Origin of the sequence: Cupriavidus phytohabitans, from assembly GCF_000426345.1 — a bacterium.
Taxonomy (GTDB): Bacteria; Pseudomonadota; Gammaproteobacteria; order Burkholderiales; family Burkholderiaceae; genus Cupriavidus.
In genome coordinates, this window is the sequence record NZ_AUFE01000018.1 from 1 (window position 1) to 56,051 (window position 56,051).

The 56,051-nt window shown below is 68.0% G+C and carries 53 protein-coding genes (1 of these 53 running past the window's edge); 24 read left to right on the forward strand and 29 right to left on the reverse strand.

The window, feature by feature from the left end; translation table 11 throughout:
• The 3 genes from K309_RS42955 to K309_RS0115175 all read left to right on the forward strand — a co-directional run.
• Positions 1 to 393 (forward strand): hypothetical protein (locus K309_RS42955; RefSeq protein WP_232232398.1); only part of this gene is annotated, 393 nt, incomplete at its 5' end.
• Positions 394 to 402: 9 nt separating this feature from the next.
• Positions 403 to 1,998 (forward strand): 3'-5' exonuclease family protein, encoded by a 1,596-nt coding sequence (locus K309_RS0115170; RefSeq protein WP_029047217.1) that lies wholly within the window; start codon positions 403 to 405, stop codon positions 1,996 to 1,998.
• 121 nt (positions 1,999 to 2,119) lie between these two features.
• Entirely contained in the window at positions 2,120 to 2,587 is a 468-nt protein-coding gene (locus K309_RS0115175; RefSeq protein WP_029047218.1) for a hypothetical protein, read from the forward strand.
• Between the two features lie 75 nt (positions 2,588 to 2,662).
• On the opposite strand, the gene K309_RS0115180 is transcribed toward K309_RS0115175, so the two are convergent.
• A complete protein-coding gene (locus K309_RS0115180) occupies positions 2,663 to 3,634 on the reverse strand; it encodes a pyridoxamine 5'-phosphate oxidase family protein (protein WP_029047219.1) in 972 nt (323 codons plus the stop codon).
• Between the two features lie 58 nt (positions 3,635 to 3,692).
• Positions 3,693 to 4,343, reverse strand: a complete 651-nt coding sequence (locus tag K309_RS0115185; RefSeq protein WP_029047220.1) for a glutathione S-transferase family protein — start codon at positions 4,341 to 4,343, stop codon at positions 3,693 to 3,695.
• Positions 4,344 to 4,442: 99 nt separating this feature from the next.
• Here K309_RS0115185 and K309_RS0115190 point away from each other — a divergent pair, with 99 nt between their 5' ends.
• The 4 genes from K309_RS0115190 to K309_RS0115205 all read left to right on the forward strand — a co-directional run bounded on the left by K309_RS0115190 (position 4,443) and on the right by K309_RS0115205 (position 7,431).
• Complete coding sequence (locus K309_RS0115190; RefSeq protein WP_084402443.1) at positions 4,443 to 5,345, forward strand: LysR family transcriptional regulator; 903 nt, start codon at positions 4,443 to 4,445, stop codon at positions 5,343 to 5,345.
• Positions 5,346 to 5,432: 87 nt separating this feature from the next.
• Complete coding sequence (locus K309_RS0115195; RefSeq protein WP_029047222.1) at positions 5,433 to 5,774, forward strand: VIT1/CCC1 transporter family protein; 342 nt, start codon at positions 5,433 to 5,435, stop codon at positions 5,772 to 5,774.
• A gap of 172 nt (positions 5,775 to 5,946) precedes the next feature.
• Complete coding sequence (locus tag K309_RS0115200; protein WP_029047223.1) at positions 5,947 to 6,633, forward strand: TetR/AcrR family transcriptional regulator; 687 nt, start codon at positions 5,947 to 5,949, stop codon at positions 6,631 to 6,633.
• A 123-nt stretch (positions 6,634 to 6,756) separates the two neighbouring features.
• Positions 6,757 to 7,431, forward strand: coding sequence for a histidine phosphatase family protein (locus K309_RS0115205; protein WP_029047224.1), 675 nt, complete (start codon positions 6,757 to 6,759; stop codon positions 7,429 to 7,431).
• A 231-nt stretch (positions 7,432 to 7,662) separates the two neighbouring features.
• Here K309_RS0115205 and K309_RS0115210 read toward each other — a convergent pair whose 3' ends face one another.
• From K309_RS0115210 to K309_RS0115220, 3 genes are all read right to left on the reverse strand, one after another.
• Positions 7,663 to 8,838 (reverse strand): acetyl-CoA C-acetyltransferase, encoded by a 1,176-nt coding sequence (locus tag K309_RS0115210; RefSeq protein ID WP_029047225.1) that lies wholly within the window; start codon positions 8,836 to 8,838, stop codon positions 7,663 to 7,665.
• A gap of 156 nt (positions 8,839 to 8,994) precedes the next feature.
• Positions 8,995 to 9,450, reverse strand: coding sequence for a PaaI family thioesterase (locus K309_RS0115215; RefSeq protein ID WP_029047226.1), 456 nt, complete (start codon positions 9,448 to 9,450; stop codon positions 8,995 to 8,997).
• A 4-nt stretch (positions 9,451 to 9,454) separates the two neighbouring features.
• Entirely contained in the window at positions 9,455 to 10,426 is a 972-nt protein-coding gene (locus K309_RS0115220) for an NAD(P)H-dependent flavin oxidoreductase (RefSeq protein WP_029047227.1), read from the reverse strand.
• Between the two features lie 199 nt (positions 10,427 to 10,625).
• Between K309_RS0115220 and K309_RS0115225 the strand changes: the two genes are divergently transcribed.
• Together K309_RS0115225 and K309_RS0115230 are read left to right on the forward strand one after the other, a co-directional pair.
• The gene (locus K309_RS0115225; protein WP_029047228.1) at positions 10,626 to 11,501 is read left to right on the forward strand and encodes a crotonase/enoyl-CoA hydratase family protein; all 876 of its coding nucleotides are present in this window, start codon (positions 10,626 to 10,628) and stop codon (positions 11,499 to 11,501) included.
• A gap of 51 nt (positions 11,502 to 11,552) precedes the next feature.
• A complete protein-coding gene (locus K309_RS0115230) occupies positions 11,553 to 12,224 on the forward strand; it encodes a nitroreductase (protein ID WP_029047229.1) in 672 nt (223 codons plus the stop codon).
• A 63-nt stretch (positions 12,225 to 12,287) separates the two neighbouring features.
• Here K309_RS0115230 and K309_RS0115235 read toward each other — a convergent pair whose 3' ends face one another.
• Positions 12,288 to 15,062, reverse strand: a complete 2,775-nt coding sequence (locus K309_RS0115235) for a winged helix-turn-helix domain-containing protein (RefSeq protein ID WP_029047230.1) — start codon at positions 15,060 to 15,062, stop codon at positions 12,288 to 12,290.
• A 252-nt stretch (positions 15,063 to 15,314) separates the two neighbouring features.
• Positions 15,315 to 16,862, reverse strand: coding sequence for an AMP-binding protein (locus tag K309_RS0115240; protein ID WP_029047231.1), 1,548 nt, complete (start codon positions 16,860 to 16,862; stop codon positions 15,315 to 15,317).
• A 269-nt stretch (positions 16,863 to 17,131) separates the two neighbouring features.
• Here K309_RS0115240 and K309_RS0115245 point away from each other — a divergent pair, with 269 nt between their 5' ends.
• Positions 17,132 to 18,277 (forward strand): acyl-CoA dehydrogenase family protein, encoded by a 1,146-nt coding sequence (locus K309_RS0115245; protein ID WP_029047232.1) that lies wholly within the window; start codon positions 17,132 to 17,134, stop codon positions 18,275 to 18,277.
• A 39-nt stretch (positions 18,278 to 18,316) separates the two neighbouring features.
• Positions 18,317 to 19,552, forward strand: a complete 1,236-nt coding sequence (locus K309_RS0115250; protein WP_029047233.1) for an acyl-CoA dehydrogenase family protein — start codon at positions 18,317 to 18,319, stop codon at positions 19,550 to 19,552.
• A 36-nt stretch (positions 19,553 to 19,588) separates the two neighbouring features.
• Here the strand turns inward: K309_RS0115250 and K309_RS0115255 are convergent, their stop codons facing one another.
• Positions 19,589 to 20,152, reverse strand: a complete 564-nt coding sequence (locus K309_RS0115255) for a nuclear transport factor 2 family protein (RefSeq protein WP_029047234.1) — start codon at positions 20,150 to 20,152, stop codon at positions 19,589 to 19,591.
• A 113-nt stretch (positions 20,153 to 20,265) separates the two neighbouring features.
• Between K309_RS0115255 and K309_RS0115260 the strand changes: the two genes are divergently transcribed.
• Positions 20,266 to 20,808 carry a MarR family winged helix-turn-helix transcriptional regulator gene (locus K309_RS0115260; protein ID WP_029047235.1) on the forward strand — a complete coding sequence of 181 codons (543 nt, stop codon included), beginning with the start codon at positions 20,266 to 20,268 and terminating at the stop codon, positions 20,806 to 20,808.
• A 13-nt stretch (positions 20,809 to 20,821) separates the two neighbouring features.
• Here K309_RS0115260 and K309_RS0115265 read toward each other — a convergent pair whose 3' ends face one another.
• Positions 20,822 to 22,045 carry an IscS subfamily cysteine desulfurase gene (locus K309_RS0115265; protein WP_029047236.1) on the reverse strand — a complete coding sequence of 408 codons (1,224 nt, stop codon included), beginning with the start codon at positions 22,043 to 22,045 and terminating at the stop codon, positions 20,822 to 20,824.
• Positions 22,046 to 22,432: 387 nt separating this feature from the next.
• Between K309_RS0115265 and K309_RS0115270 the strand changes: the two genes are divergently transcribed.
• The 8 genes from K309_RS0115270 to K309_RS0115305 all read left to right on the forward strand — a co-directional run bounded on the left by K309_RS0115270 (position 22,433) and on the right by K309_RS0115305 (position 30,606).
• Positions 22,433 to 22,972 (forward strand): flavin reductase family protein, encoded by a 540-nt coding sequence (locus K309_RS0115270; protein ID WP_029047237.1) that lies wholly within the window; start codon positions 22,433 to 22,435, stop codon positions 22,970 to 22,972.
• Between the two features lie 36 nt (positions 22,973 to 23,008).
• On the forward strand, positions 23,009 to 24,493 hold the full coding sequence (locus K309_RS0115275; protein ID WP_029047238.1) for a 4-hydroxyphenylacetate 3-hydroxylase family protein: 1,485 nt from the start codon (positions 23,009 to 23,011) through the stop codon (positions 24,491 to 24,493).
• 53 nt (positions 24,494 to 24,546) lie between these two features.
• Complete coding sequence (locus K309_RS0115280) at positions 24,547 to 24,927, forward strand: cupin domain-containing protein (RefSeq protein ID WP_029047239.1); 381 nt, start codon at positions 24,547 to 24,549, stop codon at positions 24,925 to 24,927.
• Positions 24,928 to 24,929: 2 nt separating this feature from the next.
• Entirely contained in the window at positions 24,930 to 26,291 is a 1,362-nt protein-coding gene (locus K309_RS0115285) for an amidase (RefSeq protein ID WP_029047240.1), read from the forward strand.
• Between the two features lie 50 nt (positions 26,292 to 26,341).
• Positions 26,342 to 27,568 (forward strand): ABC transporter substrate-binding protein, encoded by a 1,227-nt coding sequence (locus K309_RS0115290; protein ID WP_029047241.1) that lies wholly within the window; start codon positions 26,342 to 26,344, stop codon positions 27,566 to 27,568.
• A gap of 66 nt (positions 27,569 to 27,634) precedes the next feature.
• Positions 27,635 to 28,324, forward strand: a complete 690-nt coding sequence (locus tag K309_RS0115295; protein WP_029047242.1) for a DUF2848 domain-containing protein — start codon at positions 27,635 to 27,637, stop codon at positions 28,322 to 28,324.
• Positions 28,325 to 28,562: 238 nt separating this feature from the next.
• Entirely contained in the window at positions 28,563 to 29,699 is a 1,137-nt protein-coding gene (locus tag K309_RS0115300; protein WP_029047243.1) for an FAD-dependent monooxygenase, read from the forward strand.
• 64 nt (positions 29,700 to 29,763) lie between these two features.
• A complete protein-coding gene (locus K309_RS0115305) occupies positions 29,764 to 30,606 on the forward strand; it encodes an IclR family transcriptional regulator (RefSeq protein ID WP_029047244.1) in 843 nt (280 codons plus the stop codon).
• Between the two features lie 72 nt (positions 30,607 to 30,678).
• On the opposite strand, the gene K309_RS0115310 is transcribed toward K309_RS0115305, so the two are convergent.
• From K309_RS0115310 to K309_RS0115340, 7 genes are all read right to left on the reverse strand, one after another.
• Complete coding sequence (locus K309_RS0115310) at positions 30,679 to 31,686, reverse strand: Bug family tripartite tricarboxylate transporter substrate binding protein (protein ID WP_029047245.1); 1,008 nt, start codon at positions 31,684 to 31,686, stop codon at positions 30,679 to 30,681.
• Positions 31,687 to 31,695: 9 nt separating this feature from the next.
• Entirely contained in the window at positions 31,696 to 32,523 is an 828-nt protein-coding gene (locus K309_RS0115315; RefSeq protein ID WP_029047246.1) for an IclR family transcriptional regulator, read from the reverse strand.
• Positions 32,524 to 33,134: 611 nt separating this feature from the next.
• Positions 33,135 to 33,866 carry an SRPBCC family protein gene (locus K309_RS0115320; RefSeq protein WP_029047247.1) on the reverse strand — a complete coding sequence of 244 codons (732 nt, stop codon included), beginning with the start codon at positions 33,864 to 33,866 and terminating at the stop codon, positions 33,135 to 33,137.
• Positions 33,856 to 34,332 (reverse strand): (2Fe-2S)-binding protein, encoded by a 477-nt coding sequence (locus tag K309_RS0115325; RefSeq protein ID WP_029047248.1) that lies wholly within the window; start codon positions 34,330 to 34,332, stop codon positions 33,856 to 33,858. Before K309_RS0115325 ends, K309_RS0115320 begins: the two co-directional genes overlap by 11 nt.
• A 9-nt stretch (positions 34,333 to 34,341) precedes the next feature.
• Positions 34,342 to 35,208 (reverse strand): FAD binding domain-containing protein, encoded by an 867-nt coding sequence (locus tag K309_RS0115330; RefSeq protein ID WP_029047249.1) that lies wholly within the window; start codon positions 35,206 to 35,208, stop codon positions 34,342 to 34,344.
• On the reverse strand, positions 35,201 to 37,498 hold the full coding sequence (locus tag K309_RS0115335; RefSeq protein WP_029047250.1) for a xanthine dehydrogenase family protein molybdopterin-binding subunit: 2,298 nt from the start codon (positions 37,496 to 37,498) through the stop codon (positions 35,201 to 35,203). The genes K309_RS0115330 and K309_RS0115335 overlap by 8 nt, the downstream gene beginning before the upstream one ends.
• 58 nt (positions 37,499 to 37,556) lie before the next feature.
• On the reverse strand, positions 37,557 to 38,501 hold the full coding sequence (locus K309_RS0115340; RefSeq protein WP_232232399.1) for a Bug family tripartite tricarboxylate transporter substrate binding protein: 945 nt from the start codon (positions 38,499 to 38,501) through the stop codon (positions 37,557 to 37,559).
• Positions 38,502 to 38,871: 370 nt separating this feature from the next.
• On the opposite strand from K309_RS0115340, the gene K309_RS0115345 reads away from it, so the two are divergent.
• Positions 38,872 to 39,387: a MarR family winged helix-turn-helix transcriptional regulator gene (locus K309_RS0115345; protein ID WP_029047252.1), complete on the forward strand. Its 516-nt coding sequence runs from the start codon at positions 38,872 to 38,874 to the stop codon at positions 39,385 to 39,387.
• Between the two features lie 89 nt (positions 39,388 to 39,476).
• On the opposite strand, the gene K309_RS36635 is transcribed toward K309_RS0115345, so the two are convergent.
• From K309_RS36635 to K309_RS0115410, 13 genes are all read right to left on the reverse strand, one after another.
• Positions 39,477 to 40,784: an MFS transporter gene (locus K309_RS36635; protein WP_245175991.1), complete on the reverse strand. Its 1,308-nt coding sequence runs from the start codon at positions 40,782 to 40,784 to the stop codon at positions 39,477 to 39,479.
• A gap of 388 nt (positions 40,785 to 41,172) precedes the next feature.
• Positions 41,173 to 42,129, reverse strand: a complete 957-nt coding sequence (locus tag K309_RS0115355) for a PDR/VanB family oxidoreductase (protein WP_029047253.1) — start codon at positions 42,127 to 42,129, stop codon at positions 41,173 to 41,175.
• Positions 42,130 to 42,158: 29 nt separating this feature from the next.
• A complete protein-coding gene (locus tag K309_RS0115360) occupies positions 42,159 to 43,133 on the reverse strand; it encodes a VOC family protein (RefSeq protein WP_029047254.1) in 975 nt (324 codons plus the stop codon).
• A 23-nt stretch (positions 43,134 to 43,156) separates the two neighbouring features.
• A complete protein-coding gene (locus tag K309_RS0115365) occupies positions 43,157 to 44,635 on the reverse strand; it encodes an aldehyde dehydrogenase (RefSeq protein ID WP_029047255.1) in 1,479 nt (492 codons plus the stop codon).
• A 145-nt stretch (positions 44,636 to 44,780) separates the two neighbouring features.
• On the reverse strand, positions 44,781 to 45,581 hold the full coding sequence (locus K309_RS0115370; protein WP_029047256.1) for an aspartate dehydrogenase: 801 nt from the start codon (positions 45,579 to 45,581) through the stop codon (positions 44,781 to 44,783).
• 13 nt (positions 45,582 to 45,594) lie between these two features.
• A complete protein-coding gene (locus K309_RS0115375; RefSeq protein ID WP_029047257.1) occupies positions 45,595 to 47,304 on the reverse strand; it encodes a thiamine pyrophosphate-binding protein in 1,710 nt (569 codons plus the stop codon).
• Entirely contained in the window at positions 47,297 to 48,100 is an 804-nt protein-coding gene (locus K309_RS0115380; protein ID WP_029047258.1) for an SDR family oxidoreductase, read from the reverse strand. Before K309_RS0115380 ends, K309_RS0115375 begins: the two co-directional genes overlap by 8 nt.
• A 5-nt stretch (positions 48,101 to 48,105) precedes the next feature.
• The gene (locus K309_RS0115385) at positions 48,106 to 48,957 is read right to left on the reverse strand and encodes an IclR family transcriptional regulator (RefSeq protein WP_029047259.1); all 852 of its coding nucleotides are present in this window, start codon (positions 48,955 to 48,957) and stop codon (positions 48,106 to 48,108) included.
• A gap of 31 nt (positions 48,958 to 48,988) precedes the next feature.
• Complete coding sequence (locus K309_RS0115390; RefSeq protein ID WP_029047260.1) at positions 48,989 to 49,525, reverse strand: cupin domain-containing protein; 537 nt, start codon at positions 49,523 to 49,525, stop codon at positions 48,989 to 48,991.
• 46 nt (positions 49,526 to 49,571) lie between these two features.
• Positions 49,572 to 50,345 carry an SDR family oxidoreductase gene (locus tag K309_RS0115395; protein ID WP_029047261.1) on the reverse strand — a complete coding sequence of 258 codons (774 nt, stop codon included), beginning with the start codon at positions 50,343 to 50,345 and terminating at the stop codon, positions 49,572 to 49,574.
• Complete coding sequence (locus K309_RS0115400; RefSeq protein ID WP_029047262.1) at positions 50,338 to 51,408, reverse strand: aromatic ring-hydroxylating dioxygenase subunit alpha; 1,071 nt, start codon at positions 51,406 to 51,408, stop codon at positions 50,338 to 50,340. Before K309_RS0115400 ends, K309_RS0115395 begins: the two co-directional genes overlap by 8 nt.
• 39 nt (positions 51,409 to 51,447) lie before the next feature.
• Entirely contained in the window at positions 51,448 to 51,753 is a 306-nt protein-coding gene (locus tag K309_RS0115405; protein ID WP_369796432.1) for a recombinase-like helix-turn-helix domain-containing protein, read from the reverse strand.
• A gap of 238 nt (positions 51,754 to 51,991) precedes the next feature.
• Positions 51,992 to 52,876, reverse strand: a complete 885-nt coding sequence (locus K309_RS0115410; protein WP_029047264.1) for an alpha/beta fold hydrolase — start codon at positions 52,874 to 52,876, stop codon at positions 51,992 to 51,994.
• Between the two features lie 581 nt (positions 52,877 to 53,457).
• Here K309_RS0115410 and K309_RS0115415 point away from each other — a divergent pair.
• The 3 genes from K309_RS0115415 to K309_RS0115425 all read left to right on the forward strand — a co-directional run.
• Positions 53,458 to 54,552, forward strand: a complete 1,095-nt coding sequence (locus K309_RS0115415) for a porin (protein WP_029047265.1) — start codon at positions 53,458 to 53,460, stop codon at positions 54,550 to 54,552.
• Between the two features lie 117 nt (positions 54,553 to 54,669).
• Positions 54,670 to 55,656: a Bug family tripartite tricarboxylate transporter substrate binding protein gene (locus K309_RS0115420; RefSeq protein ID WP_029047266.1), complete on the forward strand. Its 987-nt coding sequence runs from the start codon at positions 54,670 to 54,672 to the stop codon at positions 55,654 to 55,656.
• A gap of 154 nt (positions 55,657 to 55,810) precedes the next feature.
• Positions 55,811 to 56,051 carry the 5' end (the start) of a DUF421 domain-containing protein gene (locus K309_RS0115425; RefSeq protein ID WP_029047267.1) on the forward strand. 251 nt of this gene lie beyond the right edge of the window, so the window shows 241 of its 492 coding nt (coding positions 1-241); the start codon lies at positions 55,811 to 55,813; its stop codon lies beyond the right edge, outside the window.

Sequence of the window (56,051 nt, forward strand, 5' to 3'; positions counted from 1 at the left end):
CACGTTTTGCTGTGCGAGCACTGTATAACTTGTGAAGCAACACTGTCCGAAGACAGCGGCGTCCGCTACCCAGCGCCCACACTTATCGGTTGTTTGTTTGTTAAAGAACTTCGCTCACCGGCTTTGCCGTTCAGCGCGCTGCGTTGTCTGCAGCAGAGAAACGAAATTATGCAGAGCTTCCTTCGTTTCGTCAACCGTTTCAGCAATCTTTTTTTGCTGCAGCCAGCGCGCCAACTTCGCCGCGCCAACCCTCCCGGTCGACCCCGCAACCCTTGCTGCGTCTGCCTTTGCAGCGCCGCGTTGTGTTGCGAGGGGGCGAATATTAAGGGACGCCGAGGGGCTTGGCAAGGGGTATCTGAAATCTTCTTCGTGCCGCCATCGCCAGGCGCTTAAAATCGGCTGATGCCGGACATGCCCACTTACCTGCCGTCGCGCATGCCCGCGGACGGCAAACACTTTGCAGACGCCCTGGCGCTCGCCACGGCGCTGTCGCGCCCGATCGTCTTTGTCGACCTGGAAACCACCGGTGCCGACGCCCAGCGTGACCGGATCACCGAGATCGGCGTCGTCGAGGTCGGCCCGGACGGAATTGTCGAATGGGACACGTTGCTGGACCCCGGCATCGGAATCCCGCCGTTCATCCAGCGCATGACCGGCATTTCCGATGAGATGGTGCGGGGCCAGCCCACGTTCGAGTCACTCGCCGAGCCACTTGCCGAGCGCCTGCAAGGCCGTCTTTTCGTGGCCCATAACGCCCGATTCGATTATGGCTTCCTGAAAAACGCCTTCCGGCGCGCCGGCGTCACGTTCCGTGCGGATGTGCTATGCACGGTACGCCTTTCGCGCTCGCTGTACCCGTCGGTGGAACGCCATGGCCTCGACGCGCTGATCGCCCGTTTCGGCCTGACGCCCAACGGCCGGCACCGAGCCCTGGCCGATGCCGAGCTGCTATGGCAGTTCTGGCAAAAGATCCACGACACCTATTCGGTCGAGCTGGTCGAGTCCGCGGTACGCTCCCTGGTCCGCCGCGCCAGCCTGCCGGCCGGCCTCGACGAGACCGCACTGGAAGACGTGCCTGGCACCCCCGGTGTCTATATCTTCTATGGCGACGACGACGTCCCGCTATACGTAGGCAAGAGCGTGCACCTGCGCCAGCGCATCGGCGCCCATTTCTCGGGTGACTACCGCTACGGCAAGGATATGCGGCTGGCGCGCCTGGTGCGCCGGGTAGAGTGGCGCGAGACCGGCGGCGAGACCGGCGCGCTGCTGCTCGAGGCCAGGCTGGTCAAGGCGATGCAGCCTGTCCACAACCAGCAGTTGCGCAGCAATGCCCGGCTCTACGCATGGGAGCTGCCGCCGCAATTGCCGGTGCCGCGCCTGCGCACCAGCCGCGACACTGATTTCTGCCGGCATCGAGATCTGTTCGGAGCCTTTGGCAGCCGCGGCGCGGCTGAGGCGCGCTTGCGTGCGCTGGCCGAAGAACACGGATTGTGCATGGCCACGCTGTCACTGGAAAAGACCACGCGGCGGGGCAACCCCTGTTTCGCGCGGCAGGTCCACCGCTGCGCCGGCGCCTGCATCGGCGCCGAGCCGTCCGCCGCGCACCGCGCCCGCCTGGCCACCGCGCTGGCGCCGCTGGCGCTGGTGCCGTGGCCTTTTGACGGTCCGGTGGCATGGCGCGAAGAGCATGCCGGACGCGCGTGGTGGCATGTCGCCAACGACTGGTGCTATCTGGGTTGCTCGGCCACGCTCGACGAGGCCCGCGTGCTGGCCGTTGCCCCGGCACACTTCGACCTGGACACCTACCATATCCTGGCCCCACGCATGGCACAGTGGATGCCGGAATCGGTCCCGCTGCCGGTAGCGAGCCTGTTCGAACTGACCCCGCCGGCCATGCCGCAGGATGCGGTGCGGCAGGTGCGTGCCGCATCGGGGACCGCCCCACGCAGGCCAATCCGCGTGGCCGGTCAGCATGTCCTGGATCTGTTCGCCGACTGAACCGCGCCGCCCACTGCCCGATGTGTGGGCTGGCGCGCAATCCGTGCTTGTGAGCAAGAGCGCCCTTCCGTTAGTCTCGACGGACCGCCCTTGCCGCCGGGCGCGCCGATGCGGAGTGTCCATGCCTGCCAAATTTTTCCGTCCTGCCAGAACGGCCCGCGGCGCCGCGCGGGTGCGAGCGTGCCTGGCCGTTCTCTGGGCCGGGGCCTTCACCGGCGCGTGTGCCGGCCTGGGCGGCGGCGCCATGCAGGACATCTTCGACTCCTGGAAGAACGTCTCTGTCGACGAGGCCAAGCGCCAGTGGGGCCCACCCCAGGCGGTTCAGGCGATGCCGTCCGGCACCGCCTATGTCTGGAACGAGACCATCCCGGCAGCCCGCGCGCCAGGCAGCGGCCCCCGCGATGCCGGCATGGAGCGCACGCCGACGCCGGGCCATTGCCAGCGCAAGCTGATCGCGGGCCCGGACGGCATCGTCATCGGCGGCGAATGGAGTGGCGATGCCTGCTGCCTCAGCACGCTGGTCGGCCACTGTGCCGCACTGAAATACCGCGGCGCGGCTGACCGGCGGCCCGGCGGCCCTGCGCCTTGAGGCACTGCGTGAGCAGCGGGATCGAGTCCGCCATCATCTGAGCCTGCCCGCCCACCGCGGAGCGGGCCGCGCCGCTCAGGCCGCCGCCCAGGCGCCGGTGGCAGCCAGTACCGGCGAGTATTCGCGCAACTGCCAGCGCAGCGGCAGCACCGACTGCCGCCGCACCACCCGCTCGACATGCAGCCGCACCAGTCGCTCCGCGCCGGCAAATGCCGCCAGTTCGGCGCCGTCCCAGATCACTTCGGCATGCCCGCCGACATGGAGTAGCGCGCCTGCGGCAAAATCCGGCACCACCAGGCCAGCGCGCGGGTTCTCCAGCAGGTTGCCGACGGTATTGAACAAGTTGTTGCCGTTGAAATCCGGGAAGGTGAGCGTGCCATCGCCGTCCACACGGATAAAGCCCGGCTTGCCGCCGCGGTGCGACACATCGACGCCGCCGGTGTGCTCGCCCTCCTCCGGCGAGGCAGCATGGCTGGTGGCAATGAACAGCGTATCGGCCGCCCGCAGCCAGGCTGCCGCATCGTCGTCCAGCGCAGTGCCATGCCAGGCCGGCATGGGTGCCGCTGGCAGGCCCGCGGTGGCTTCGCGCAGCTGGATATAGCGCGGGCAATTGCCGAAGCTCTGCTCGACTTCGACCGTGAACCCGCGATGGTCGCGCGCGACGATGATGCCGTTCATCCGGTTGCGCCGGCGCGTGGCGAGTTCGATGCCAAGCAACCCAATGCGCGCACCGTGCTCCAGTGCCTGTTCCAGCGGATCGCCGGGGAGCGGCAAGGCGTCGATGCGCAAGTGCGTGGCATCGGGGCTGCAAGCAAACCCCGGCGCGCCGGAGAGCACCGATGCCCACGGCAGGCCGCCGGCATCGACCGCGCCGACCAGCAGGAATGGCAGCTGGGCAAAGAAGTCGCGATGCTGTTCGGGCATTTCGCCGCGGATCACGCGCGCGCCGGCCGCCGCCATGCGCTCGCGCTTGCCGGCGCGCTCCTGCGCGGCCAGTTCCCCGGCGTGGAAAGGCAGGCCGGCATGCGGCCAGACGGGCAGTTCCATGATGGACTCCTTGGCTGATGCAGCCGGCGTTCGCGCGGCAGCGTCGGGTGATGCGGCCTCAGGCAGCCAGGCCAGCCCGGGATACGATCATCGGCACGAAGCCGGGCAGCGCCTCGATGCGGCGCAACCACGCGTTCAGGGCAGGATACGGCGCTAATGGCACGTTGCCTTCTTCGGCGCGGGCAATGTAGCTGTAGGCGGCAACATCGGCGAGCGTGGCATGGGCGGCTGCCAGGAATGGCTGCTCGGCCAGCAGGGACTCCATCAGCACGAAGAGCCGCTGCGCCCGCGCGATGGCGTCATCCAGCGGAACCGGCCGGCCGAACAGCACGCCCAGCCGCGCTGCGGCGGGACCGAAGGCAATCTCGCCGGCGGCCACCGACAGCCAGCGCTGCACGCGCGCGGCTCCGACCGGGTCGCGCGGCAGCCAGCGGCCATCGTCATAGCGCGTGGCCAGGTAGACCAGGATCGCGTTGGAATCGCCAAGCACCACGCCATTGTCATCCAGCACCGGCACCTGCCCGAAGGGGTTGAGCCGCAGGAACGGCTCGCGATGCTGTTCGCCGCCGCGCAGGTCGACATCGACCAGCCGGTATGGCAGTCCCAGCAGCGACAGGAGCAGCTCGGCGCGATGCGCATGGCCGGACAGCGGCGAACGGTAGAGAACGAGCGGAACACGGGGCTCGGCGGGATGGTTGGCGGCTTGCATGACACGCTCCTCGTTGGGTTGGGATAGCAGGATTCTGGACGCGAAACGCTATGCAATAAATGGGGCGCCTGATATTTGACTACTCCGGAAATCGGAGTAATGTGTGGCGCCATGGACAAGCTTCGAGCCATGCAGACCTTCGTTCGGATCGTCGACGCGGGCAGCCTGACGGCGGCCGCGGCGACGCTGCACACATCCCTGCCTGCGGTTGTACGCACGCTGGCCGCGCTCGAGTCCGAGTTGCAGGTGCGGCTGCTCAACCGCACCACGCGGCGGCTGTCGCTGACCGGCGAGGGGCGCAGCTACCTGGACAGCTGCCGGCGCATCCTGGCCACGATCGATGAAGTCGAGGCCGGCCTGACCGCCAGCCATGTCGAGCCCAGCGGCCAGCTCACGCTGACCGCGCCGGTGCTGTTCGGGCAGATGTACATCGCGCCGGCGGTCACGCGCTTCGTGCAGCGCTATCCGCGCGTGCGCTGCCGCATGGAATTCACCGACCGCGTGGTGAACCTGCTGGAAGAAGAGCTCGACGTCGGCGTACGCATCGGCCCGCTGGCAGATTCAACGCTGGTGGCACAGCCGGTCGGCCATATCCGGCGCGTAGTGGTGGCCACACCCGCCTACCTGCGCAAGCATGGCACGCCGCGCCACCCCGACGACCTCGCGCGCGCCAATTGCGTGCGCTTCACCGGCAATGCCGCGCACTGGTGGACGTTCCAGGAAAACGGCAAGCCGTTCCAGGTGCAGGTGACGGGCAATCTCGAGTTCAACCAGACCGCGCCGGCCGTTGCCGCTTGCGCGGAAGGCGCCGGCTTCGGCAATTTCCTCTCGTACCAGGTGGCGCAACTGGTGCAGGCGCGCAAGCTGCGTATTGTGCTCGAGACGTTCGAGCAGCCGGCCTGGCCGCTGTCGCTGATCTATCCGCATGCGCGCTTGCTGCCGGCGCGCACGCGGGCATTTATCGACTGGATGCGCGACGACCTCGGTCCGCGCTTTCGCTGAGACGTCGACCCATGCCCCTGACCAGCGTCCCCACTCCGAGCGGCTTCGGTGCCCGCTTGCGGCGCCTCATCCACCGTCCCAGGGGCAATGCGTTGCGCGCAGCGCGCCACGCTCGATACGTTTGCGTGCGACGTGCTTGGCATCAACCCGCAGGAGCGCGGCGGCAACCCGCTGCAGGCCGCAGTGATCTCCTTTGTGCTGTACAGCAGCGGCGCGCTAGTGCCTCTGCTGCCCTTCCTGGTGACAGCCGGGCCGTCAGCTCAGTTCGGCAGCATCATTGCCTGCCTCTGCGGACTTGGCCTGGTCGGTTGGGGAACGTCGTCATTCAACGGCAGGCCGGGATGGTTTTCGGCGCTGCGGCAGATCCTGATCGGCGGCATGGCCGCTTCGTTCACATACGGCCTCGGCATGGTATTCGGCTCGCTCTGATGCAGCCCGCCAGTGCATTCGCGACGCGCCGCAACGCGCATGCGTGCCGTGCGCACAGGTGTGGCCACCCACCCGTTCGCAGCGGCCGGCCACCCGACAAAAGCCTTGACGCCGCGCGGCGCGCACCGGTATTTTTCAAAAGCGAATCCGAATTCGAGTACGGAAAATCCCTATGTCAGCGACGTCGTCCGGCCTTTCGGCCACCTCTTCCTTTCCCCGTATCGACACGCCTTCGATCCTGCAGCCGCCGCGGCAGCGGCGCGCGCGCGAGACCGAGCAGGCCCTGCTCGGCGCGGGCCGCGAACTGCTGGCGAAGCGCGATTTCGCCGCGGTTTCGGTAGCCCAGATCGCGGCCGCGTGCCAGGTGTCGGTGGGCGCCTTCTATGGCCGCTTCCGCGACAAGATGGCTTATTTCGAGGCGTTGCGCGCGCTGGTGATGGAGGAAACGTCGGCATCGATCGACCGCTACCTCGCGCAGGAGCGCTGGGACGACGTGCCGACCAACGTGCTGCTGGACAAAGCCGCGCGCTTCATGGTGCTGGGCACGCTCGCCAATCGCGGCGTGATGCGCGCTTCTCTGCGCCACGCCTCGACAAAGCCGGAGGAATGGCAGCCGCACCGCCAGAGCGGCGAAGCGATCGTCGAGCGGATGGTGCAGTTGCTGGTGCCACGGCTGTCGCTGCCGGCGGATATCGCCGAGTTGCGTGTGCGCTTTGCCATGCAGGCGGTCTTCAGCGTGCTGGTCAATGCGCTGCTGAACGACTCCGGGCCGCTGCATCTCGACGATGAACGGATGATCCCCGAACTGAGCCGCATGATGGCGGGGTACCTCGGCGTCACTGACAACGCCCAGGGTTGAGTTCGCGCGGTAATGCAGCGCGTCCATGGCCGCTATGAATTCCGTAGTGCTTGCTTGGCGGCGGAGCAAGGCCTCTCTAGAATGCGTCCACGCTGACTGCAGCTACGCACACTGAGACCGCACATGGCCACGCTTTTCCTCGTCCGTCACGGACAAGCCTCGTTTGGCGCCGCCAACTACGATTGCCTGTCGGAGACGGGCCGCCAGCAGGCCCGCTGGCTGGGCGAATATTTCAGCGAACGCGGCTTGCGCTTCGCACGCGTGGCAGCGGGCAACCTGGTGCGGCAGCAGGACACCGCGCGCGAGATCCTGGCCGCGATGGGCCAGCCGCAAGCGGAAATTGCCACGCATCCGGGCCTGAATGAATACGACGGCGAGGCGCTGTACCGCTGCCACACCGGCGGCGCCGACCACCGCGCCCACCAGAACGGCGACTACAACGATTACTGGCGCACTTTCCGCGCCGCGTACCATGCCTGGACGCAGGATGGCCTGGCCGACATGACGGAAAGCTGGGCCGATTTCGGCACGCGCATTGCCGATGCGCTGACGCAAGCGTGTGAAGGCACCACGCGTGAAGACGCGATCCTCGTGGTCAGTTCCGGCGGCGCCATCGGTCGCGCCACCGCCGACCTGCTCGGTGCCCCCGCAGCTACTGCCATCGAAATGAACCTGCAGTTCCGCAACACCGCGTTCTGCGAGATCATCGTCGGCCGCGGCGTGCAGCGCTTGCTGAGCTTCAACAATATCCCGCACCTGGACCGGCCGGAACGCCGCGACGCGCTGACCTTTGCCTGACGGCCGATACACAGGCGCCACGCGCAACAACGACAAACCCGCCTGACGGCGGGTTTCTTCTTTGGCGTGGCACGCGGCCGCAATCGCTCCGGCAACTGGCGCGGGCACTGTGACATGCCCGCGCCGCCGGTCCTTCTCCCTTTACTACCCTTTATTGCCGCATTCCTGCTGCGTTCCTGCTGCGTTCCTGCTGCGTTCCTGCCTTAGGCGCCCGGCGCAAGCGCCAACGCCTTACAGGCGTTCGACGATGGTAACGTTGGCCAGCCCGCCGCCTTCGCACATGGTCTGCAGCCCGTAGCGCTTGCCGTGCGTATGCAGCGCATGCACCAGCGTCGTCATCAGCTTTGCGCCCGAGCCGCCCAGCGGATGGCCCAGCGCGATTGCGCCGCCATGCACGTTGAGTCGCTCCGGATCGGCGCCGGTTGCCTGCAACCAGGCCAGGGGCACCGGTGCAAAGGCTTCGTTGACTTCAAACAGGTCGATGTCATTGATGCTCAGGCCGGCCTTCTTCAATGCGTGCATGGTGGCCGGCAGCGGCGCTTCGAGCATCACCACCGGATCGTGGCCGATCACGGTCATGTGGTGCACGCGCGCCAGCGGCTTGACGCCGAGCTTCTTCAGGCCAGCCTCGTTGACCACCAGAAGGCCGGCGGCGCCATCGCAGATCTGGCTGGAGGAGGCAGCGGTCACCCGGCCGCCGTCGGCGATCAGCTTGACCGAGCCGATGCTTTCCATCGATGCGTCATAGCGGATGCCTTCGTCGGAGGTATGTATTTCTCCGTTGGCGCCCTCGGCGGTGCGCACCTCGACCGGGATAATCTCGGCGTTGAAGCGGCCCGCCTTGGTCGCTGCCGCGGCGCGCTGGTGGCTGAGCAGCGCGTAGGCATCGAGCTGTTCGCGCGACAGGTTGTACTTGCGCGCGATCATCTCGGCGCCGGTGAACTGGCTGAACTGCACGCCGGGGTAGCGCGCCTCGACACCCGCGCTCTTGGGCACGCCGAAGCCATTCTTGGCCGGCAACTGCGACGACAGGCCCATCGGCACGCGCGTCATGCTTTCCACGCCGGCCGCGATCACGATATCCATCGCGCCCGACATCACCGCCTGCGCGGCAAAGTGCAGCGCCTGCTGCGACGAGCCGCACTGGCGGTCCACCGACGTGCCCGGCACGCTTTCCGGCAGCCGCGAAGCGAGGATGGCGTTGCGCGCCACGTTGCCGGCCTGCTCGCCGACCTGGCTGACGCAGCCCATGATGACGTCTTCGACCAGCGCGGGATCGGCGCCGGTGCGCTCGACCAGCGCATCGAGCACCTGCGCGGCGAGGTCGGCCGGATGCCAGCCCGACAGCTTGCCGCCCTTGCGCCCGCCGGCGGTCCGTGCCGCGGCGACGATATATGCCTCTGCCATGTGATCTCCTTGTTCGGTGCCAGCCGTCCCGCGGCCGGCCTGTGCTAGATGCGGGTTGCCGGCGAGTGCCGGCAGGCTTGGCCCGTATTGTTGTCCCGCGCCGTCCGGCCAGCGTCGTCGGAAGCGACGAAGTTAGCCGGCCGCCTCAGGGAGGTGTCAGCTGCGCGGGCCGAGCACCGCGAAGATCGCGGTGGCACGCAGCAGGCAGCGTGCGCCGCTGACCAGCCGGCAGGTGCCGTAGCGCAGCCGCGAGCCGAGCTTGTCGAACTCCACGCGGGCCTCGACCCAGTCGCCCAGGCGCGCGGAGTCGAGGTAGTCCAGGCTCAGGTTGACGGTGACCGCGCTCTTCTCGCGTCCGGTCTCCAGCGACATCATCATGCCGATGGCGGTATCGGCCAGCGTCGCCAGCATGCCGCCGTGCGGAATGCCGAGGTTGTTGAGATGGCTCTCGTCGATGCGCACCGCCAGCGCGCGGCGTTCGCGGTTCAGGTAGAGCTGGCCGAAGTTGGCCATGTAGCCGCCCGGTTGCCGCAGCGGCACGAAGCCCTCCGGCACGGCACCGGTGCTGTCGGCCGCCTGCGGCATCGCCGCTTCGATTTCGGCTTCGGCCATGGCGTCAGGCAAAGTAGCGCGAGGCCGAGCCGAGGTACTCGCGGCATTCGCGGACCATGCGCGCGAGCAGTTCCTCGCAGCTCGGCACGTCGTCGATCAGGCCCACGCACTGGCCGGCGCTGATGATGCCGCCATCGGTCTCGCCCGCCTTCAGCGCAGCCTTGCCGCGCACGCCGGCGACCAGGTGCTTGACGTCCTCGAACTGCGCGCCGCCGGGGCGGCGTTCGATGCTCACGACTTCGTCCGACACGGCGTTCTTCAGCACGCGCGCGGTATTGTGCAGCGTGCGGAAGATCAGGTTGGTGTCGCGCTCGCTGGCCTGCACCAGCGCCTGCTTGACGTTGTCGTGGATCGGCGCTTCCTGGGTGGCGCAGAAGCGCGTGCCCATGTTCACGCCCTCGGCACCCAGCACCAGCGCCGCGGCCATGCCGCGGCCGTCGGCGATGCCGCCCGAGGCGATCACCGGCACCGACAGCTTGCGCGCCGCCAGCGGAATCAGCACCATGCCCGGGACATCGTCCTCGCCCGGGTGGCCGGCGCACTCGAAGCCGTCGATCGACACCGCGTCGACGCCCAGGCGCTCGGCCGACTGCGCATGGCGGATTGCCACGCACTTGTGGATCACCTTCAGGCCGGCGGCCTTGGCGCGCGCGATGTGATCCCTGGGGTTGTTGCCGGCAGTCTCCAGCACCTTGACGCCGCTCTCGATGATGACGTCGAGGTATCGCGCGTACGGAGGCGGGTTGATCGAAGGCAGCAACGTCAGGTTCACGCCGAATGGCTTGTCGGTCATATCGCGGCAGCGGCGGATTTCCTCGCCCAGCGCCTCGGGGGTCGGCTGCGTCAGCGCGGTGAGGATGCCCAGCCCGCCGGCGTTGGAGACGGCCGACGCCATTTCCGCATAGCCGACCCATTGCATGCCGCCCTGGATGATGGGGTAGCGGATGCCAAGCAGTTCGGTGATTCGAGTCTTCATGATTGTCCTTGGTGCTGTCAGCTAGCGGCCTTTGCGGCGGTCGGGCCAGTCTACGGCGCGGGCCCGCGCCATGCTTCGTCGGAAGCGACGATTGCGGGCGGCGCATTCTGCACTAGTGTTGGCTGTCCCCGCGCTGTTCCGGGCTTTCGCCGCCCCCGGCCCGCAGCACCCCGCCCCTCTTTCCTCAGCAGGAGTCGCCATGACGCAAGCCACGCCTTCGTTCGAAACCCTGCGCTACGCCGTCGAAGACGGTGTCGCCACCATCACGCTGCATCGCCCGGACCAGCTCAACGCCTTCACCGCGCAGATGATGCAGGACCTGATCGGCGCCTTCGACGCCACCGATGCCGACGACAACGTCCGCGCGGTGATCGTCACCGGCGCGGGCCGCGCCTTCTGCGCCGGTGCCGACCTGTCCGGTGGCAGCTCGACCTTCGACTTCGAGAAACGCTATGGCGCCAGCCCCGACACCGCGCACCGCGACGGCGGCGGCCGAGTGTCGCTGCGCATCTTCCGCAGCCTCAAGCCGGTGATTGCCGCGGTCAACGGCGCCGCCGTCGGCGTGGGCGTGACCATGCAGTTGCCGATGGATATCCGGCTGGCGTCGACCGACGCCAAGTTCGGCTTCGTGTTCGCGCGCCGCGGCATCACGCCGGAGGCAGCCTCGTCGTGGTTCCTGTCGCGCGTGGTCGGCGTTTCGACGGCGCTGGAATGGTGCTATACCGGCCGGGTCTTCTCGGCGCAAGAGGCGCATGAACGCGGGCTGGTGCGCTCGCTGCACGCGCCCGAAGACCTGCTGCCGGCGGCGCGGGCGATCGCGCGCGAAATCGCCGACAACGCCGCGCCGGTGTCGGTGGCGATCTCGCGCCAGCTGATCTGGCGCATGGCCGGCGCCAGCCACCCCATGGAGGCGCACAAGCTCGACAGCCGGGCGATCCAGTCGCGGGGGCGCTCGGCCGACGTCAAGGAAGGCGTCAGCGCCTTCCTGGAAAAGCGCCCGGCCGCATTCCCCGACACCGTCTCCAACGACCTGCCGGACTTCTTCGACTGGCGCGGCGAGCCGCCGTTCGCCTGAACAGCCTGAAGTGCTTGAGGCCAGCGCCCCAACGTCCCTACCGGAGTCAGCATGAAAGTCAGTCAAGCCGTCGCCAGCCGCAAGTCCGTCCGCGGCTTCCTGGACAAGCTCGTGCCAGCCGACACCATCCGCCGCGTGCTCGATGCCGCGGCGCGCGCGCCGTCGGGCGGCAACCTGCAGCCCTGGCACATCCACGTGATCGGCGGCGAGGCACTGGAGCGCCTGCGCGGCATCATGCGCGAGCGCATCGCGCACGCGCCCAAGGGCGAAGACCGCGAGTACCACGTCTACCCGCCCGAGCTGGTTGCGCCCTACCGCGACCGGCGCTTCGAGGTAGGCGAGGCGCTTTACCACTACCTCGGCATCCCGCGTGAAGACAAGGCGCGGCGGCTGGCGCAGTTCGCCAACAACTTCACCTTCTTCGGTGCGCCGCTGGCGCTGTTCTGCACAGTGGACCGGCGCATGGGCCCGCCGCAGTGGTCGGACCTCGGCATGTACCTGCAGACCGTGATGCTGCTGCTGCGTGAGGAAGGGCTCGACAGCTGCGCCCAGGAATGCTGGGCGATGTATCCGGAGACCATCGGCAGCTTCCTGCAGCTGCCGGCCGAGCGCATGCTGTTCACCGGCATGGCGATCGGCTACGAGGATCCCGAGGCGCCGGCCAACCAGTTGCGCGCGGCGCGCGCGCCGCTGACGGAGTTTGCCGAGTTCATCGGCATCTGAGCCGGCATCCGGGTCGGCATCCGGGCCCAGTCGCCGCGCGCAGCCACGCTCGCGGCGACCGGCTCAGAGCAGGCCCAGCTGCCGCGCGATCGCCACCGCCTGGGTGCGGTTGCTGGCGTGCAGCTTGGCGCTGATATTGCGCAGGTGCGTGCGCACCGTGGTCTCGGACACGAACAGGCGCTCGGCCATGGCGACGTTGGAGAAGCCTTCGGCCAGCAACTGCAGAACCTTCTGCTCCTTGGGCGTCAGCGGCTCCACCAGCGCCGGCGGCGCGGGACGGCCGCCCGTGCCGCCACGCGCTGCGCCGGCTTGCTGGCCGCATGCCTGCACCAGCTTTTCCACGTAGGCGGATGGCAGGCTGGCGCCCTGGCGCGCGCAGGCATCGGCCACCAGCCGGCGCACGTCGTCGCCTTCGTCGGCAAAGATCCGCACGAACCCCTCGGCCGCCCCGAAGCGCAACGCCTCGCCCATCACCACCAGCGCATGCGCACCGTCGCCGCTGCGCTGGCACGCTTGCGCCAGCAGGATGCGCAGCTTGAGCGCGCGGCGCATCAGCTGGTTGCTGGTGGCGGCCGCCAGTTCGCGCTCGATCGCGTCGCGCACCTGCGCACCGGGGCGGGCATGCACGTCCAGCCGCAGCCTGCCGACAAAGATGTCCTCGACGTCGCTGGCAAACGAGCTGACCCCCGGACGCGTGCGCCACAGCGCGGGGTCGGCGGCGCGCTCGATGGCCTCCCGCGCGGCGTGCACATTGCCCTGGCGCAGCGCCAGCCGCGCGCGCTCGAGCATCGCCGCCATCACCAGCCGGGTCAGGCCGCGGTGGTGGCCGAGCGCCTCCAGCTGCGCCAGCCATTCATGGGCCTGGTCGGTGTCGCCGCGATCGAAGGCGATGCGGGCCAGCACGGTGTGGGCGGTGATGATCTGGTCCGGCAGGCCAAGATCGCGCGACAGCGGCAGGTACACGTTGAGCAGCCGGCTGGCGCGTTCGGTATCGCCGCTCTCGTACAGCCCTTCGGCCAGCAGGATGCCTGCCATGGCGTTGCCGTTGGTCGGGCCGAAGCGGTTCGGCAGCATCGTGCGCGCGGCAATGCGAAAGCGCGCGAGCGCCTGCTGCAGCCGCCCCTGGCGCAGGTCGATCAGGCCTTCGACCGATTCGGAGAAGATCTTGTTGAAGTTGCTGTCCGAGCCGCGCACGGCCTGGCGCGCGATCTGCAGCAGCCGGCGCGCCTCGGGGTAGTCGCCAATGACCGCGGCCAGCCGCGCCATCGACGTGCCCAGGATCGCGTCCGGGAAGGCGTAGCCCATCGGCAGCGGCGGCAGCTCGTCGCGGGCGAAGGCGCGCGCGTCGTCGAAGCGGTCCATCATGTTGAGCAGCACGTGGCGCAGCGCGCGGATATGCGCGAGCAGGTCGCCGGCCGCGCCTTCGGTCGGGATCGCCTGCAGCAGCGCGATCGCGTCGGCCGGGCCGCGCGTGAACGACACCGCCCACGCATGCGCGATCTGCAGCTTGGGCCAACGGGCCAGTTCTTGCGCCGGTACCGCCTCCAGCCAGCGCGTCAGCAGCCGCATGCGGCCCTGCCCCAGCAGGTCGTCGACGGCGCCGTCCAGCAATTCCAGCGCATGGCCCAGCGCACCGGCCGCGAGTGCGTGCTCGATGGCGGGCACCGGGCGGCCCTGCGCTTCATACCAGCGCGAGGCAGCCAGGTGCAATGGCGGCACGGCCGCCGGCATCGACTGCGCCAGCTGGCCGCGCAGAAAGCCGGAAAACAGGCTGTGATAGCGGTACCACTGCTCCGGCGCCGCACCGGTGCCGCGCTCGCCGTAGCGTTCGCTCTCCAGCGGCAGCAGGAACAGGTTGGCACGCTCCAGCCAGGCCAGGATCTCGTCGCTGCTGCCGGCGCCGCCGGCTGAAGGCGGAGTGGCCTGGCAGACGGCGTCGCACAGCGGGCCGCAGAGCTGGTCGAGGATCGAGGTCCGCAACAGGAAGTCCCGCACCGCGTCGGGCAGGTGCAGGAAGACGTCTTCGACCAGGTAGTCGGCAATCGCCGCGTTGGAGCCGGAAAAGCCGGCGATGAAGCCCTCGGGCTGGCTGCGCCGCTCCATTGCCACCGAAGCCAGCCACAGTGCCGTGGCCCAGCCTTCGGTGCGCCGGTGCAGCGCACTGATCGCGGCTGGCTGCAATTTGAGCCCACGGGCGTGGCGCAGGAAGGATTCGGTCTCGCTGGCGCTGAAGCGCAATTGCGCGGGCTCGATCTCGAGCAGCTCGCCACGTGCGCGCAGCCGGCCCAGGCCGCTCTCCGGCACCCAGCGCGTGCCGATCACGACACGGCAGCCCGGCGGCAGGCTTTCGACCATCTGCCACACCAGGCCGCTGACGGCGGCGTTCTGGATCGATTCGAAATCGTCGAGGAACAGCGTGAAGGCGCCGCTGTGGCCGGCCAGCCGGTCGATCAGCGCCAGCGCCTGCTCGCCGGGGTCCTGCACCAGCCCCGAGCGGGGCGGCTGGGCCGCGGCCCCGAGCGCCTGCGCGATGGCGGCCTCGATCGAGCCCAGGAAGCGGGTGGCATCGTTGTCGGCGCGGTCAAGGGTGAGCCACGCGGTGCGCCCGCCGGCGGCTTCCAGGCGCGCACGGCACTGGAGCATGGCGGTGGTCTTGCCAAAGCCCGCGGGCGCGCGCACCAGCACGAGCTTGACGAAGTCGGCGGCGCACACGGCGTCGCAGATCGCCGTGCGCTCGACCTGGAACGGCGTCAGCAGCGGCGGGCGCAGCTTGGCCGACAGCGCAGCGGCGCCGGTGGCAGACGGCACGCGCCGCCCGGTCTCCTCGATACTTGCCATTGGCGATTTGTCGTCTTCCGCGCCGCACCGCCCTTGCGGCAATGCGAAGCGATGCGCGCGCCTGCGCAGCAGCGCGGGCGCGCGTGACTGTGATGGAACACGGAATTATGGCGTAAACGCGGGCGGCCGCGCGCCGCCGAGGGTTCCGGGTCTCTTCAGGCGGCCTTCCGGCTGGATTAAGGGGCGGCCCCGGCCCCCCCCTCGCCCCACCGCCCCGCTCGCCGGACGCCAGCCGGATGCCGGGGCTCGCCTTCACACCAGCTTGTTGCCGTGGCCTGCCCAATAACGGTCGCGCAGCAGCCGCTTGAGCAGCTTGCCGGTCGGCAGGCGCGGCAGTTCGGACTCGAAATCGACCGAGCGCGGGCATTTGATAGTGGAAAGGTTGGCGCGGCAGAACGCAATCAGCTCGGCCGCCAGCTCCGGACCAGCCTGCGCCATGTCGGCCGGCTGCACCACGGCCTTGACCTCCTCGCCGAAATCCTCGTTGGGCACGCCGATCACCGCCACGTCCAGCACCTTGGGGTGCGTCATCAGCAGGTTCTCGGCCTCCTGCGGATAGATGTTGACCCCGCCGGAGATGATCATGTTGGCCTTGCGGTCGGTCAGGAACAGGTACCCGTCGGCATCGGCATAGCCGACATCGCCGATGGTGCTCCAGTCCGGATGCTGCGGATGGCGCGATTCCGCCGTCTTGGCCGGGTCATTGTGGTATTCGAAGGGCCGGCCTTCGGCAAAATAGATCGTGCCGGGCTCGCCCGGCGGCTGCAGTTCGCCGTCGGGGCCGCAGATGCGCAGCTTGCCGACCATGGCCCGGCCCACGGTGCCCTTGCGCTGCAGCCATTCCTGCGTGCTGACCACGGTCACGCCATTGCCCTCGGTGCCGGCGTAGTATTCCCAGATCACCGGTCCCCACCACGCGATCATCGCCTCCTTGACCTGCACCGGGCACGGCGCCGCGGCATGGATCGCCACGCGCAGCGACGACACATCATAGGCCTCGCGCTGCGCCTGGGGCAGCTTGAGCATGCGCGAGAACATCGTCGGCACCAGCTGCGTATGGGTGATGCGGTGCTGCTGCACCAGCTGCAGGTACTGCTCCGCGTCGAAATGCTCCATCACCACCGCGGTACCGCCCAGCGCCTGCACCGCCATGTTGTAGCGCAGCGGCGCGGCATGATACAGCGGCGCCGGCGACAGGTAGCGGCTCTCGGCATCGAAGCCATAGAGCCGCTGGCACAGGCTGGTCAGCGTGGTGGGATCCTCGATGCGCGGGCTGGCCGGCGGCGCATACACGCCCTTGGGCCGGCCCGTGGTGCCCGAGGAATAGAGCATATCGCCGCCGGTCACTTCTTCGGCGATGCGCGTGGTGGGGCAGCGTGCCAACGCCGGTTCATAAGCATCGTAGCCGGGCACCGTGCCGTCGAGCATCAGCCGGCGCTTCAGCGCCGGCGTCTGCGTCACCAGCGAGGCCGCGATCTCCGCCTGCGCGTGCGTGGTCACCAGCACCTGCGCGGCGCTGTCATTGACGATATAGGCGGCGTCGGCCGCGTTCAGCTTTGTGCTCAGGCAGATATAGATGATTCCGCTGCGTTGCGCGCCCCAGCACAGCTCGAACAGGCGCGGATGGTTCTCCAGCATGAAGGCCACGCGGTCGCCCGGGCGCAGCCCAAGCGCGCGGAACAGGTGTGCCACCTGGTTCGAACGCTCGTCCAGCTCGCGGTAAGTGACGACTGCGCCGCTGCTGCCCATGATGACGGCCGGCTTTTCTGGCGTGCGCTGCGCGTGGATGGACGGATGCATGGCGTTGGGCTCCTTCGACAGCGGTTCGCTGGATTGGGATGGGTGATCCCGCATTCTGTGAACGACCCGCCGGTTCAACCATCGTCGGAAGCGACGAAGCGCGGCGTCGGCATTTTGATGCGGTGCCGCATGAAACGACACCTGCGGGGCCCCGTGCAGCCCCTGCGCACCTTCGTCGAATGCGACGATGCGCTGCCCGGCGGCGTGCCCGGATCATGCTGTCGCGGGTTATCGCAAGCACGCCATCCCCCATTCCCGAAGGAGCCGAGGTGGATTTCAAGTTCAGCGAAGAACAATCGATGCTGCGCGACACGCTCGCGCGTTACCTGGCCGACCACTACGATTTTGAAGCACGCCGCGCCGCGGTCCAGTCCGCGGCGGGCTGGCGGCCCGATTGCTGGCGTGCGTTCGCGCGCGACCTCGGCATCCTGGGCGCGGGCTTCAGCGAGGCGCTCGGCGGGCTGGGCGGCGGCGCTGCCGAGCACATGATCGTGATGGAGCAGTTCGGCCGCCACCTGGTGCTCGAGCCGTATCTTGGCACCGTGGTGCTGGCCGGCGGCGCGCTGGCGCAAGGCAGCCCGGAACTGGCGGCGCAGTGGCTGCCCGCCATCATCGGCGGCGAGGCCACCGCCGCCTGGGCGCATGCCGAGCCCGCCAGCCGTTATTGCCGGCACGACGTGCAGGCCAGCGCCACGCGCGCTGGCAACGGCTACAAGCTGAGCGGGCACAAGCACGTAGCCGTGGGGGCGCCGTTCGCCTCGCACCTGGTGGTCAGTGCCCGCACCGCAGGGGCGCGCCGCGACCGCGAGGGCATCAGCCTGTTCTGGATCGCACGCGACACGCCCGGCGTGACACTGCGCGAATATCCCACCTTCGACGGCATGCGCGCGGCCGAGGTGCTGCTCGACAACGTGCAGGTAGCCGCCAGCCAGCGCATCGGCGCCGAAGGCGAGGCCTTCGCGCTGATCAAGCGGCTGTGCGACCACGCCATGGTCGCGCTGGCCGCCGAAGCCAACGGCGCGATGGCGCGCATGCTGGCCGACACCATCGACTACGCGCGCCAGCGCAAGCAGTTCGGCGTGCCGATCGGCACGTTCCAGGTGCTGCAGCACCGCATGGCCGACATGTATATGCAGCTGGAGCAATCCGTGGCACTGACACAGGTCGCGGCGATGCAGGCCGGCGGCGCACCGGCAGCTTTCGCGCAGGCGGCGTGCGCGGCCAAGGTCCAGGCCGGCCAGGCCGGTGCCTTCGTCGGCCAGGGCGCAGTGCAGATCCACGGCGGCATGGGCGTCACGGAGGAACTGGCGGTGGGCCACTACTTCAAGCGCGTCACGGCGATCGACCTGCAGTTCGGCTCGGCCGAGCACCACCTGCGCCGCTACGCCGACCTGCTCTATCCCGTCGCGGCCTGAACCGCCAATCCCTGACGACTACCCCAGCGAGGCCCGTCGATGCATCTCGATTTCTCCCCGCAAGACCGGCAGTTCCGTGAAGACGTGCGCGCCTGGATCGCCCAGGCCTATGACGACGAATTGCGTGCGATGATGGCGCAGTCCAAGAACGGCTATCTCGACAAGACCGGCCAGGTGCGCTGGCAGAAGGCGCTGCATGCGCGCGGCTGGGCCGCGCCCAACTGGCCGCAGGAATATGGCGGCCCGGGCTGGACGCCGGCGCAGCGCTTTATCTTCCAGTCGGAGCTGGCCGCGGCCGGCTGCCCGCCGGTGTCGCCGATGGGGCTGAAGATGGTGGCGCCGGTGATCATGAAGTACGGCACGCCCGCGCAGAAGGCACGCTTCCTGCCGCCGATCCTGGCTTCGGACGTGTGGTGGTGCCAGGGCTACTCCGAGCCCAATTCCGGCTCCGACCTCGCGTCATTGCAGCTGCGCGCCGATCCCGGTACCGACAGCGACGGCGAGCACTACATCCTGAACGGTTCCAAGATCTGGACCACGCATGCGCAGTGGGCCGACTGGATGTTCTGCCTGGTGCGCACCAGCCGCGAGTCGAAGCGGCAGGAAGGCATCTCGTTCCTGCTGCTCGACATGCATACGCCCGGCATCACGGTGTCGCCGCTGCCGACGCTGGACGGCCCCCCGGCCGGGCAGCAGGAAGTGAACCAGGTCTTCTTCGAGAACGTGCGCGTGCCGGCGGAAAACCGCATCGGCGAGGAGGGCAAGGGCTGGACCTATGCCAAGTACCTGCTGGAGTTCGAGCGTGGCGGGACCTACAGCCCGACGCTGCGCAAGCAGCTGGCCAAGGTGGCGCAGATCGCCGCGGAGCAGAGCGCCGACGATGGCGGGCGGCTGCTCGACGACCCCGCCTTCCGGCGCAAGCTGGCCGCGCTGCACGTGCGCGCCGCCGCGCTGGAGGCGGTCGAGCTGCGCGTGTTCTCGGGCGTGGAATCGGGCACGTCGATCGGGGCGGCGTCCAGCATGCTGAAGCTCACCGGCACGGAGACGTTGCAGGCGGTCAGCGAGCTGGCGGTCGAGGCCGCCGGTCCCGCCGCGCTGCCGTTCGTGCAGGACACCTGGGCCGCGATCCAGGGCCGCGAGGCCGCGCCGCGCGTCGGACCGGACTATGCTGCCGTGCTGGCGCCGCGCTATTTCAACTACCGCAAGGCGTCGATCTACGGCGGGTCGAACGAGATCCAGCGCAATATCATCGCCAAGCTGGTGCTGGGGCTTTGACGGCGCATGCCGGCAGGTTCGCCCTGCCGGCAGCCCTTAGACAAATTCTTTCATGAACGCCAGCCTGGCATCAGCCGATGCCTGGGCTTGAACCGCCACCTGCAGCGTCTGCGACGGCAGCCACGGGTACGGCAGCGCAGCCTGCAAGGCGACCAGCATGGCCGCGCCGGCATCCGGCACCACGTCCATCCGCGCGATATGGATGTGCAGGCTGCCGATGCGGAACGTCCCATCCGGCTGCCGGGCAAAGCCCCAGCGGTAGACGCCCTTCCCCGCGCGCAAGGTGTGCGCCGCCGTCTCGCGCATCAGTACCAGCCACGGGACCGTCAGTGTGGTGCCATCCGCCGCCGGCGACAGGTCGCCAACGTAGTAGGTCCGGCAGCGGTCGAAGGTCTTGGCGAAGTCAGTCACCAGCGTGGCCGCGATCGCCGCGGCGCCTTCCGTCTGTGCCGGAAAGCTGATGGTGTCCGTATCGATGGAGAAGGTCAGCGTGGCATCCGTTGCGAATGCCTCGTGGATCAGCGCGGGACGGTTGTTGTCCTTGGCCTCGACATAGCGGGCCAGCAGCGCCTGGGCTTCGGGTAGGGAGATCGGATTCATGGAGTCAGCGCGTTGGCGCAAAAGGAGAGGCCGGACAGCACGGCAGGCCGTCCGGCGAGTTTGGTAGAATTTGGCACAAAGCTTGCGTTACAAGCTAATCGAACAATCCGCCGATGGCTACGACTCCTGCAAACAAGACCCTGACCATCACGCATCCGGCTTGCCTGATCGATGGCTCGGACCGCGAATTCCGGCACCTCGTCAATGGCCTGCTGCCGTTTGCGGCGCGGCTGCTGTCGGTGCGGGACGGCTTTGGCAACCTGGTCGGGCTGACCGGCGTGCAATATTCGCTGATCCGCTCGATCGCCCACCTGTCGCAGCAGGGCGAGGTGACGGTGAACCAGCTGGCCGACCACCTGCACCTGAGCGGGCCGTTCATCACCATCGAGACCGGAAAGCTGAAGAAGCTCGGCCTGATCGACAAGAAGGCGCATCCCGACGACAAGCGCAAGATGCGCCTGACCATCACCACGGCGGGCAGCAAGCTGCTCAATGAACTGCTGCCGGTGCAGCAGCAGATCAACGACGTGCTGTTCGACGGCGTCACCCGCACCGAATTCAAGGTGCTGTGCTCGGTGGTCGACCGCCTCGTCGCCAACGGCGACCGTGCCGCGCTCGACCTGGAGCACCTGCAGGCGCGCCGCCTGAAAGGCTAGCGGCACGCCGCCGTCAATGCGCGGCCCATTGCACCGTGCCGACATCGATGCCCTCCTGATGCATCTCCCACAGCGGGCTGAGCTCGCGCAGTTTTGACACCGTCGCACTGACCTGCCGGATGACTTCATCGACTTCGGCCTCGGTGGTGTAACGGCCCAGCGTAAAGCGGATCGAGCTGTGCGCGAGTTCGTCGCTGCGGCCCAGCGCGCGCAGCACGAACGACGGCTCCAGCGATGCCGAGGTGCAGGCCGATCCCGAAGACACCGCCACGTCCTTGATGCCCATGATTAGCGACTCGCCCTCGACATAGTTGAAGCTGATGTTCAGGTTGTGCGGGATGCGGTGTTCGAGGCTGCCGTTGACGTAGACCTCGTCCAGCCGCGACAGGCCCGCCAGCAGCCGGTCGCGCAGCGCCCCGACACGGCCCCCCTCCTCTTCCAGTTCCAGCCGCGCCAGCCGGAAGGCTTCGCCCATGCCCACGATCTGGTGCGTCGGCAGCGTGCCGGAACGCATGCCGCGCTCGTGGCCACCGCCATGGATCTGCGCCTCCAGCCGGATGCGCGGCTTGCGGCGCACGTACAGGGCGCCGATGCCCTTGGGCCCGTAGACCTTGTGCGCGGTCACGGTCAGCAGGTCGATCTTCAGCGCCGCCAGGTCAATCGGGATCTTGCCCGCGGCCTGCACCGCATCACAGTGGAACACGATGCCCGCCGCGCGACAGATCTCGCCGATCCGCGCAACCGGCTGGATCACGCCGATCTCGTTGTTGACCATCATCACCGACACCAGGATGGTGTCCGGCCGCACCGCCGCGCGCAGGACATCGAGGTCGATCAGGCCGTCGGGTCCCACATCGAGATACGTCACCTCGAAGCCCTGGCGCTCCAGTTCGCGGCAGGTATCGAGCACGGCCTTGTGCTCGGTCTTGACCGTGATGATGTGATTGCCCTTGCCGCGATAGAAGTGCGCCGCGCCCTTGATCGCGAGGTTGTTCCCCTCGGTGGCGCCGGAGGTCCAGACGATCTCGCGCGGGTCGGCATTGAGCAGCGCCGCGACGTGCGCACGCGCCGTTTCCACGGCCGCTTCCGCCTGCCAGCCGTAGCTGTGGCTGCGCGACGCCGGGTTGCCGAACTGCTGGTGCAGGAACGGCACCATCTTGTCGACGACGCGGAGGTCCACCGGCGTCGTCGCGCTGTAGTCCATGTAGATGGGGAGGTTGTCTTGCTGGTTTTGCATGGGGCGCATTCCTGGCTGCGGAGGGAGTACGACCGGGGGGAAAGCGAACCCGCGCAAACCCGCTGGTCAGGGAAAGTGCGGCCGAGTCTAGCACCGGGCAGCGCGCCGACGCGCAGGCGCCATGCTGGCAATAGGGTTGCTTCGTGCTGTCGAACGGGCCTGCGCAACGCCCGCCTCGTTTCCCACGTCTCCCGCAAACCGTTGTGCCACAAGGCATTCCGGCATTCACGCAGCGACGCTGCGAACCGGCAAAACTTGCCGCCTAGGGTTTCCACCAACTTGAATACCGCAATTTGTTAGCATTCAATGAAACCTAACTTCCAAAGCTAAATACCAAAACAAACTGCGGCGGCCGGATCGGTTGCCCAAACATGCGTAGGAGTCGTGATGGCTGAGTCATCTGTCGATCGGGGCGTCGTACTGGACGCCGACGCGCAGCGCCGTTTCCGCAACGCGCTGGCCATGTTCGCAACCGGCGTCGCCGTGATCACGGCGCCGCGTGCCGGCGAGGTCCCGGTCGGCATCACGGTGGCGTCGTTCAACTCGGTATCGCTGGATCCGCCGCTGGTGCTGTTCTCGGTCGATCGCCGCTGCCTGAGCCTGGACGACCTGCGCAGCGCGCCGCGCTATGCGGTCAACGTGCTGGCCGAGGCGCAACAGGATATCTCGAACCGCTTCGCTCGTGCGAACTCCGGCAAGTGGGAGGGCATCGACTTCGGCGGCCAGGGCAACCGCGGCGACAGCCACGTGCTGCTGCCGGACACGCTGGCGACGTTCGAGTGCGAGCCCTTCGCGATGCATGAAGGCGGCGACCACGTGATCTTCATCGGGCGGGTGGTTCGTCACCAGTCCCGCCACGACGGCCGGCCGCTGATCTTCTTTGGCGGCAAGTACCGGGCGCTGGAAGACAGCCCTGCCGCCGCCTGAATCCAACAACACAAGCAGTCAGCACAGGAGAACGACATGATCAAGACCGGCACCCAGCACATCGCCATGCTGCGCGATGGGCGCGAAGTGTACCTGGATGGCAAGCGCGTCACCGACGTCACGGTGCACCCCGCCTTCCGCAACTCGATCCGCAGCTACGCCAATCTGTACGACTTCCAGGCGCGTCCCGAGAACGCCGACAGGATGACGTTCCGGCCGGAAGGCAGCGACCGGCGCGTCAGCCGCATCTGGCAGCTGCCCGGCAGCTACAACGAACTGGTCGAGCGCCGCGAGATGCTGGAAGCCTGGACCGCGCTGCACTACGGCTTCATGGGCCGCTCGCCCGACCATGTCGCGTCGTGCATCTCCGGCATGTACATGGGCATCGACGTGCTCGAGCAGGCCGATCCGGCGCGCGCCGGCGCGTTGCGCGACTACTACCGCTACGCCCGCGACAACGACCTGTTCCTCACCTATGTGATCGTCAACCCGCAGGCCAACCAGGCCAAGGCGGCGCATGAGCAGGAAGACAAGTACCTGGCGGTGGGCATCGTCGACCAGGACGCCGAAGGCATCACGGTGCGCGGCGCCAAGATGCTCGCCACCAGCGGCATCATGGCCAACGAGGTCTTCTGCAGCTGCATCCAGCCGCTGCGCGAGGGCGACGAGATGTATGCGCTGTCCTTCGCGGTGCCCATGAACAGCAAGGGCCTGAAGGTGATGTCGCGCAAGTCGTACGAAGCCAGCGCCACCTCGGTCTTCGACAATCCGCTGGCCAGCCGCTTCGACGAGAACGATGCGGTGCTCTACTTCGACGACGTCAAGGTACCCTGGGAGCGGATCTTCGTCGCGGGCGACGTCGCCATGTGCGCGAAGCAGTTCCATGCCACGCCGGCGCACGTCTACCAGAACTACCAGTGCCAGGTGCGGCTGATGGTCAAGCTGCGCTTCCTGGTCGGCCTGGCGCATCGCATCACCGAGATCAACGGCACCGCGGGCTTCCCGCAGGTCAAGGAACTGCTGGGCCAGCTCGCCGCCGAGGCGGGCATGGTCGAGGCCTGGGTCTACGGCATGGAAGCCAAGGGCCAGGTCAACCAGAACGGCTATTTCATCCCCGACCGCGGCATGCTGTACGGCTCGCAGGTGGTGACGCAGCAGCTCTACGCCAAGGTGCTGAACACGCTGCGCGAGCTGGCCGGCGGCGGCATGATCATGCTGCCCTCCAGCATCGAGGATTTCGCCAACCCCACGCTGGCCGACATCATCGCCAAGACGCAGAAGTCGCCGGTCTGCAGCCCGGAGGAGCGCGTCAAGTTCTTCAAGCTCGCGTGGGACGCAGTCGGCTCCGAGTTTGCCTCGCGGCACAACCAGTACGAGATGTTCTACGCCGGCGCGAGCTTCGTCACCAAGGGCCACGCCTACCGCACCTACGACTGGAAACGCGCGTCGGGCCTGGTCGACAACATGCTCGGCAGCTATTCCCTGCAAGACGAACTGGCCCGTCTGCCGCAGGCCGCCTGAGCGCAGCGAGACCCGCCCCGCTCCCCATCATTGCCTCGATAACGGAGATCAGCATGGCAATCAACAAACTTCACGACGAGTTCCATACCCTGGACCTCTCCTCCGGCTGGGAAGTGCCGGAAGGCTATCCCGCCGGCATCCAGCAGAAGATCCTGTCCGGCGCGCTGGATGAAAGCGGCCGCCGCGGCAGCCGGACCCGCCTGCTGCGCTTCGATGCGGGCATCTTCACCAAGGCGCCGTTCGTCCACGAGTACTGGGAGGAGGTGTACCTGCTCAGCGGCGACCTGACCGTCGGCAACGATGCGAACGGCAACGGCGGCGAAGCCTTTGAGCCCAACACGTACGCCTGCCGGCCGCCCGGCGCCTTCCACGGTCCGTTCCGCTCCGACGGCGGCTGCATGCTGCTGGAAATCCACTACTACGACCCGGCCTGATCATGGAAGCCACCGTGGCCGCCGCAAAGCGCCAGCTCGCCGACGGCAGCGCCAATGCGCTGTCCCTGCTGGCCTCGTGTGTCGAACGCATCTGCAATCCGGGCGGCGAAGGCGCGCGCGTCTTCCCGCACGGCGTCAGCATGGCCGCGCGCAAGCAGGCGCAAGCCAGCGACATGCTGCGCGAACAGGGCGTGGCCGGCGCCCTGGCCGGGGTGCCGGTGTCTGTGAAGGACCTGTTCGACGTGCAGGGCGATGTCACCCGCGCCGGCGCAAAGGTGCTGCCCGAGCGCGCCGCCAGCGCCGATGCCCCGGCCATTGCGCGGCTGCGCGCCGCGGGCGCCGTCTTCGTCGGCCGGACCAACATGACCGAGTTCGCCTATTCCGGCGTCGGCATCAACCCACACTACGGCACGCCGCGCAACCCGTTCGCCCGGCAGGCCGGGCGCATTCCGGGCGGCTCGTCGTCCGGCGCGGCGGTCTCGGTGAGGGACGGCATGGCGCTCGCCGCGATCGGGTCGGACACCGGCGGCTCGTGCCGCATCCCGGCGGCACTGTGCGGCATCGTCGGCTTCAAGCCCACCGCGAGCCGGGTGCCGCTGCAGGGTGCCGTGCCGCTGTCGCCCAGCTACGACTCGGTCGGCTGCCTGGCCAATTCCGTCGCGTGCTGCGCCGCGGTCGACGCGGTGATGGCCGGGGAAGCGCCGCCAGCGGCGCCAGCCAGCCTTGCCGGACTGCGCCTGGCCGTGCCCGGCGGGATGGTGCTGGACGGGATCGACTATACGGTCGCGCAAACGTTCAGCGACGCCTTGCGCCGGCTTTCCGCCGCCGGCGCGCTGCTGCAGGACGTGGACTTCGACAGCTGGGGCCAGCTCGGCGAACTCGGTCACGGCGGCGGGCTGGTGGCAGCCGAGGCCAGCGCCTGGCACGGCAAGCTGATGGCGGCATACGCGGACCGCTACGACCCCCGCGTGCTGTCGCGCATCCGGCTGGCCGACGGGCAGCTCGCGGCCGACTACCTGCGCATGCGCGAGCGCCGTGCCGCGCTGTGCCGGCAGGCAGATGCCGAACTGGCGGGCTTCGACGCCGTGGTGCTGCCGACCGTGCCGATCGTGGCGCCGCTCATTGCCGACCTCGCCGACCTCGACGACCTCGATAACGACGACGCCTTCTTCGCCACCAATCGCCTGCTGCTGCGCAATCCGGCCATCGCCAACATGCTCGACCTGTGCGCACTGTCGGTTCCCTGCCACCGCCCCGGCGAAGCGCCGGTGGGACTGATGCTGTTCGGCCGGCACGGCGCCGACCGCAGGCTGCTGGCAATCGGCATGAGCGTGGAAGCGGCGCTACGGCAGGCGCACAGGTAACCGCCACCAGAGCGGTACTCACTATTCCTAGAAAGACCCAAGGAGACAACATGCCTGATATCCGCATCGGCGCGACCGCGCTCGCCTGTGCCACCCTCATCTCGGGAACCGCCCTGGCGGCCGACCCTGCCCCCGTCAGCGACGGCGTCGTCAAGATCGGTGTCCTCACCGACATGTCGTCCATCTTCTCCGACATCGGCGGCAAGGGCTCGGTGATCGCCGCGCAGATGGCTGTCGACGACTTCGGCGGCAAGGTGCTCGGCGCGCCCGTGCAGGTGGTCAGCGCCGACCACCAGAACAAGACCGACGTGGCCGCCACGCTGGCGCGAGGGTGGTTCGACAACCAGAAGGTCGATGTCATCCAGGATGCGCTGCCGTCGTCGGTGGCGCTGGCCGTGTCCAACCTGGGCAAGCTCAAGCACAAGATCGTCATCGCCAGCGGCGCCGGCACCACGCGGCTCAGCAACGAGGACTGCTCTCCCTACACCATCCAGTACTCTTACGACACCTACGCCTTCGCCGCCAACACGGTCAAGGCGCTGACCCGCCGCGGCGACAACAGCTGGTACTTCCTGACCGTCGACTACGCCCTGGGCGCCTCGCTGGAAAAGGACGGCACCGCGGCGCTGTCGAGCGTCGGCGGCACGCTCAAGGGCAAGGCGAAGCATCCGATCAACTCCCCCGACCTGTCATCGTACCTGCTGCAGGGGCAGGCCTCCGGCGCCCGCGTGATCGGGCTCGCAAATGCCGGCGCCGATACCGTCAACGCGATCAAGACCGCGGCGGACTTCGGCATCAACGGCAGCGGCAAGCAGCGGCTGGCGGGCCTGCACATGTTTATCAGCGACATCCACAGCCTCGGGCTGCAAGCCGCGCAGGGCATGACGCTGACGACTTCGTTCTACTGGGACCGCGACGACGCCACGCGCGCATGGTCGCAGCGCTTCTTCGCCAAGACCGGCAAGATGCCGACGCTGGTCCATGCCGGCGTGTATTCGTCGACCATGCACTACCTGAAGGCGATCCAAACCGCGCGCACCGACGACAGCGACGCGGTGCTCGCCAAAATGCGCGCCACGCCGGTCAACGACTTCTTCGCGACCAACGGCACCATTCGCGCCGACGGCCTGATGGTGCACGACATGTACCTGGTCGAGGTCAAGCGGCCGCAGGAATCGAAGCGTCCGTGGGACTACTACAAGATCAAGAGCGTGATCCCGGCCAGCGAAGCATTCCGCCCGCTCAGCGCCAGCGCCTGCCCGCTGGTCAGGAAGTAGGCCTGCCCCACCATGCGGCCGGCGCTGACGCCGGCCGCCCCTTCCCCGCACAGAGAGCCCCCGAACATGAAGACCCTTACCTTCAATATCGACAGCCGCCAGGGCAAGTCGCAACGCGCCGTCGCCATCCGCCAGCTGGTGGTGGCGGGATGGACCGGCCGCGACGTCGAGGCCATGGAAGCCCATATCCGCGAACTGGAAGAGCTTGGCGTGAAGCGGCCGCCCTACACGCCAGTGTTCTACCGCGTTGCCGCCGAACGGCTGGGCGCCGCGCCGGAGATCCAGGTCAGCGGCGAGGCCAGCAGCGGCGAAGCGGAATTCCTGCTCGTCAACGACGGCGGCGAGATCCTGGTGGGCATCGCCTCGGACCACACCGACCGCGAGGCGGAGACCTACGGCATCACCGTGTCCAAGCAGATGTGCGAGAAGCCCTGCGCGCCGACGCTGTGGAAGCTGACTGAAGTGCAAGGCCACTGGGACCGGCTGGTGCTGCGCTCTTACGCCACCATCGACGGCGAGCGCGTGCTGTACCAGCAAGGCGCGGTGACGGCGATGCGCTCGCCGGCCGACCTGCTCGACCGCTTTGCCGGGCACGGCGGCAGCTTCGGCGAGGGCTCGGCGATGCTGTGCGGCACGCTGCCGGCCATCGGCGGCATCCGCCCGGCGCAGCGTTTCGAGATAGAGCTGGAAGACCCGGTGCTGGGCCGCACGCTGCGCCACGCGTATGCGATCGCGACGCTGCCGGTGGAGGGTTGAGCATGGCGCGCCATCTATTCCGCCGCGGCAAGGTGGCGGCCAACGACAGGGAGGCACGGCCATGCCGCAGGCCTTCGGACGACCGGAATAGCTCCCCACTACGCGTTAACCCTTGGTTGACGCCTGATCCCTCGCACGCATAGACTTTTTATGAACATATCGTTCATTTATGAACATAACAAGTCAGCGCGCGCCCCACCGTTCCGGAACGCCTCGCTGGCGTTACCGGAACGGCAACATGACTTTGAAGATCGGCATCAACGGCGCCGGCATTGGCGGACTGGCCGCGGCCATCGCGCTGCGCAAGCTCGGCCTCGACGCAGTGGTTTATGAGCAGGCGCCGCGTTTTGCCCGCGTCGGCGCGGACATCAACCTGACACCCAACGCGGTGCGCGCGCTGGATGGCCTGGGCGTCGGCGACGCGCTGCGCGAGACCGCGGCACGGCCTTCGCACCGGATCAGCCGCACATGGGATACCGGCGCGGAAACCTCGCGCCTGCCGATGCAGGAAGACGCCGAGCGCCGCTACGGCGCCCCGCAGCTCACCATGCATCGCGCCGACCTGATGACCGCGCTCGAGGCCGCGGTGCCCGCCACGAACGTGCGCCTGGGTCACAAGGCCGTGGCCATCGCGCCGGACGCTGGCGGCGCCACGCTGCGCTTTGCCAATGGCACGGAGGAGCGCGTCGACGTGCTGGTCGGCGCCGACGGCATCCATTCCACGGTGCGCACCGCGCTGCTCGGCCAGGAAAGCCCGATCTTTACCGGCGTGGTGGCGTACCGCGCCGTGGTGCCCGCCGAAAAGCTGGCCGGCGTGCCAAACCTTGGCGCCTTCACCAAGTGGTGGGGTCCGGATGCCGCCACGCAGATCGTCACCTTCCCGCTCAACCGCGGCCGCGACATCTTTATCTTTGCCACCGTGGCGCAGGAAACATGGCGGCACGAGTCGTGGACCACGCCGGGCCGCGTGGAGGACTTGCGCAGCGCTTATGCCGGCTTCCATCCGGAGGCGCGCGCGCTGCTCGATGCCTGCGACGAGGTGCTGATTTCCGCGCTGTACGTGCGCGACCCGCTGCCGCAGTGGTCGCGCGGCCCGGTCACGCTGCTGGGCGATGCCTGCCATCCGATGATGCCGTTCATGGCGCAGGGCGCCGGCATGGCGATCGAGGATGGCGTGGTGCTGGCGCGCTGCCTGGCTGATGCGGCGAAGGATGGCGCTGCCGCCGTGCCCGCGGCGCTGGCCCGCTACCAGTCCGCGCGCCACGAGCGCACCAGCCGCATCCAGATCGGCTCGCGCAGCAATGCTTGGCTCAAGGAAGGCGGCAATGCCGACTGGGTGTACGATTACGACGCCTGGAACGTGGCGCTGGGCTAGCGCCCCGCTTCGTTCCCCCGGCACGGCCGCCTGCGCGGCCGTTTTCATTGCCAGCCATCCGAAGATGCCCAAGTCCCGCCCGCCGACCGAAACCGACCCCGACGACAGCGCCGAAACCGAAGACGCCCGCGAAGCCCAGCTGGTCTCGCCGGTGATCCGCGGCCTGCGCCTGCTGCGCTATATCGCCGAAGGCGGCTCAACAGCCAACCTGAGCGAGGTCGGTCGCCGCATCGACGTGAACCGCGTCACCGTGATGCGGCTGCTGGACACGCTTGAGCATGAAGGCATGGTCGAACGCCTGCCGCATGGCGGCCACCAGGTCGGCTTCAATTTCCTCAAGCTCGCGTCGCGCGTGCTGGCATCGAACGACCTGACCAGCCTGGCCGCGCGCGTGCTGGCAAGGCTGAGCGGTTCGCTGCAGCTGTCCGCATACCTGGTGGTGCGCGACGGCGGCCATGCGCTCTACCTGCTGCGCCACATGCCGGCGGCCACGCTGGTCAGCAATATCCAGGTCGGCAGCCGCGTACCGGCGCATCTGACCACGCCTGGCCGCATGCTGATTGCCGGCCTGCCGCCGGAAACACTGAGGGAGTTGCTGGGCCCGGACCCGCTGCCGACCGTGACCGGCCAGAGCCCGGCTACCCATGCACGCCTGGCAGATATCCTTGCCGCCGACCGCGAGCGCGACTGCGCCTGGAGTTTTTCGGCCTACGAACCCGGGATCGATTCGTGCGCGGCACCGGTGCGCGGCGCCGATGGCGAAGTCGTCGCCGCCCTGAGCGTGGCGGGACCGCAGCAGCGTTTCGAGCACGACGGCACGCTGCGCGAACGCGTGGAGAAGGAAGTCAGGGCGGCGGCGCGCGACCTGTCGGCGCTGCTGGGTTACCGTCCTGAGCGCCAGCGCTGAGTGCCAACGGCTCGCGCCGAGCGCCAACGTTTGCCGCCGTCTGCCCCCGCCGTCTGCCCCCGCTGTCTGCCTCTATTCCGCGGTAATCCCGTACTCGCGGATCAGCTTCGCCCATGACGCGGTTTCCTGGCGGATGCGCGCATCGAGCGCCTGCGGCGTGCTGCCGGCCGGTTCCATGCCCAGGCGCTGCAGTTCCGCGCGCACTGCCGGCGTAGCCAGCAAGGCGCGTACGTCGGCGCTTAGCGCATCCGCCGCCTGCTGCGGCGTGGCCCTGGGCACCAGCAGCGCATACCACGAACTGACATCGATGCCGGGCACGCCCTGCTCCGCCAGCGACGGCACGCCCGGTGCCGCCGGCGAGCGCCTGGCCTGCGTCACGGCCAGCGCGCGCAGCTGGCCCGACTGGATGAACGGCGCCAGTGTCGGCCAGGTGCCGAACAGCATCGGCACCTGGCCACCGACCACGTCGTTGAGCGCTTGCGTGGTGCCCTTGTATGGCACGTGCAGCAGCGCAATGCCGGCCTTGTGGCGGAACAGCTCGCCAGCCAGGTGCAGCCCGCTGCCGACACCGGGGCTGGCGTAGCCCAGCGGCTTGCCGCGCTTGTCGGCCTGCTGCGCCAGTTTCACCAGTTCCTGCACGCTGTTCGCCCTGACCGACGGATGCACCGCGAGCACGTTGGGCGAGCCCGCCAGCAGCGACACCGCGCGAAAATCGCGTTCGACGTTGTACGTCAGCGCCGGCATCAGCGTGGGATTGATGGTGAGGTTGCCGGCCGGCGCGACCAGCAGCGTGCAGCCGTCGCCAGGCGCGCGCCGCACGGTGTCGATGCCGATATTGCCGTTGGCGCCAGGCTTGTTGTCGACCACGAAGGGCGTGCCGCGCTTCTGCTGCAGGCCGTGCGCAAGCGTGCGCGCCAGCTGGTCGGCCGGGCCACCGGCGGGAAACGGCACCACGATGCGCACGCTGGCGCAGCTGGCCGCCTGCGCTGTCTGCCCGGACATGGCTGCGGCCAGGACCATGGCCGCACCCAGCCATTGGCGCCAGCGCGCCGAACGCTTCGATAGCCTGAGTTGCTGCATGTTGCTGCCTTATACAAACGGTTTCGGCATGACCGGACGGTAGTCGAGCAGACGCGACAGCTCCGCCGCCGCCTGCCTGACTTTCTCGACCATGCCATCCAGCTGGTCGGGTTCGATGCGCGCGGCGGGAATGGTGGCACCGAGCGCCGCCACCACCTTGCCGGTGCGGTCGCGCACCGGCGCCGCGATGGTCGAGATGCTGGCCTCGAAGAAGCCTTCCTGCAGCACGTAGCCACGCTCGCGGTCGCGCTGGACCATTTCGTACAGCTCCTGGACCGTGCGCGGGGTGCTCTCGGAATACACTTCGAGCCGGTCTTCCGGGTACAGCGCGCGCAGTTCTTCCAGCGTCAGGTCTTCCAGCAGCACCCGGCCCAGCACGGTTGCATGCGCCGGCAGCCGCGTGCCGACGTTGACCGTGCTGGCGAACGGCCGCGCCGCGACCGACTTGGCCACGTAGACGATCGAGCGCCCGTCGCGCACCACCAGGTTGCACGGGTAGTGGATCTCGTCGCGCAGCCGGTCGAGCAGCGGCCGGCCCAGTTCGGTCAGTTCCAGCGAGGCCAGGTAATCAAAACCCAGCCGCAGCACCGCCATGCCCAGGCGGAATTCGCGCCCGCCATCGGTGCGCTCGACAAAGCCCATCATTTCCAGCGTGGCCAGCAGCCGGAACACGGTCGAGCGCGGCACCTTGAGGCGGCGCGCCAGGTCGGCGGCGGACAGGGTGCGCTCGCGGCTGCTGAACTCGCCCAGCAGCCGCAGGCCGCGCTCCAGGCCGGGCACGATGTATTTGTCCTGGCCGCTGTCCTTGTCGTCCTCTTGCGGCGTATCGGTGGTCATGGTCTGTCTCTGCAGGTTTCGGTCTTGGCGTGACGCTTTCATATATCACGCCTGAAAGCGATAGGGTACCTGTTCTGCGGACGAAGACCCTTCTTTGGGGGGGCGGGCTTGTGGAATTGACGTGCAACCCTTCGTTGAGGCGCCGGCCCTCTCCCCCGGCCCTCTCCCGCAAGCGGGAGAGGGGAGCAAACAAGCGGGAAGGGACAGGCCTGCGGGCTCGTCAGCGATAGCACCAAGCGAGCGCAGCGACGCATTCCGTGCCCGGGCCCCCGACCTGAGATGCTGCCGGCGCGCAGCGCAGCCGTAGGCGTTCCTGCGTTGCCGTCAACAGCAGGGGCCCCCAAACCTTCTGGGCTCGTTCAACCAGCATGTCAATTTCGCCGCCGTGGTGCACCCTTGCGGCAGGCAGTCGCGCTATGTGAGGAAGCCCAGCCCCGTACGTGAGCCCTCGCACGCTACGATAAGAGTGGCCGCCCGCAGGGCAGTAAACGCGCTTTCTGGTGACTCTTTGTCGCTCGGACAAAGAGTTACCCGCCCTTTAGGGCGGAACCGGGCATATCAAATATCCACCAGATGCCAGCCGCAGCCCCAGCAAACCAAACAAACAAGCTTCACCGCAAATACTCCCGCAACCAAGCCGCACACTGCTCCCCCTGCGCCGCAGGCCATCGCACCACGATCGTCTCGTCGCGACGCCGCAACTCCACACAAATATCGCTCAGCGGCCCGCGTGCGGCACCGCCACGCCCGAGCAGCCGCGCAACCAGGCCGGGCGCCGGCGACGGCAGCACCGCATGGCCATTTGCGGCAGGCGCGGTGCAGGATTGCGAGCGCACTGGCGAGGACGGCTGCGGCTTGGCTACCGCTTGCGGTTGTGATTGCGTTTGTGATTGCCCCTGCGGCGACAGCCGCGCCAGCAGGTTGGCCCCAAACTCATCCCACATCCGATCCGCCTTGGTCTTCATCACGCTCAGCCCGAACGTGCCAAGCCGCCCCAGCACATCCACCTGCACCCTGATGCGCAACTGCGTCGAGCCATCTTCCTGTCCGGTCAGGAAGATCTCGCTGGACTGGCGCAGCGAACTCGCCACCGATGCGTCCTCGCCGGTACCCTCGGTGCGCAGGTAATGCGGCGCACGGGTCTCCACAATCTTCGTATGCAGCCGGAAGCGCGCGTTGATGAAGGCGATCTTCACCGCCATATGCGCGATGTACTCGACATCGCTCAGGACCTCGATCGATTCCATGCCGGGCACGCAGGCGCCCATCACGTTGGGATCGAGCAGCAGCTCCCACACGCGCGCCGGCGGCGCCGCGGTCACAAGGGTCTTTTCAATTTCCACGCATTTTCTCCGCGGCGGACAGCACGGATTCGACGATGCCCACATAGCCGGTGCAGCGGCACAGGTTGCCGTTCAGGCCGTGGCGGACTTCGTCTTCCGTCGGGTTGGGATTGTTGGCAAGCAGCGCGCACGACGCCATCAGGAAGCCGGGCGTGCAATAGCCGCACTGCAGCCCGCCGTTGTCCATGAAGCACTGCTGCAGCGGATGCAGCTGGCCGTCGGCGGCCAGCCCCTCCACTGTCATCACGTGGCGCCCGCGCACCTGCACGGCAAGCATCAGGCAGGACTTGACCACCTCGCCGTCGACCAGCACGGAGCAGGCGCCGCAGATGCCGGTCTCGCAGCCGCGCTTGGTGCCGGTCAGGTTGAGGTCGTCGCGCAGCAGGTCGGAAAGCAGGCGCCGGGCCGGCACCTCGACCTGGTGTTCTTCACCATTGACGGTGAGTTCGATACTGACTTTGTTCATGGCGATTCCTTACTCCGGGGCCACGCCGAACAGCCCGGCAATGGTGCGGCGCGCGACCACGCGCACCATCTCGCGGCGGTACGTATCCGAGCCGCGCATGTCCGAGACCGCATTGATATCCATGGCGACGATGGCGGCCGCCTCGGCGGCCAGTTCAGACGTCACGGTCTTGCCCGCGAGCAACGCTTCGGCGCGGCGCAGGCGTGCCGGGACCGGCGTCGACGCGCCCACCGCGAGACGGGCCTCCACGCAGAACGCGCCTTCGCGGCGCACCGCCAGCGCCACGCTGGCCAGCGGCCGGTGCTCGGCGGCGGTGCGCAGGAAGCGCGCGTAGCGGCCGTCGGCGCCCGCGCCCGGCGCGGGCAGGCGGATCTGCGTGACCACCTCGTCGGGCGCCAGCGCGGTCACGTAGTAGTCGACCAGGAAGTCTTCGATGGGGATCACGCGCTCGCCGCCGCTGCCGCTGACCACGACCTGCGCCCCCAGCGCCATCAGGCAGCCCGGCGGATCGGTCGCCGGATCGGCGTAGCAGAGATTGCCGCCGATGGTGCCCTGGTTGCGCACCTGCGGGTTGGCGACGCGCGCGGCCATGCTGGCCAGCATCGGGTAATGCGCCTGCACCAGCGGTGAACGCGCCACCTCGGCATGCAGCGTCAGCGCGCCAATGCGCAGTCCGTCGCGGGCATCGAAGCCGATGCCGCGCAGGGCGTCCAGCCGGCCCAGCGACACCAGGTGGCTGGGCGTCAGCATGCGCTGCCGCATGCCGAGCATCAGCGCGGTGCCGCCGGCAAAGACGCGGCAGCTGTCGCCAAGGTCGGCCAGCATGCGGCTGGCTTCGGCCAACGACGCCGGCTCCAGAAACTCGAAATCACGCATGGGCGACCTCCGCGTCCCGCTGCTGCAATGCACGCAAACCCGCCAGCACCTTCTCCGGCGTGATCGGCAGCGACTGGATGCGCACGCCCACCGCATCGAACACGGCATTGGCGATCGCAGCCGCGCCCGGCAGGATCGCAGTCTCGCTGGCACCCTTGGCGCCATACGGCCCGTTGGGATCGTTCGATTCGACCACATCGGTGCGCAGCATCGGCACCGCGTCGGCAGTGGGCATGGTGTAGTCGGCAAAGTTGCCGTTCATCAGGCGGCCTTCCTCGTAGTGCAGGTTTTCATACAGGGCCCAGCCGATCGCCTGCACGGTGGCGCCATGGGTCTGGCCATGCACCGCGAGCGGGTTGATGGCCTTGCCGCAGTCGTCGGCGACAAAGCTGTCGATCACGGTGACCTGGCCGGTGCAGGTGTCGACTTCCACCTCGACTGCCTGCGCCGCGAACGAGTGCGACGGCGCGACGTTGCCGTAGTAGCTGGCGTCATGCATCACGGTAGGCGCGTCATAGGTGGCGCGCACATGGATGCCTTCGCCGCCGTGGCGGAAGATATGCAACCGCGCGATCTCGGCCAGCGTGGCGGACTTGTCAGGCTGCCCGGTTGCAACGATGCGGCCATCGGCAATCGTCAGATGCTCGGCCGCGACGCCCAGCTTCTCCGCGGCCAGCGCCAGCAGCTTGTGCCGCGCCTCGCGCGCGGCGCGCAATGCCGCATTGCCGGCGATGATGGTCACGCGCGACGCCAGCGAGCCCAGACAGAACGGTGCGGTATCGGTATCTGGCACCGTCACCGTCACGTGCGACAGCGGGATGCCCAGTTCCTGCGCGCAGATCTGGCTGAGCATGGTGTTGGCGCCCTGCCCCATGTCGCATTCGCTGGTCTGCAGCATCACGCGGCCGTCTTCGTTGAGCTTGAGCAGGATGGTCGAGCCGTCCCAGTTTCCCAGCGTGCGGTTGCCGCTGACGTGCATCGCCGCCGCGATGCCAACGCCGCGACGGCGCGTACCTGTCCCGCGCGACGCCATGCGCTTCTGGTCCCAGCCGATCGCCTTGCGCGTCATTTCCAGGCACTCGAGCATGCCGGTGCTGCTGATCTTCCAGCCATGCACGCTGGTCGCGCCGGCGGGAATCGCATTGCGCTTGTGCACTTCGATCGGGTCGATGCCGAGCATGTCGGCGAGCACGGTCAGGTGGCAGTTCAGCGGGAACTGCCTCTGCTGCCCGCCGAAGCCGCGGAACGCGCCGCGCGGTGGATTGCTGGTATAGGCCATCACCGCGTGCGAGCGCACGTTCTGCACCTGGTGCATGTTGTCGCTGCGCATGGCGGTGACGTGCATCACGTCGCCGGCGAGGCCGGCATACGCGCCGCACTCGGCGGTGATGCGCACATCCTTGGCCACGATCATGCCGTCCGCGGACAGGCCCATGCGCAACCACACCGTCATCGGCACGCTGGCGCGCGCGCCCTGGAAGTCCTCCAGCCGGTTGTTGACGAGCCGCACCGGCCGGTCCAGCTTGCTGGCCAGGAAGGCACAGATCAGGCTGTTGTTCTCCTCGACGATCTTGGCGCCAAAGCCACCGCCGGTGGTGGCCTGCACCACGCGGATGGTCGACACTGGCCGCTCCAGCGCCTCGGCCAGCCGCATGCGCGCCAGGAACACGGATTGGGTGGAGGCCCACAGCGTCAGCCGGCCATTGCCGTCCTGCGCGGCGACCGAGGCCATCGGCTCCAGGTAGCCCGGGTACTGCGAATGCATTTCGTAGGTGGCCTCATACACGGCGGCGGCCACGGCAAAGCCCGCTTCCACGTCGCCACGCTCGATCCGCATTTCGTGGCCGATATTGCGCGTGCCGGCGTGCAGTTCCGGCGCGCCCTCGGCCAGCGCCGCCGCCGGCGTCAGCAATGCCGGCAGCGGTTCGTAATCGACGCGGATCAGGTCCAGCGCATCGCGCGCCACCTCGTCGCTGACGGCCACCACCGCCGCCACTTCCTCGCCCACGTGGCGCACCACGCCGCAGGCCAGGATGCGCTGCTCCTTGCGGTGCGGTCCCCAGTTGCGGGCGGGCACGTCGTGCCCGGTCACCACCAGCCTTACGCCGGGCAGCGCGCGCGCCGCCGAGGTGTCGATGCCGACGATGCGCGCATGCGGGTGCGGGCTGCGCAATACCTTGGCGTGCAGCATGCCGGGCAGCTTGATGTCGCCGGCATACTGCGCGCGCCCCATGACCTTTTCCCGCGCGGTCACCTGCGGCGTGGACGTTCCCACGATGGCCTTGCTCATGCCGGCCTCCTGCGTGTCGTGTGGCAAATTACGTGTTGCATGAATGCGCTGGCTGCCCTCACTCCGCGGTGATGCCGAGATCGCGGATCACCTTGCCCAGGCGCTCGTAGTCGCCCGCGTTGACCTTGTCGAGCGCGGCTGGCGCGCCGCCCACCGGGATGGCGCCGAAGGTGGCCATCTTCTCGGCCACGTCGGGCAGGCGGATGACTTCATTGAGCGGCTGGTTCAGCACCTTGACCACTTCCGGCGGCGTGCCCTTGGGCGCCATCACGCCATGCCAGGCGCCGACCACCACGTCCTTGTAGCCAAGCTCGGCCAGCGTCGGCACGTTGGGCAGGAGCGGCGAGCGCTTCGCGTCCGTGATCGCCAGCGGGATCAGCCGGCCGGTGTTGATGTACTGCGCCACCGGCCCCAGCGTGACGTAGGCGAAGTTCACATGCCCTGCCACCACGTCATTGACCGCCGGCGCCACGCCCTTGTACGGCACGTGCTGGATCTTCACGCCGGCGGCGCGGTTCAGCATTTCGCCGGCGATGTGCATCGGCGACCCGGCACCCGGGCTGCCATAGGTAAAGGCCTTGCCCGCCCTGGCCGCCGCGATCATCTCCGGCACGGTCTTGACGCCCGCGGCCGGGTTGGCCACCAGCAGCACCGCCTGCACCGCGGTCTGGATCACCGGCGTGAAGCCGTGCAGCGGGTCGTAGCTGGCCGCCGGCGCCAGTTTGAGGACCATCGGTGCCAGCGTGAACGGGTTCGGCGTGTAGAGCAGCGTGTAACCGTCGGCAGGCGCCCGGCTGACAAAGCTGGCACCGACCACGCCGCCTGCGCCCGGTCGGTTCTCGACGATCACCGGCTGCTTCAGGCGCGCGGACAGCTTGTCGGCGTACAGCCGCGCCATGGCGTCGGTATCGCCGCCCGGCGGATAGGCCACGACCATGGTCACGGTCTTTGCCGGATAGGGCGCGGCCACCGCGCTGCCCGCGGCAAGTGTGAGCGCTGCCATGGCAGTGGCGGCAAGGAAAAGGCGGCGGGGGCGATCATGTCTCATCAACGATTCCTGTGGGGGCGCATTCGCGGCGTTGGAGTGGGCTGTCGTGCGCACCGCGAAAACAGGGTTGGCTCGGGGATCACATCTCTGCGGATGTTTTATTAGCAAAACGTATGTTCACATCAGGAACGTGACTACTGTAGGCCGCCAATATTGACAACTCAACTTACTGGAATCACCAATTGACTTTTGATACGTGTCGATGGATTTTCCCCAGGTGGTAATGACGAGACATTGGTGCCGGACTCGCTGCCGCCTGTGAGACAATCTGGCCGCCCACCGGCCCGGACAAGCCTGGCCGGCAGACACCAGAGAAGAGGACCGCATGCCCCGTGACGCCGCGCCCGCCCAGGGCCAGCCCGCGCCAGACCTGACCGCCAGCCCGTGGACCGACCTCGACGAGGCCGGCAACGGCCTGACCGTCGACAATTTCCTCACTACGATGCTGAGCCAGCTGGTAACGGTGCTGCGCAGCACCGTTACCAAGCCCTACGCGGAGCAGTTCGGCCTGACCGTGCCGGAGTGGCGCATCCTCGCGCTGCTGGCGCATGCGAAAGAACTGCCCTTCTCTGAGCTGGTCACGCAATCGACCTCGGACAAGGCACTGGTCAGCCGCACGCTGCGGCTGCTGGAAGACCGCGGGCTGGTACGGCTGACTTCGGCCGGCAACACGCCGCGCAAGAAGCTGATCTGCGCCATCACCGAAGCCGGGGCGGCGCTGCACGACCAGGTGATGCCGCTGGCTCGCAAGGGCCAGGCGGAAGTGATCCGGATGCTGTCGCCGGAGGAAAGGGAGGCGGTCTACCTGGGGCTGCGCAAGTTGCTGCGGGCGCAAGGCTAACGCAGCGCCAGGTCGCACAGCAAAAGAAAAAGGCCGCCCCGGATCCCGGCGCGGCCTTCAAAAGATGAACGGGACGAGCACGCGCCCGTTCAGACCTCCAGCTCCTCCAGCACCTGCCCTTTGGTCTCGATGCCGAAGAAGTGAACGGTGAGCGCCGCCAATGCGGGGACCACGGCCAGCGCGAAGAACGCCACGTTGAGCGTGCCGTTGCCGATGGTGCCGGCGATCAGCGTCGGCGCGAAGATTGCGGCCAGCTTCAGCCAGGCGCCGCCAAGCCCGCAGCCCATCGCGCGCACGCTGGTCGGATACAGCTCGGGCGTATAGACGTACGCGGTGATGAAGCCGCTCGCCAGGAAGCCCATCGCCAGCGCGCAGAAGGTCGCCACCACGTACACCGACGAGGCGTGGAACACGCCGGCCAGCACCAGCGACAGCGCGCACAGCAGGAAGGACACGTTGATCACCGGCTTGCGGCCGACCTTGTCGACGATCATCGCGCACACCAGCGAGCCGACCACGCCCAGCACCGAAGCGCCCGCGGCGAGATTCAGCGCCAGTTGCAGCGGCGCGTGGTAGACGGTCTTGTAGACCGTGGGTAGCCACGTCGACAGGCCGTACTGGATAAAGCCGCAGGTCGCCCACAGCATCCACACCGCGATGGTGCGCCCCAGATAGGCCTTGCTGACCAGGTCGCGCACGCGGCGGCGCGGGTGCTGGGTCATGCGGTCGTAGGCGCTGGCGTTCTGCGGTGGCGGCAGCGGGGCCCTGGCGCGCGCCTCGAACGCGCGCAGCGCGGCGTCGGCTTCTTCCAGGCGGCCTTTCTCCGCCAGCCAGCGCGGCGATTCGGGAATCACGCGCTTCAGGATGAAGAACAGCACCAGCGGCACGCCGCCGATGAAGTACATCACCTCCCAGCCGTAGTGCGGCACCAGCCAGGCGCCGACGCCGTTGGACACCATCAGGCCGATCGGGAACACCACCTCGTACAGCAGCACGAAGCGCCCGCGGCCATGCGCGCGCGTGACTTCGTTGATATAGGTGGCGGCAACCGGCAGTTCGCCGCCGAGGCCCAGGCCCTGCACGATGCGCAGCAGCAGGAAGATCTCGAACGACGGCGCCAGGCCGCAGGCAATGCTCATCAGGCCGATGATGCCCGCGCTCCAGCCGATCGAGCGCAGCCGGCCGAAGCGCTCGGCCAGCCCCGGGAACAGCAGCGCCCCGACCAGCTGGCCGACCGACGGTGCCGCGATCAGGACACCAATCTGCATCGGCGTCAGCGACCACTGCGCGATCAGCAGCGGCAGCGTGGCGGCAATGGCGATGACGTCGAAGCCGTCGAAGAAGGTGGCCAGGCCGATCAGCAGCCGGGCGCGGACATGCATGGCGTTGCCCGGCATGCGTTCGATGCGGGCGACGATATTGCCGCGCGTGACCGGGCCGCTGCGGGCCGCTGCGGGCGGTGGCCGTGGCGGCGCCCTGGCCGGCACTGTCGGCCGTGGTCACGATACCTGCGGTGGCGGCCACCGGTGCGCCGGGGGACGCTGCGTCTTGTCTCTGGGTCAGCACGGGAACTTCTCGGTTGGATTCTTTTGGGTTGCTCCCCTCTCCCGCATGCGGGAGAGGGGTTCGGGAGAGGGCAGGCGCTTGCTGGCGGCATGTACCGCGGCTTACCCGGGGCCTTGGATGCGGAAGTCGGGATTTGGCAGCGCGCTGGCTACGGCGTGCGCTTGCCCTCTCCCCCGCCCCTCTCCCGCGCGCGGGAGACGGGAGAACACAATCGCGGGATTACAAATCCAGCACCAGCTTGCTGCCCTTGCACCCGGACACGCACACCATCATGGTCTTGTTGCTGGCGCGCTCGCTGTTGCTCAGCACGCTGTCGCGGTGGTCCGGGCAGCCTTCCAGCACGGCGGTCTCGCACGAGCCGCACACGCCTTCGCGGCAGCTGTACTCGACTTCCACGCCGGAATCGAGCAGCGCATCGAGCAGCGACTTGCCCGACGGCACCTTGACCAGCGAGCCGGTGCGCGACAGCTGCACCACGTACTCACCTTCCTGCACCGCCTCGGTCGACGGGTCTGCGGCAAAGCGCTCGATATGGACGTTGGGATAGGCATGCGCCTCGCACGCGGCCTCGAACGCATTCAGCATCGGGCCGGGGCCGCAGCAGTAGAAATGCGTCTGCGCGTCCTGACCGCCCAGCATGGCCTTCAGGTCCGGCGGCGCGCCCGCTTCGTCGTCGAAATGGAAGCGCACCGCGTCGCCGTAGGCCGACAGCGTTTCGACGAACGCCGCCTCGGCGCGCGAGCGCGCGCAGTAGATCAGCGTGAACGACTTGCCCAGCTCCGCCAGCCGGCGCGCCATGCAGACGATCGGCGTGACGCCGATGCCGCCGGCCACGAGCACGGTGTGCGCCGCGCTCTCGTCCAGCTCGAAGTTGTTGCGCGGCGCGCCTACCGTCAGCGTGGCGCCGACGCGCAGCTGCTCGTGCACGTAGCGCGAGCCGCCGCGGCTGCCGCGGTCAAGCAGCACGCCCACGGTGTAGCGGTTGCGCGCTTCCGGCGCGCCGCACAGCGAGTAGCTGCGCACCAGGCCGTTGCCCAGGTGCAGGTCGATGTGGGCGCCCGGGCTGTACTCGGGCAGGGTCTTCCCTTCGGGATCTTGCAGTTCGATGCTGACCACGCCGCGCGCTTCGTAGCGCATGGCCTGGACGCGCAGGGTCAGGGACTGGTGGGCACTCATTGCTGCTTCCTTCTGTTGCGCTTCTCTGCTTACCGCTTCTCGGTCAGGAACTTGCCTGCCGGGCCGCCCGCGTTCTTCTGGCGGCGGGTGTTGCCGTCGATGCCGCCCTCGATCGCCCATTCGGCGAACATGGTCGGGCCCGGTTCGAAGGCACGCGGCTCCCAGTGTTCGTCGAGCTGGTCTTCATCGGCGTAGTACTCGATCAGGCCGCCGGCGGGGTTCTTGAAGTACCAGAAATAGGCCGAAGAGATCGGGTGCCGGCCCGGGCCGAGCTGCGTGTCCCAGCCCTTGCGCGAGACGTGCATGCCGCCGCCGAACACTTCATGGATATCGCGCACGGTGAAGGCGACATGGTTCAGGCCGCTCTTCGGTTCCGGCAGCTGCAGCAGGAACAGGTCATGGTGGCCGCCGTCCGCCGTGCAGCGCAGGAACGCGCCACGGTCCGGGTAGCGGTCGGAGGGCACGAAACCGAACTTCTCCACATAGAACTGCTCGGTGGCCTTGACGTCCTTCACAAAGAACACCACGTGGCCGACTTCGATCGGCGTGGCGTGGTCGTAGATCGGGCTGCGCTGGTTCATGCGCGGCTTGTCGTTCCACGTGTTCATCAGCGCGCATTCGACCTGCACGTCATGCTTGTGCGTGACCTGGAAGCGCACGGCCAGGCCGTTCGGGTCCGTGCAGCCGATGCGCAGCGTGTCGCCCTCGCCTTGCCTGATGAAGCCCGGCGCATCGGCGATCGCGCCGGCCAGATGATCGAGCGATGCCTGCGATTCGACACCCCACACCACTTCGCGCAGCGTCGGGCCGGCCTCGATCGCGGGCGGCAGCGACGGATCGTCGATGCGGCGCACCAGCACGCGGCAGCCGTTCAGCGTTTCGAAGTCCAGGCCCTGCGCGTCATCGCGCTTGATGGCCAGGCCCCAGTCCGAGAAAAAGCCCCGGCAGGCGTCAAAGTCATCCGCGCCGTAGACGATCTCGTCGATTCCCAATACCTTGATCATTGCTTCTCTCCAGCCTGCCGGGTTCAGTGGTTGGCCCACGGCAGCGGTTGTTCGTTCAGGCCCCAGTACACGCTTTTCTGCTCCATGTACTGCAGGATGCCCAGCCGTCCCTTCTCGCGGCCGAGGCCGCTGTCGCGCCAGCCGCCGAACGGCGTCGCAATCGAGAACTGCTTGTAGGTGTTGATCCACACGTTGCCCGCTTGCACGGCACGTGCCACGCGCCAGGCGCGCTTGTAGTCGCGCGTCCAGATGCCGGCGGCCAGCGCGTAGACGCTGTCGTTGGCCTGTTCGATCAGGTCGTCCTCGTCGTCGAACGGGATCGCCACCAGCACCGGGCCAAAGATCTCTTCCTGGCAGATGCGGGCGTTGTTATCCAGGCCTTCGATGATGGTCGGCGTATAGAAGTAGCCATTGGGCAGGCCGGCCACGTCGGGACGCAAACCGCCGGTGCGAAGCTGGCCGCCTTCGTGCACGCCGGTCGCGACATACGATTCGATGCTGTCGCGGTGGCGGTCGGTGATCAGCGGCCCCATCTGCGTGCGCTCGTCGGCGGGATCACCCACGCGCAACTGCGCGGCCCCGTGCGCCAGGCGGTCCATGAAGGCCTCGTATTGCGAACGCGCCACGAACAGGCGCGAGCCCGCGATGCACGATTCGCCCGACGAGCTGAAGATGCCGTACAGCACGCCGTTGACCGCGTGGTCGAGGTCGGCGTCGTCGAACACCATGGTCGGCGACTTGCCGCCGAGCTCCAGCGACACCGGCATCATCTTGTCGGCGGCGATATGCGCGATGTGCTTGCCGGTGGTGGTGCCGCCGGTGAACGACACGCGGCGCACCAGCGGATGCTTGGTGATGGCGTCACCGATCACCGAGCCCTTGCCGGGCAGCACGCTGATCAGGCCCCTGGGCACGCCGGCTTCTTCGCAGATGCGCGCCAGCTCCAGCGCCATCAGCGGCGTGACTTCGGCGGGCTTGACCACCACGGCGTTACCGGCGGCCAGCGCGGGGGCCATCTTCTGCGCCTCGCTGGCGATCGGCGAGTTCCACGGCGTGATCGCCGCGACCACGCCCATCGGCTCGTAGACGCTCATGGTCAGGCAATCGCCGCGCTGGGGTGTGATGGTTTCTTCCAGCGTTTCGCAGGCAGCGGCAAAGAACTGGAAGGTGCCGGCGGCACTGGCGACCAGCGCGCGCGTCTCGCTGATGGGCTTGCCGTTGTCGAGGCGCTGGCGCTGGGCCAGCGGCTCGGCTTGTGCGCGGATCAGTTCGGCCACGCGGTACAGCACGGCGGCGCGCTCGTGCGGCTTGCGTTGGGCCCAGCCGCTGGTAAGGAAGGCGTGGTGGGCGCCCTGCACGGCTTCTTCCACGTCAGCCAGGCTGGCGGCGTTCAGTTCGGCGACGACTTCGCCGGTCGCCGGGTAGCGCGTGCCGTAGCGGTCGCCGGTGCCGAGGCGCCATTCGCCGGCGATGCAGATGGGAAGTACTTCTTGTGGGTTCATGTCGTTGCCTGCTATGTCTGTCGTTGCCTGGGCCCTGCTGCGGTCTCTTGCTGCGACGGCGTTGTCAAATGCTGCTGCGTAACTCCCCTCTCCCGCTTGCGGGAGAGGGGAGCAAACACGCAGCGGTCGTTGGCGCCTCAGTTCCTTAAATCGAAACCGCGTGCGCCCGGTTCCCCAGCGCCCGCACCACGCTGAACACCGTCAGCGCCGACGTCTTCGGATTCGCCGCCAGCGGCTTGCCGCGCATCGTCAGCTCAAACCCGCCGAACGCCCCACGCGCTTCCACATGATGCACGTTCTCCACCGCATGCGGATCGGCCAGCAGCTTCACCGACGTGCGGTCCAGCCCGAGGCCGGCCAGCGACACGGTGGCGGCGACGTTGGCGTTCTTCGGGTACAGGCGCGCGGCATCGCGCGCGGTGCCTTCGAAGATCACCGTCGTCTCGGTCAGCGCATCCAGGTCGAACAGCTTCTCGGCCGGCGTGCCAATCCACGCACGCGCCGGCTTGCGGCCCGTGTAGATGACTTCGTCCAGCCCGCCGACGCGGGCCGCGGCCAGCGCGTCGATCGCGCCGATCGCGCCGGACAGCAGCTGCACCTGCGTGCCGCCGCGGCGCGCGGCCGCTTCCAGACGCTCGGCCATGCCGGGCTCGGACAGCGCGCCCACCGACACCACCATGCACGGGATGCCGCGCTCCAGCGCCGGCACGATGTGCTCTTCCAGCGCATGGTGGCCAGCGCACTCGACCAGCAGGTCGGGACGCTGGTCGTCCAGGTGCGTGGCCACGCGGGCGCTGGGCGCCAGCGCGGAGAGCGCGCCGCGGGCCTCGTCCATCGCGCTCTCGGGCACGATCACCACGTCGAAGGCGACGTCGGGATCGCTCTTGAGCAGCTCAAGCACGCCGCGGCCGATCGCACCGCACCCAATCATGGACACATGCAGCATTTTTCTGCTCTCCTCAGGCGCTGACGGTGGCCTGTTCCGAAGCCGGGGTTTCCTTGTTCACCGGCGGGCCGGCAAACACGGTCTTGAAGCTGCCGATCGACAGCATGTCGATTTCCAGCAGGAACGGGCCGGGCTCGACCGTGGCCTGCTCCAGCGCGGCACCGACTTCGGCCAGGCTGCTGACGCGCGCATGGCGCAGCGACAGCGACTTCGCCAGCGCGGCGTAGTCGGGCGTATGCAGGTCCACGTAGTGGCGGCGGCCGCCGTACTGCGCGTCCTGGATGTTCTTGATCACGCCGTAGCCCTTGTCGTTCATCAGCACGATGACCATGTCGGCGCGTTCCTGCACCGCGGTGGCCAGTTCACCCAGGTTCAGGATGAAACCGCCGTCACCGGCCAGCGTGAAGGTCTTCTTGCCCGATGCGGTGGCCGCCGCGCCGATCGCGGCGCCGATGCCCATCGCCAGGCCCTGGCCGATGCCGCCGCCCAGCGCATGCACGCCGGCGCGCGAGTCGAAGATGCGCAATTCGCGGTTGCCCCAGGTGCTGTTCGACACGGTCACGTCGCGCACCCAGTTGAAGTTGCGGCCCACCGCGCCCTGCAGTGCCTGCACCAGTGCCGAGTACGGGCCGAGGCCATCGACCAGGCTGTTGACGGCGGTGTCGTGCGCACGGCGCAGGTCGGCGGCGAAGGCCGGGTCGACCTTCATACGCTTTTCGAGTCGATCTGCGAGGGCGTCCAGCGCCAGCGCGGCGTCGCCGCTGACAAAGTAGTCGCTCAGGTAGCAGCGGCCTTCGGCGGCCGGGTCGGCGTCGATGCGCAGCAGCGGGCGCGGCAGCTTCAGTTCGTACTTCAGCGTTTCGTTGCCACGCAGGCGCGAACCCACCACCAGCATCGCATCGCAGGTCTGGTAGAAGGCCTCGACCGGCTTGTGCAGGTTGTAGGCGCCCAGCGAGCGCGGATCGTCCTCCGCCACGATGCCGCGGCCTTGCGTGCTGGTGACCACGCCGAAGCCCAGGTCCAGCAGGCGCTGCACCTGCTTGCTGGCGTGGCGCGCACCGCCGCCCAGCCACAGCAGCGGGCGCCGGGCGTTGACCAGGCGCTCGGCCAGCGCATCGAGCGCGTGCGCCGACGGCACGTGCTGCGGCACCGGCAGCGGCTGCAGGTCCACCGGCATGTCGATCAGCGCGGCCTGGATGTCGATGGGGATTTCCACGCTGACCGGGCCGGTCGGCGCCGTCAGCGCGGTCTGCACCGCCAGCTTGATGGTGCTGATCGCGGTGTCGGCGCTGCGGATGCGGAAGGCGGCCTTCGACACGGCCTTCAGCATGGTGAGCTGGTCCGGCGCTTCGTGGATGTAGGCCAGGCTCTGGTCCAGGTACGGCGTCTCGATCTGGCCGGTGATATGGAGCATCGGCGTGCCGGCGGTCAGCGCTTCGACCATGGCGCCGGCGGCGTTGCCCGCGGCGGTGCCGGTGCTGGTCAGGCATACGCCCAGGCCGCCGGTGGTGCGGGCACAGGCGTCGGCCATGTTGGTGCCGCCCGCTTCGCCGCGTGCCGGCACGAAGCGGATCTTGCCGCGCTCGCCCATGGCGTCGAGGATCGGCATGTTGTGGATCGAGATCACGCCGAACGCGGCCTTGACCCCGCACTGCTCAAGGAACGCCGTGATGGCGCAGCCGACGGTGACCTGCTGTTGTTCGTACTGGTGTTGATTAGGCATGACGGGAGTGTCCTCCGGAGATATCGATATGGCTGCCCGCGGTGTACGAAGACAACGGCGAGGCAAGGAACAGGATGGCGCGGGCTGCCTCGACAGGCAGTCCCAGACGTCCAAGGGGAATATGTTTCTGCTGGGCCAGGCGCGCGGTCCACGCGCCCCAGTCCAGGTGGCGGTCTTCTTCGGGGCGCGCCTCGAAGCGGCGGCGCCACTGGCCCGATTCGACCAGCCCGATCAGGATGCCGTTGACGCGGACACCCTTGGGCGCGAACTCGGTGGCCATCGAGCGCACCAGGTTCAGCACGCCGGCGCGCGCGGCGGAAGTCGCCACCATGTGCGGCTCGGGCTGCTGCGCCAGCAGCGAGTTGACGCAGACGATGGCGCCCTGGCCCGACTTCTCCAGCTGCGGCAAGAACGCGCGCGTCGGGTGGATCACGGAGAAGAACTTGAGCTGCAGTTCGTCCATCCAGGCCGCGTCTTCGGTATTGGCGAAGGTGGACACGCGGCCCTGGCCGGCGTTGTTGACCAGCATGTCGACGTTGCCCAGCGTGGCCTGCACGTCGGCGGCGAAGGCGGCGACCTGTTCCGCCTTGAGCACGTCACAGGTGGCGGCATGGAGCCGGCACCCGGGGAATGTCTCGCGCAGCTGCGCTTCGGCGCTGCGCAGGCGGGCTTCGTCGCGGCCGCACACGGCGACTGCGGCGCCCGCTTCGAGCAGCAACTCGACGGTCGCCAGCCCGATGCCGGAGGACCCGCCGGTAACGACGGCAATCTTGCCGCCGAGTTCAATCATGGACATTGTCCTCACTCCCGATACAGATTCACGACCTTGCCGGCGCTGTGCAGCGACGGCCGGTAGTCGAGCAGGCGCGACAGCTCGCCCGCGGTGTTCCTCACCTTCTCCACCATCGCGTCCAGCTGTTCCGGATCGATATGCGCGGCGGGAATGGTGGCGCCGAGCGCCGCCACCACCTTGCCGGTGCGGTCGCGCACCGGCGCGGCGATGGTCGAGATGCTGGCCTCGAAGAAGCCTTCCTGCAGCACATAGCCGCGCTCGCGGTCGCGCTGCACGATGGCAAAGAGCGCATCGGCCGTGCGCGGCGTGCTGTCGGAGAACACTTCCAGCTGCGCCTCCGGATACAGCGCGCGCAGTTCCGCCAGCGACAGGTCTTCGAGCAACACCCGGCCCAGCACCGTGGCATGCGCCGGCAAACGCGTGCCGACGTTGACCGAGCTGGCGAAGGGCCGCGGCGACACCGCCTTGGCCACATACACGATCGAACGCCCGTCGCGCACCACCAGGTTGGTCGGATAGCCGATCTCGTCGCGCAGCCGCTCCAGCAGCGGGCGGCCCAGCTCGGTCAGCTCCAGCGACGCCAGGTACTCGAACCCGAGCCGCAGCACCGCCATGCCCAGCCGGAAATCGCGGCCGCCGTCGGCGCGCTCGACAAAGCCCAGCATTTCCAGCGTGGCCAGCAGGCGGAACACGGTGGAGCGCGGCACCTTCAGGCGGCGCGCCAGTTCCGCGGCCGACATGGTGCGGTCCTTGCTGCTGAACTCGCCAAGCAGGCGCAGCCCGCGCTCCAGGCCCGGGACGATGTACTTGTCCGGGGTCTCGTTGGCGGCTGGCGTCGTCGGGAAGGCGTTGGTGTTCATGGTCAGTGCGTGCGGACGGGCCGGTGGCGCATCAGCGCTTGATCTTCGACAGCGGGTGCTCGGGCGGGTAGGTCGGCGTGATCGGCTTTTGGGCGCCGAGCATCACGCACATCAGCGCGTCTTCTTCGCCGATATTGATTTCCTCGCGGTACACGCCCGGCGGCACCGAGACCAGGTCGCGGTCGGTCAGGATGGTCTCGAAGCGCTCGCCGTCCTTTTCCAGGATCAGCTTGATCTTGCCGCGCATGACGAAGAACACCTCTTCCACGTCGGTGTGGATATGCGACGGGCCTTCATGACCGGCCGGGATGATCATCGTCGAGAAGGTGAAGTGTTCGCTCGGCACCGTGTTGGTGTCAGCGGCCACGCCGGTGCCGCCGGTGCCCAGGTAGCGCATCTGCGCGCGGCGGTACTTGGGGTCGTAGTCGGCCTGGAACTTCAGCGCGTCCCAGTCGTACTTACGCGTGGAGAAGCGCGCGACGCGGCTTTCCATCCACTGGTCGAACGAGGCGCCGTCCGGCTGGTCCCAGGAACGCTTGATATTTTGCTGTTGGGAAAGATCGCTCATTTGGATTCCTTCTGCTTTTGATGTGGCTTTCGGTGGATCGGTTGGATCAATGCATGACAAAGCCGCCGTTGACCGCCAGCGTCTGGCCGGTCACGAAACGGGCGAGGTCGGACAGTGCGAACAGCACCGCGCCGCAGACGTCGTCGGGCAGTTGCTCGCGCGAGATCGCGCGCTGCTCGCGGTACAGGTCGTGGCGGTGCTGGGGCACGTATTCGGTGGCTTCCACCAGCGTCAGGCCAGGGGCCACCGCGTTGACGGTGATCTGGTCCTTGCCCAGCTCGCGCGCCAGCGAACGGGTCATGCCGATGATGGCGCTCTTGCTGGCCACATAGGCGAGCAGGTTGGGCGCGCCCCACAGCGGCGTATCCGAGGCCAGGTTGACCACCGCGCCACGGCCGCTGGCGCGCAGCGCCGGCAGGCAGGCCGCGGTCATCAGCCAGGTGCCGCGGACGTTGACGTTCATCACGCGGTCCCAGGTGGCGATGTCGATGGCGCTGGCGTCGCGGCCGCCCGAATCGGTCACGGCGGCGTTGTTGACCAGGCCGTCGAGGCCGCCCAGGGCCTTCACCGCCGCGTCGGCGCAGGCCTGCACCGAGGCGGGGTCCGACAGGTCGAGCGTGACCGGCACCACTTTCAGTCCGGCAGCCCGCAACGCGTCAGCTTCCTGCTGCAGGCGCTCGGCCAGGATGTCGGCCATGGCCACGCTGGCGCCGGCTTCGGCCAGCGACTTGACGAAGGCCAGGCCCAGGCCGCGCGCGGCGCCGGTGACCAGCACCTTGCGGCCTGCCAGCAGCGTGTTGTTCTGGATGGCCTCAGGCATGGCTGGCGGCTCCCGAGGCTTGCGCCGGTTTCAGCATGGCAACCGGCTCGTCGGCGACTTCCTGCTCGGCGCGGCGCTTCAGCAGACGGCGCACGCGCGTGATGCCGGCATCGTGCTGGTACAGCATCTCGTGGTCGCGCGCGTTGGGGGCCATCATTTCCAGCACCACGCGGTCCTGCTCCAGCACGTCCCAGTGCAGCTGCTCCAGGCGATTGCGATACAGGAAGCGCCACACGTCGCGCTCCCAGCCCTGCACGTGGCGGGTACGCCAGAAGAACACCATGCAGTGGTCTTCATCCACCGGGGTAGCCATGCCGACGATGCCGAACGGACCGCCGGGGCCGACGCTGGCGCGGTACGGGATCGCCAGGCGCAGCCACAGCGTGCCGGTCTCGCCGAATTCCACCCAGTCGAAGTTGACGCCGCGCTGGCCGGTCTTCTCGAACACCAGGCCGTGCTCGGTTTCGCGGATCTGCATCACGGCGGACTTTTCGCCGCAGGCCATCGAATGCGACACCGCGTGCAGGTAGGCGCCGTGCATCGGGTCCATCACGTTGTCGATGGCGTAGCGGTAGTTGCAGTCCCAGTGCGCCACGCACAGGAAGTTGCTGTGTTCCTCGCTGACCAGTTCTTCCGGCAGGCGCAGCTCGTCGGGGCTGCCTTCGCCTTGCGGCGCCTGGTCGCCGAACCACAGGAAGATCGCGCCGGCCTTTTCCTGCACCGGGTAGCTGCGCACGCAGGTGCGGCCTTCCAGCGGGCAGCTTTCGACCGCCGGCACGCTCTTGACCTGGCCGTCGCCGCCGACTTCCACGCCGTGGTACCAGCAGGCGACGCGGTCGCCCAGGTTCCAGCCCATCGACAGGCGCGCGCCGCGGTGCGGGCAGCGGTCTTCCAGCGCGTGGACCTGGCCGGCGCCGTCGCGCCACAGCACGATGTTCTGGCTCAGGCGGGTGATGCCGATCGGGGCATGGGTCACGGCCCATGAGGCGGCGACCGGGTACCAGTAGTTGCGCAGGCCGGTGTTCAGGCGGGCTTCGGCGCGGGCTTGCTTGTTCGATTCCATGTGGTTCTCGCTAAGAGCTGTTCCGGGGCGGCTTGGTTCTCAGGCACCCAGACGGCGCATTTCCGACAGGAAGCGCTCTTCGGTCCAGGGCTGGCTGTCGACGGTCAGGAAGCCGGCGGCGTTGAACGCGCGCACGATGTCCTGCGGGCTCTGCGCACCGCCTTCGAAGGCGGCCTCGAGCGCATCGCCAAGCGCGTTCTCATAGGCGCTCGGGGCGCTGGCGCGGGTCTGCCACACGATGTTGGCAACCTTGCCGGGCTGTTCGATATGGCCCTTGCCTGCGACGTTGTTCGGCGCCGGACGCTCCCAGGGCACCAGGTTCGGGTTGTACGAGAGGCTTTCCATTGCGCTTTGCTCCATGTCTTGCAGCGTTGGTGGACCGTGTTCCGAACCGCCCGGGCGCGCCCTGCTTTTGCGTCCGTCGTGTTTTACTAATGAAACACTGGTTTAGATATTGAACACAGGTACGACTATAGACAACGCGACCGCAAAAATTGACTGGGGTAAACCCGTGAGTCCGGGTCAGGTGGCGCAAGCGTCGCGCCAGGGCAGCGGCGCCGCACGACTGGCGGCGCTGGCGGGATCAGGCGGTGCCTTCAGGCAGCGCCGAGCGGATCAGCCGTGCGGTGGCGGCGGCCTGCTCGATGTAGCACGCATGGCCGGCGTCGGGGATCAGGGCCAGCGGCAGGTCGAAGCGTTCGGCCAGCGTGCCGCAGGCCAGCGGCGTGGTCACCACGTCGTGGCTCCCGCAGGCGATGCGCGTGGGCAGTAATGGCGGACGGCGCGACAGGTAACGGTCGATATCGTCGCCGCACAGCATCGCCACGGCCTGGCGATAGCCGTCCGGGTTGAGCCGCTGCATGTTCCAGCGCACCCACGACTGTGCCCCGGCATCGGCCAGCTCGCTCAGCAGCCGGGCGGGCCCGCGTTGCGCCAGCCCTTCCACGCCGAACGTGTCCAATGCCGCCAGCCGCTGCTGTGCCACCTGCTGCGCCTGCGCCTCCTTGCCCGCGGCGCCGTATCCCTGGGCCACGCTCAGCAGCAGCAGCCGCGCGGGCAGGTTGCGTGCATTGGCGACATAGGCCGCGGCCATCAGTGCGCCCAGCGAATGGCCGACGATCAGGGCAGGCTGGATCGCCAGCGCCTGCAGCATGCCGTCCAGCCGTTGCGCGTAGTCGGATGCGAGCGGGCGCTGCTGCGCCAGCGGCGTCGAATTGCCGTAGCCCGGCGCGTCCCAGGCGATCACGCGCGCCTGCGCGGCCAGCAGGCTGGCGCAAGGCAGCCATGAAGCTGCGCCTGAGCTGATGCCATGCAGCAGCACGATCGAGGGCCCGCTGGTGCCGCCGCTGCGGTAAGCCACCTGTGCGCCGCCGTCCACCGTTACCTCGCGTTCCGCAAACCCGTTGCTCAGGGCCTCCAGGAGCCGCCGGTCCGGCTGCGAAAAAGTGGGGGGCTGATTCTGTTTCATATATAAAACTTAGGTTTGCAAATAAAACCTCTGAAGCATAGGCGTGCGTATCGGGAAACTGGATCAGGGTAAACGATAGGCCTATCCAGCTCGAAAGCCCAACGCACCGGGGCTGGTGCACGCACCGTTTGCGCGGCGTGGCCGGCCGTTGGCCCTTTGCATCGGGCGCAATGCCTTTGCCGGTGCGGCAAAACGCGTGAAAGGACGGGCCTTGGATGGCGCGCGCAGAGGCGTGACGACGTACCGTGCCGCGCGCACGCCAGGCTTCCCGCGAGTGCAGCCGGCGGCTGTCCAGCATGTCATCGCCGTACCGCACTAGGGATAACCCTCCTCACCGCTTTTCGAAACTCGAAGCTATATTTCGTTCAACGTTTCTTATGTTGTTTGATGTTCCATATATAAAACAGAAAAGCGGCTATGACGGCATTTTTCGCTAGGCATCACCGCTTCTGACGGCTCACTCGGGCCAACAAGAGGAGACACCCCTGCCAACAACGAGCCTGCCCTGAATCCGCCCGCCATCGCAGCGGCCCGGACCACAAAGACGAATACAAGACAGAAAAACGGAAGGAAACTGGTAGATGAAACTTGCACGAACCGCCGCGGCGCTGCTCGCGGCTTCCCCCCTGCTGGCCTCGGCCCAATCTTCGGTGACGCTTTATGGCGTCATCGATACCGGTGTCGAGTATGTGAGCAATGTCGGCGCCAACGGCGACAGCCTGGTGCGCGTGCCCAACAACACCGCCACGGTGCCGTCGCGCTGGGGCATCCGCGGCACGGAAGACCTGGGCGGCGGGCTGAAGGGCCTGTTCGTGCTGGAATCGGGCTTTTCGCCGGACACGGGCAACGCCAACCAGGGCGGCCGCCTGTTCGGACGCCAGGCGCTGGTCGGGCTGAGCAACCAGTATGGCCAGCTGTCGTTCGGCCGCCAGTACACGATGCTGTTCTGGGCCATCCTCGACAGCGATATCCTGGGGCCGAACGTGTACGGTTCGGGCTCGCTCGACAGCTACCTGCCCAACACGCGCGCCGATAACGCGGTCGCGTACAAGGCCAACTTCAATGGCTTCGTGGTTGGCGCGACCTACAGCTTCGGCCGCGACGCGGTCAACGCCGGCCCCAGCCCGGCCGGCACCAATTGCGCCGGTGAGAACCCCGCCGACAAGAAGGCCTGCCGCGAGTGGTCGGCCATGATCGGCTATGACAGCAAGACCTGGGGCCTGATCGCGGCCTACGATTCGCAGCGCGGCGGCCCCGGCGCCTTCGGCGGCCTGACCAACAGCAACCTGACCGACGACCGCCTGTCGCTGGGCGGCTATATGCTGCTGAAGAACACCAAGCTTGGCGCCGGCTGGATCCGCCGCGACAACGAAGGCAGCCCCACGCCGGTCAGCGACCTGTACTACGCCGGCGTGTCCTATGACATCACCCCCGCGGTCAACCTGGCCGGCCAGGTCTACTTCCTGAACTACCACGGCAGCGACAACGAGGCCATGCTCTACGCGCTGCGCGCGACATACAGTTTCAGCAAGCGCACCTCGGTTTATGCCACCGCGGGCTACATCAACAACGACGGCCAACTCGCCATGTCGGTGAGCGGTGGTTCGCCCGGCTCCAACCCCCGCCCTGGCGCAAACCAGTGGGGCTCGATGCTCGGCATCAAGCACATCTTCTGAGTCGGCCGAGTTGGCCACCACGCCCCGGCGCCGCGCGCCGGGCTTCACCAGCCGCTTCACCGGCCATGTTGGCCCCGGCCCCCGCCGGGCGCCAGGTTTTACCGAGGTCTGAACATCATGAAGTCTGCACGCCGCAAAGTCCTGGCCACGCTGGCCGCCGCCGCCTCCGTACTCTGCACCGGCACCTCCCTGGCGCAGGGCGCGTACCCGAGCAAACCCATTACCATCGTCGTCGCCTATCCGGCCGGCGGCGATGTCGACGTCCTGGCCCGCATGTTCGCGGAAAAGCTGGCCCCACGGCTGAAGCAGTCGGTGGTGGTGGAAAACCGCACCGGCGCCGCCGGCACCATCGGCAGCGCCTATGTCGCGCGCGCCAACCCGGACGGCTACACGCTGCTGCTGGCGCCCAACACCGTGGCCATCGCACCGCTGGTGCTGAAGGCCGGCACCGGCGCCACCTACGACGTGCAGCATGACTTCACGCCGATCTCGCAGATCGGCACGCAGTCGCTGTTCGTGGTGGTCAACAAGGGCACCGGCATCACCAAGGTCAGCGACCTGGTGGCGCGCGCCAAGTCCGGCAAGGTCGAAACCTATGCCACGCCGGGCAACGGCTCGCCGATGCACATCATGGGCGAACTGTTCAACAAGTCCGCCGGCATCAAGATCAGCCAGGTGCCATACCGAGGCCTGGCGCCCGCCATTGTCGACGTGATCGGCGGCCAGGTGCCGGTGACCTACGTCACCTACGGAGCGGTGGCGCAGTACGTGGGCAACGGCAGCCTGGTGCCGCTGGCGGTGGCGGACCTGAAGCGCTCGCCGTTCGCGCCCAACGTGCCGACGCTGGCGGAGCTGGGCTACAAGGATGTCGAGATCGGCGCCTGGCAGGCGCTGCTGGGTCCGAAGAACATGCCCGCCGACGTGGTGCGCACGCTCAACACGCACGTCAACGACATCCTGAAGATGCCCGACGTGGTGTCGCGCATGGCCACCATCGCGGTCACGCCGGCGGGTGGCGAGCCAGCCTCGCTGTCGAAGCTGATCGCCGCGGATACCACGCGCTATACGAAGATCGTGAAGGAATTCGGCATCCAGGCCGACTGACCTCGCACCGGCTGCCTCCTGCACAAGCGGCAGCCCGCCGGCTGCGCTACGGCAATCCGTACGCAGCCGCTGCAAGAATTACTGTCGGCGCGGCGGCGTGTCGTGCACAAGCGCCATCCCTGCAAAGTGGCCCGGAAGTTGCTGCGTTCCGGGCATGGACTTCTCGTTCGACTGGCGCGAAGCGCTCTTCTTCACCATCTCGCCGCTCGAGACCGTCATTCGCGGCACGGTGATGTACTGGGCGCTGTTCCTGATGTTCCGGTTCGTGGTGCGGCGCGACATCGGCTCGATGGGCATTGCCGACCTGCTGCTGGTGGTGATCGTTGCCGACGCGGCGCAGAACGGCATGGCCGGCAAGGGTGAAGGCATTGCCGACGCCATGCTGCTGGTCGCCA

Bases quoted from the DNA above. Each gene is read 5' to 3' on its own strand.
- K309_RS0115170 (WP_029047217.1), top strand. From the start codon at position 403: ATGCCGGACATGCCCACTTACCTGCCGTCGCGCATGCCCGCGGACGGC.
- K309_RS0115175 (WP_029047218.1), top strand. From the start codon at position 2,120: ATGCCTGCCAAATTTTTCCGTCCTGCCAGAACGGCCCGCGGCGCCGCG.
- K309_RS0115180 (WP_029047219.1), bottom strand. From the start codon at position 3,634: ATGGAACTGCCCGTCTGGCCGCATGCCGGCCTGCCTTTCCACGCCGGG.
- K309_RS0115185 (WP_029047220.1), bottom strand. From the start codon at position 4,343: ATGCAAGCCGCCAACCATCCCGCCGAGCCCCGTGTTCCGCTCGTTCTC.
- K309_RS0115190 (WP_084402443.1), top strand. From the start codon at position 4,443: ATGTGTGGCGCCATGGACAAGCTTCGAGCCATGCAGACCTTCGTTCGG.
- K309_RS0115195 (WP_029047222.1), top strand. From the start codon at position 5,433: ATGCGTTGCGCGCAGCGCGCCACGCTCGATACGTTTGCGTGCGACGTG.
- K309_RS0115200 (WP_029047223.1), top strand. From the start codon at position 5,947: ATGTCAGCGACGTCGTCCGGCCTTTCGGCCACCTCTTCCTTTCCCCGT.
- K309_RS0115205 (WP_029047224.1), top strand. From the start codon at position 6,757: ATGGCCACGCTTTTCCTCGTCCGTCACGGACAAGCCTCGTTTGGCGCC.
- K309_RS0115210 (WP_029047225.1), bottom strand. From the start codon at position 8,838: ATGGCAGAGGCATATATCGTCGCCGCGGCACGGACCGCCGGCGGGCGC.
- K309_RS0115215 (WP_029047226.1), bottom strand. From the start codon at position 9,450: ATGGCCGAAGCCGAAATCGAAGCGGCGATGCCGCAGGCGGCCGACAGC.
- K309_RS0115220 (WP_029047227.1), bottom strand. From the start codon at position 10,426: ATGAAGACTCGAATCACCGAACTGCTTGGCATCCGCTACCCCATCATC.
- K309_RS0115225 (WP_029047228.1), top strand. From the start codon at position 10,626: ATGACGCAAGCCACGCCTTCGTTCGAAACCCTGCGCTACGCCGTCGAA.
- K309_RS0115230 (WP_029047229.1), top strand. From the start codon at position 11,553: ATGAAAGTCAGTCAAGCCGTCGCCAGCCGCAAGTCCGTCCGCGGCTTC.
- K309_RS0115235 (WP_029047230.1), bottom strand. From the start codon at position 15,062: ATGGCAAGTATCGAGGAGACCGGGCGGCGCGTGCCGTCTGCCACCGGC.
- K309_RS0115240 (WP_029047231.1), bottom strand. From the start codon at position 16,862: ATGCATCCGTCCATCCACGCGCAGCGCACGCCAGAAAAGCCGGCCGTC.
- K309_RS0115250 (WP_029047233.1), top strand. From the start codon at position 18,317: ATGCATCTCGATTTCTCCCCGCAAGACCGGCAGTTCCGTGAAGACGTG.
- K309_RS0115255 (WP_029047234.1), bottom strand. From the start codon at position 20,152: ATGAATCCGATCTCCCTACCCGAAGCCCAGGCGCTGCTGGCCCGCTAT.
- K309_RS0115260 (WP_029047235.1), top strand. From the start codon at position 20,266: ATGGCTACGACTCCTGCAAACAAGACCCTGACCATCACGCATCCGGCT.
- K309_RS0115265 (WP_029047236.1), bottom strand. From the start codon at position 22,045: ATGCAAAACCAGCAAGACAACCTCCCCATCTACATGGACTACAGCGCG.
- K309_RS0115270 (WP_029047237.1), top strand. From the start codon at position 22,433: ATGGCTGAGTCATCTGTCGATCGGGGCGTCGTACTGGACGCCGACGCG.
- K309_RS0115275 (WP_029047238.1), top strand. From the start codon at position 23,009: ATGATCAAGACCGGCACCCAGCACATCGCCATGCTGCGCGATGGGCGC.
- K309_RS0115280 (WP_029047239.1), top strand. From the start codon at position 24,547: ATGGCAATCAACAAACTTCACGACGAGTTCCATACCCTGGACCTCTCC.
- K309_RS0115285 (WP_029047240.1), top strand. From the start codon at position 24,930: ATGGAAGCCACCGTGGCCGCCGCAAAGCGCCAGCTCGCCGACGGCAGC.
- K309_RS0115290 (WP_029047241.1), top strand. From the start codon at position 26,342: ATGCCTGATATCCGCATCGGCGCGACCGCGCTCGCCTGTGCCACCCTC.
- K309_RS0115295 (WP_029047242.1), top strand. From the start codon at position 27,635: ATGAAGACCCTTACCTTCAATATCGACAGCCGCCAGGGCAAGTCGCAA.
- K309_RS0115300 (WP_029047243.1), top strand. From the start codon at position 28,563: ATGACTTTGAAGATCGGCATCAACGGCGCCGGCATTGGCGGACTGGCC.
- K309_RS0115305 (WP_029047244.1), top strand. From the start codon at position 29,764: ATGCCCAAGTCCCGCCCGCCGACCGAAACCGACCCCGACGACAGCGCC.
- K309_RS0115310 (WP_029047245.1), bottom strand. From the start codon at position 31,686: ATGCAGCAACTCAGGCTATCGAAGCGTTCGGCGCGCTGGCGCCAATGG.
- K309_RS0115315 (WP_029047246.1), bottom strand. From the start codon at position 32,523: ATGACCACCGATACGCCGCAAGAGGACGACAAGGACAGCGGCCAGGAC.
- K309_RS0115325 (WP_029047248.1), bottom strand. From the start codon at position 34,332: ATGAACAAAGTCAGTATCGAACTCACCGTCAATGGTGAAGAACACCAG.
- K309_RS0115330 (WP_029047249.1), bottom strand. From the start codon at position 35,208: ATGCGTGATTTCGAGTTTCTGGAGCCGGCGTCGTTGGCCGAAGCCAGC.
- K309_RS0115335 (WP_029047250.1), bottom strand. From the start codon at position 37,498: ATGAGCAAGGCCATCGTGGGAACGTCCACGCCGCAGGTGACCGCGCGG.
- K309_RS0115340 (WP_232232399.1), bottom strand. From the start codon at position 38,501: ATGGCAGCGCTCACACTTGCCGCGGGCAGCGCGGTGGCCGCGCCCTAT.
- K309_RS0115345 (WP_029047252.1), top strand. From the start codon at position 38,872: ATGCCCCGTGACGCCGCGCCCGCCCAGGGCCAGCCCGCGCCAGACCTG.
- K309_RS36635 (WP_245175991.1), bottom strand. From the start codon at position 40,784: ATGCCGGGCAACGCCATGCATGTCCGCGCCCGGCTGCTGATCGGCCTG.
- K309_RS0115355 (WP_029047253.1), bottom strand. From the start codon at position 42,129: ATGAGTGCCCACCAGTCCCTGACCCTGCGCGTCCAGGCCATGCGCTAC.
- K309_RS0115360 (WP_029047254.1), bottom strand. From the start codon at position 43,133: ATGATCAAGGTATTGGGAATCGACGAGATCGTCTACGGCGCGGATGAC.
- K309_RS0115365 (WP_029047255.1), bottom strand. From the start codon at position 44,635: ATGAACCCACAAGAAGTACTTCCCATCTGCATCGCCGGCGAATGGCGC.
- K309_RS0115370 (WP_029047256.1), bottom strand. From the start codon at position 45,581: ATGCTGCATGTGTCCATGATTGGGTGCGGTGCGATCGGCCGCGGCGTG.
- K309_RS0115375 (WP_029047257.1), bottom strand. From the start codon at position 47,304: ATGCCTAATCAACACCAGTACGAACAACAGCAGGTCACCGTCGGCTGC.
- K309_RS0115380 (WP_029047258.1), bottom strand. From the start codon at position 48,100: ATGTCCATGATTGAACTCGGCGGCAAGATTGCCGTCGTTACCGGCGGG.
- K309_RS0115385 (WP_029047259.1), bottom strand. From the start codon at position 48,957: ATGAACACCAACGCCTTCCCGACGACGCCAGCCGCCAACGAGACCCCG.
- K309_RS0115390 (WP_029047260.1), bottom strand. From the start codon at position 49,525: ATGAGCGATCTTTCCCAACAGCAAAATATCAAGCGTTCCTGGGACCAG.
- K309_RS0115395 (WP_029047261.1), bottom strand. From the start codon at position 50,345: ATGCCTGAGGCCATCCAGAACAACACGCTGCTGGCAGGCCGCAAGGTG.
- K309_RS0115400 (WP_029047262.1), bottom strand. From the start codon at position 51,408: ATGGAATCGAACAAGCAAGCCCGCGCCGAAGCCCGCCTGAACACCGGC.
- K309_RS0115405 (WP_369796432.1), bottom strand. From the start codon at position 51,753: ATGGAAAGCCTCTCGTACAACCCGAACCTGGTGCCCTGGGAGCGTCCG.
- K309_RS0115410 (WP_029047264.1), bottom strand. From the start codon at position 52,876: ATGAAACAGAATCAGCCCCCCACTTTTTCGCAGCCGGACCGGCGGCTC.
- K309_RS0115415 (WP_029047265.1), top strand. From the start codon at position 53,458: ATGAAACTTGCACGAACCGCCGCGGCGCTGCTCGCGGCTTCCCCCCTG.
- K309_RS0115420 (WP_029047266.1), top strand. From the start codon at position 54,670: ATGAAGTCTGCACGCCGCAAAGTCCTGGCCACGCTGGCCGCCGCCGCC.